Raw genomic sequence first — 57,671 nt, 5'->3', positions numbered from 1 at the left:
GTACAACCCCGCGATCAGCTGTGCACGCGCAACAGCGACCGCATCGTCCGCATCGCCACCGACAGGTTCGCCAGGTCGAAGTCGTCCGACCCCTGGATCTCGTCCAGAGTCGTCCGCGCCCGCCCGATGATGGCCGTGTTCTTCTCCTCCCACGCCTTGAAGCGCTCCTCGGGAGTCGAGGTGCCGTTGCCCACCGACAGCACGTCCGCGGTCAGCGCCGCGTGCGCCGCGAACAGGTCCTCGCGGATGGAGGCGCGGGCCATCGACTGCCAGCGGTCGGACCGCGGCAGCTCGATGATCCGGTCCATCAGCTGGGTGATGGCCAGGCGGTCGGCGAGGTCGTAGTACACCTCGGCGACCTCCAGCGGATCCATGCCCGTGCGGTCCGCGATCGCGACGATGTCCAGCGCCGGGAAGGCGGAGGAGAAGCCGGCCACCTTGGCGGCCAGTTCCTCCGGGACGCCCTCGCCCGTCAGCTCGTCCAGGATCGACTGGTACCACTCCAGGTCGGCGCCGCGCACCAGCTTCGGCAGCTCGGCCCAGACCTGGCCCACGCGCTCCTGGAAGAAGGCGATGGTCTCGGTGATCTGGAGCGGCTGCGGCCGGTTGTTCAGCAGCCAGCGGGTACCGCGCTCGACCAGGCGCCGCGAGTGCAGCCGCACCCGGGTCTGGACGTCGGCGGCGACCTTGTTGTCGAGCGCCTCCACCGCGTCCCACACGTCGGCCAGGCCGAAGATCTCGCGGGCCGCGAGCTGCGCGCGCACGATCTCCTCCGTGGAGGCCCCGCTCTCCTCGCGCAGACGGTGCAGGAAGGTCGAACCACCCGTGTTGACGGTGTCGTTGACCAGGAGGGTGGTGATGATCTCCCGGCGCAGCGCGTGCGTGTCGATCTGCTCGGTGAGCCTCTCGGCCAGGGCGGCCGGGAAGTACGCGAAGAGCAGACGGCGCAGGTACGGGTCGTCCGGCAGCTCGGTGGCGATGAGCTCATCCGCCACCGTGATCTTGGTGTAGGCGAACAGCACGGCCAGCTCGGGCTGGGTCAGACCCTTGCCGCCGTTCAGCAGCTCGCGGATCTGCCGGTCGGTGGGCAGGAACTCCAGCGCCCGGTCGAGGAGCCCGTCGCGCTCCAGCCGGCGCATGTAGCGCTGCTGGGCGTGGAGCAGGCTCGGGGCCTGCGCCGCGCCGTTGGCGAGGGCGGTGTTCTGCGCGTAGTTGTTGCGCAGCACCAGGTGGCCGACCTCGTCGGTCATCTGGGCGAGCAGCTTGTTGCGCTGCTTGACCGTCATGTCGCCGTCGGTGACGACCGCGTTGAGCAGGATCTTGATGTTCACCTCGTGGTCGGAGGTGTCCACGCCCGCGCTGTTGTCGATGGCGTCGGTGTTGACCTTGCCGCCCTCGCCGCCCGCACCGGTGCGGGCGAACTCGATCCGGCCGAGCTGGGTCAGACCCAGGTTGCCGCCCTCGCCGATGACCTTGGCCCGCACGTCGGAGCCGTTGACGCGGATCGCGTCGTTGGCCTTGTCGCCGACGTCCGCGTGCGTCTCGGCAGTGGCCTTGACGTACGTACCGATGCCGCCGTTCCACAGGAGGTCCACGGGGGACTGCAGGATCGCCTTCATCAGGTCGGCCGGGGTCATCTTGGTGACGCCCGCCTCGATGCCGAGGGCCTCACGGACCTGCGCGGTGATCGGGACGGCCTTCGCGGAACGCGGGTGGATGCCACCGCCCGCCGAGATCAGCGAGGTGTCGTAGTCGGCCCACGAGGAGCGCGGCAGCTCGAACAGGCGCCGGCGCTCGGCGTAGGAGGTGGCCGCGTCCGGGTTCGGGTCGATGAAGATGTGCCGGTGGTCGAAGGCGGCGACCAGGCGGATGTGCTCGGAGAGCAGCATGCCGTTGCCGAACACGTCGCCGGACATGTCACCGACGCCGACGACGGTGAAGTCCTCGGTCTGGGTGTCGTGGCCCAGCTCGCGGAAGTGCCGCTTGACGGACTCCCACGCGCCGCGGGCGGTGATGCCCATGCCCTTGTGGTCGTAGCCGGCCGAGCCGCCCGACGCGAAGGCGTCGCCGAGCCAGAAGCCGTAGGACTCCGCCACGCCGTTGGCGATGTCGGAGAAGGTCGCGGTGCCCTTGTCGGCGGCGACGACGAGGTAGGTGTCGTCCTCGTCGTGGCGGACCACGCCCTTGGGGGGCAGGACCTCGCCGGCGACCATGTTGTCGGTGATGTCGAGCAGCGCCGAGATGAAGATCTTGTAAGAGGCGATGCCCTCGGCGAGCCAGGCGTCGCGGTCCACCGACGGATCGGGGAGGTTCTTGGCGACGAAGCCGCCCTTGGCGCCGACCGGCACGATCACGGTGTTCTTGACCATCTGCGCCTTGACCAGGCCGAGGATCTCCGTACGGAAGTCCTCTCGGCGGTCGGACCAGCGCAGGCCGCCTCGGGCGACCTTGCCGAACCGCAGGTGGACGCCCTCGACGCGCGGGGAGTACACCCAGATCTCGAAGGCCGGACGCGGGGCCGGCAGGTCCGGGATGGCCTGCGGGTCGAACTTCATCGACACGTACGAGTGCTGCTCGCCCACGCCGTTGAGCTGGAAGAAGTTCGTGCGCAGGGTGGCCTTGATGAGGGTGAGGAAGGCCCGCAGGATGCGGTCCTCGTCGAGCGAGGCGACCTGGTCCAGGGCCCCGTCGAGCTCCTCCAGCATGGCGTCCACGAGCTCGCTGCCGGCGGTCTGGCGCACGGGCGCCATCCGGGCCTCGAAGAGCGAGACCAGCAGTCGGGTGGTGTGGACGTTGTTGCGGAGGGTGTCCTCCATGTAGTCCTGGCTGAAGGTGGAGCCGGCCTGGCGCAGGTACTTGGCGTACGCGCGCAGGACGACGGCCTGGCGCCAGGTGAGCCCGGCGCTCAGCACCAGGGCGTTGAAGTTGTCGTTCTCCGCGTCGCCCTGCCAGACCGCGGCGAAGGCGTCCTGGAAGCGCTCGCGGGCGTCGTCGCCGAGGTAGTTGTCCCCGTTGCCGGAGACGGGCATCCGCAGACCGAAGTCGTAGATCCAGGCGCTGACCCGGTCGGAGCGGCGCAGCTCGTACGGGCGCTCGTCGGTGACCTCGACGCCCAGGCGCTGGAGCACCGGCAGGACCGCGGAGAGCGAGACCTGGTCGCCGGTACGGAAGATCTTGAAGCGGCGCTCGCCGGGGCCCGCGCCGACGGGCTCGTAGAGCGAGAGCGCGAACTGGCGGTCGCTGGCGGCGAGCCGCTCCAGGTGGATCAGGTCGGCGACGGCCGCGCGCGGCGAGTGGTCGGCCTTGTAGCCCTCGGCGAAGGAGGTGCCGTAGCGGCGCAGCAGCTCGGCGGCGCGCTCCTCGCCGCACTCGGCGATCAGCGCTTCCTGGAAGCCGTCGGCCCAGGAGCGGGCGGCCTCGACGAGACGGCCCTCGATGCGCTCGACGTCGGAGTCGGTCAGCGCGGGCAGCTCGGTGCCCTGCGGGACGCGGACGACGAAGTGGATGCGGGAGAGGATCGACTCGGTGTTCCAGGCGGTGAAGTCGACGCTGATGCCGCCGAGCTCCTCGCGCAGGATGTCCATCAGGCGCAGCCGCACACCGGTGGTGAACCGGTCGCGGGGCAGGTAGACGAGCGCCGAGTAGTAGCGGCCGTACTCGTCCTGGCGCAGGTACAGCCGCAGCCGGCGGCGTTCCTGGAGGTACAGGACGGAGGTGACGATGGCCTGGAGCTGGTCGACCGGGGTCTGGAACAGCTCGTCGCGCGGGTACGTCTCCAGGATCTGCGTCAGGTCGCGGCCGTCGTGGCTGCTCGGCGCGAAGCCGGCGCCGGCGAGGACCTCGGCGACCTTGCGGCGGATGACCGGGACGCGGCGTACGGACTCGGTGTACGCGGCGGAGGAGAACAGGCCGAGGAAGCGGCGCTCGCCGACGACGTTGCCGTCGGCGTCGAACTTCTTGACGCCCACGTAGTCGAGGTACGAGGGGCGGTGCACGGTGGAACGGCTGTTGGCCTTGGTCAGCACCAGCAGGCGGTGCTCGCGGGCCTTGGCGCGCGCGTCGGCGGGCAGCCGGTTGAAGGACGGCGAGACCGGGTGGCCGTCCTCCTTGCCGCTGTGGTGCGGGTCGGAGCGCAGGATGCCGAGGCCGGTACCGGGCACGGCGGACAGGGAGTCGCCGTCGACGAGGTTGTACTCGCGGTAGCCGAGGAAGGTGAAGTGGTCGTCGGCGAGCCAGCGCAGCAGCTCACGGGCCTCTTCGAGCTCGTACTCGCGCAGGTCGGGGGCGGTGGGCTCGTCCGGGAGGCCCTCCGCGATCCGCAGCGCGGCCTCGCGCATCTTCTCCCAGTCCTCGACGGACTCGCGTACGTCGGACAGGACGCGCTGGAGATCGGCGGTGATCTGCTTGAGATCGGCCTTGTCGGTCTCGCGGTCCATCTCGACGTGGATCCAGGACTCGACGAGGGAGTCGTGGGGACGCGCGGTGGCGGGGCCGTGGGCGTCGCAGTCGGGGCCGAGGATCTCGATCAGCTTGCCGGTGATGTCGCGGCGGACGACGACCTGCGGGTGGATCACGACGTGGATGCCGCGGCCCTGGCGGGACAGCTCGTTCGTCACGGAGTCCACGAGGAAGGGCATGTCGTCGGTGACGACCTCGACGACGGAGTGGCTGGAGGTCCAGCCGTTCTCCTCCACCGTAGGCGTGTGCACGCGCACGTTCGCGGTGCCCTGCGGCCGGTTCTCGGCGAGCCGGTAGTGCGAGAGCGCGGCTCCGAACACATCGACCGGGTCCCGGTCCGCGAGGTCCTCGGGCGCCGTGTGCAGGTAGTAGCGCTGGAGGTAGGAGAGAACGGTGTCCTGGTCTGGACGCTCTCCCCGCTCGGACCCAGTCGGAAGTAGCCCCCCGGCCGGGCTGTGCTCAGCTACCCGGGCCGCCCGTGCGAGCAGCTCGGCCTTTGCTTCGTCCAGCTTGGTCTGCATGTCCTCTGGCTCCTGTCGCGCGCCATTGCGTGACGTAGGTGAAGGAAGGAATGACATAGCGCCGCGAGGCGGGGTGTCCGTTCGGGATCGACGCTATGCCGTCGAGAGAGCCGACCGGGAGGGAATGAGCCATGATCGGCCGACGGTCCCGGGGGCGGGGATCAGCGAAGGCCCGGGCACGGTCGTGCGCCGGGCGCAGGCCGGAGGCTCCAGTGCCCCCGATGACTATCGCGCTGATCACGGGTACAAGGCTATCCCGACCTACCCCCAGGACGTCATTCGCTGCATCTGTACAAATCTTGGGGTAGAACTTTGACACTCTGGCCAGCGACGTGACCGGCCGTCCGTGCAGCGGCCCGTCCCGTCCTTATCCGGCCAGCTCGCGAGCTGTCCGGACGGCCTCGGCCAGGCTGTCCACGACCGGCACTCCGGCTGATTCCAGACTGCTGCGGCTGTGCGAGCCGCCCGTGTAGAGAACCGCCAGGGCACCCACGTGGGCGGCGGCGAGGGCGTCGTCCACGGCGTCTCCGATGAGGACCGTACGGTCCGCCGTCACACCCGTCCCGTCCAGGGCGGCCAGGTGGCGTACGAGATGTCCCGCCTTGGAGGTGTGGGAGGGGCCGATCCGGCCGTCGACGCGCAGGAAGTGCTGGTCGATGCCGTGGGCCCGGACCAGGGGGACGAGCTTGTCGTGGGGCGCGAGGGACAGCAGGGACTGGGTGAGTCCGTCCAGCTGCCAGTCCCGGAGCAGCTCCCGGGCCCCCTCGGCCAACCCGGCATCCTCGGCGGCGGCCCAGTAGTGGCGGTGGAAGGTGTCGTCCATGACGAGCCACTCCGCCTCGGTGGGCATCCGTCCCATGAGGCGCTCGTAGAACTTCGGCACCGGCACGACGTACATGTCGCGGTAGGTCTCCAGGCTGATCGGCGCGAAGCCGAGCTCGGCGAAGGAGGCGTTGGTCGCGGCTATGACCGCGTCGATGTCGTGCAGGAGCGTCCCGTTCCAGTCCCAGACGATGTGGTTCGGGCGGGTGGTGACGGTAGCGGCGGCGGTCGTGTCGATCACTTCAGCAGCCCCGGAATCTCCTGCACGCCGAACCACAGCAGGTCGTGGTCCTCGGCGGCGTCGACGGTGCGCTGCGCGTCCGCGTCCCCGCCGTCGGCGGCCTCCAGGGCCCCTGCGGCGGCGGCCACGTCCTCGTCGGCGTCATCGGCGTCCACGTGCACGGCGGCGGCCACGGCGAGCCGTACGGCGGCGGCCAGGGTCACCCGGCCGAGAGCGGCCTCGTCGGCCCCGGGGGCGGCGGTGGCGGCCTTGTCGTCGACGTCGAGGGCGACCACGACGCGCCGGCGCGGGGCGTCCGCGTCCGCGGCAACCAGCCGCAGGGAGGCGAGCGCGGCCCGGTTCAAGGCCGCGTACTCCAGCTCCTCGATGTCGTCCGACACGTACCACTCGCGGAGTTCGGGGGTGACGGCGTACGCCAGCAGCGGGGCGGAGCCCAGCTCACCCGCCCGGTGCACCTCGGCGAGACCGGGGAGGGTCAGGGGGACGTACACGCGCATGGCCGGCTGCTTTCGGTAGTCGGAAACGCCCTCAGGATACGACTCGGACACGGCCGGGCGGGTGAGGGACCCCGTCCCCCTTCGGGGCGCCCGACCGGGAGCCGCGCCCGTCCACCCGGGTACGCGCACGGGCGCCGCCCGGGGCGAGGGGCCGGCCGCCGCCCACCCGGATAGGTGAAGCGGGCCGGCGGCCGGGCCGGCCGCGGGCGTGGTTGCGGAGCGTGTTCGGCCGCCGTAGAAGATCCCCATCAAGTTACCGCCCGGTACCTCTCCGGGCCCGGCTGTTCGGGGGAAGCTCGCGATGGACACCACGATGCGCGCCACGATGACCGGCAACGACGGCAGCCGCCGGGACCAGCGGCGCCCGGCCGGCCCTCCGCGCACCCTGCGGCTCGGCCCGCACCACTGGTTCGCCGAACACCTCCTCGCGGTGGTCAGCGGCCTGCGCCCGGTCCACTCGCTCCTCGGCCACACCATCGGCCCCGCCTACCAGCAGCTGATCGCCCTGGCCCCCGCGGACCCCCTCCGCGACCGCCTGCGCCCGGTCGTCCGCCAGTGCGGCCGCTTCACCCCGGGCCCGGGGGTCATCGAGGCCTTCGCCCGCATCGCCACGGGCGACCGCCTCACCGCCATGGCCTTCCGCCTCGAACAGGGCCCGGACCTCCGCTGGCGCTGCGCCGCAGTAGAAATCCAGGGCCCCCGCCCGTGACGCCCCCAGCCCCGCCGCACCCCACTTCAGCCCCGCCGGCGTTTGAGGCGCTCTTTCAGCCCCGCCGGCGTTTGAGGCGCGGGGTCTGGGGCGGAGCCCCGGCAACGGCGCCGCACCCACACACGACGCGGCCGGGGCCGGACACCCCAGGTGTCCGGCCCCGGCCGACAGCTCCAGCTCAACCCGCCGACGGCGGGTTACTTCTTCCGGCGACGCCCGCCCGCGGCCTTCTGCGCCTTGCGCCGCTCCGCCCGCGTCATCCCGTCACCCTCGGCACCGAGGGAGTCGCTCTCGAAGTCGCCCTCGATGACACCGCCCTCCCCGTCCACCGTCGGGGCGGAGAAGTGCAGCCGGTCCGGCCGCTGCGGAGCGTCCAGCCCCTTCGCCCGGATCTCCGGACGCACGCCCGCCGGCTCCTTCGTCAGCGACGGCGCCGCGTCCTGCACCGGAACCTCCTCGACCTGCTGCTCGACCTGGACCTCCAGGTTGAACAGGTAGCCGACGGACTCCTCCTTGATGCCCTCCTGCATGGCGTTGAACATGTCGAAGCCCTCGCGCTGGTACTCGACCAGCGGGTCCTTCTGGGCCATGGCCCGCAGGCCGATGCCCTCCTGCAGGTAGTCCATCTCGTACAGGTGCTCGCGCCACTTGCGGTCGAGCACCGACAGGACCACACGCCGCTCCAGCTCACGCATGATCTCGGAGCCGAGCGTCTTCTCGCGGGTCTCGTACTGCTCGTGGATGTCGTCCTTGACGGACTCCGCGATGAACTCGGCGGTGATGCCCGCGCGGTCGCCCGCGGCCTCCTCGAGCTCGTCGATGGTGACCTTCACCGGGTAGAGCTGCCGGAAGGCGCCCCACAGGCGCTCCAGGTCCCACTCCTCGGCGAAGCCCTCGACCGTCTCGGCCGCGATGTACGCGTCGATGGTGTCGTCCATCATGTGGCGCACCTGCTCCTGGAGGTCCTCGCCCTCCAGGACGCGGCGGCGCTCGCCGTAGATGACCTCGCGCTGGTTGTTGAGGACCTCGTCGTACTTCAGGACGTTCTTGCGCGTCTCGAAGTTCTGGGTCTCCACCTGCGACTGGGCCGACGCGATCGCGCGCGTCACCATCTTGTTCTCGATCGGCACGTCGTCCGGCACGTTCGCCATCGCCATGACGCGCTCGACCATCTGCGCCTTGAACAGGCGCATCAGGTCGTCGCCCAGCGACAGGTAGAAGCGGGACTCGCCCGGGTCGCCCTGTCGGCCGGAACGGCCGCGCAGCTGGTTGTCGATGCGGCGCGACTCGTGACGCTCGGTGCCCAGCACGTACAGCCCGCCGAGCTCCTTGACCTCCTCGAACTCCGCCTTCACCGCGGCCTCGGCCCGGGTGAGCGCTGCGGGAAGGGCGTGCGCCCACTCCTCGATGTGCTCCTCCGGGTCCAGGCCCTGCTGGCGCAGCTCGGCCTCGGCGAGGTCGTCCGGGTTGCCGCCGAGCTTGATGTCGGTACCGCGGCCGGCCATGTTCGTGGCGACCGTGACCGCGCCCCGGCGGCCGGCCTGGGCGACGATCGTCGCCTCGCGGTCGTGCTGCTTGGCGTTGAGCACCTCGTGCGGGATGCCGCGCTTGGAGAGCTGCTGGGAGAGGTACTCGGACTTCTCGACCGACGTCGTACCGACGAGGATCGGCTGGCCCTTCTCGTGCTTCTCCGCGATGTCGTCGACGACGGCGGCGAACTTCGCGACCTCGGTCCGGTAGATCAGGTCCGGCTGGTCCTTGCGGACCATGCCGCGGTTGGTCGGGATGGGGACGACACCGAGCTTGTAGATCTGGTGGAACTCGGCGGCCTCGGTCATGGCCGTACCGGTCATGCCGGACAGCTTCGAGTAGAGGCGGAAGAAGTTCTGCAGGGTGATCGTGGCGAGGGTCTGGTTCTCGTCCTTGATGTCCACCCCTTCCTTCGCCTCGATGGCCTGGTGCATGCCCTCGTTGTAGCGGCGACCGGCGAGGATGCGGCCGGTGTGCTCGTCGACGATCATGACTTCGCCGTCGATGACGACGTAGTCCTTGTCGTTCTTGAAGAGTTCCTTGGCCTTGATCGCGTTGTTGAGGTAACCGACGAGCGGGGTGTTCACCGACTCGTAGAGGTTCTCGATGCCGAGCCAGTCCTCGACCTTGGCGACACCGGACTCGTGGATGGCGACGGTGCGCTTCTTCTCGTCGACCTCGTAGTCGCCGGTCTCCTCGATGCCCTTCAGCGGCTGGCCGGCCTCGCCCTTGGTCAGGCGGGTCACCAGCTTCGCGAAGTCGCCGTACCACTTCGTGGCCTGGTCGGCGGGGCCGGAGATGATCAGCGGGGTACGGGCCTCGTCGACGAGGATCGAGTCGACCTCGTCGACCACGGCGAAGTTGTGGCCGCGCTGGACGAGCTCGTCCTGGGACCACGCCATGTTGTCGCGCAGGTAGTCGAAGCCGAACTCGTTGTTCGTGCCGTAGGTGATGTCGTAGCCGTACTGCTCGCGGCGCTGCGCCGGCGACATGTTCGCCAGGATGCAGCCGACCTCCAGGCCGAGGAACTTGTGCACCCGGCCCATCAGCTCGGAGTCACGCTCGGCGAGGTAGTCGTTCACCGTGATCAGGTGGACGCCCTTGCCGGACAGCGCGTTCAGGTACGCGGGCAGCGTGCCGACGAGGGTCTTGCCCTCACCGGTCTTCATCTCGGCCACGTAGCCGAGGTGCAGCGCCGCACCACCCATGATCTGGACGTCGTAGTGCCGCTGGCCGAGGACGCGCTTGGCCGCCTCGCGTACGGTCGCGAAGGCCTCGGGCAGCAGGTCGTCCAGGCTCTCGCCGTCCTGGAAGCGCTGCTTGTACTCGTCCGTGAGCGCTCGCAACTCGGCGTCGGAGAGGTTGACGAAGTCCTCTTCGATGGAGTTGACCTGGTCCGCGATGCGGTGCAGTTTGCGCAGGATCTTGCCTTCGCCTGCACGCATGAGCTTGTTGAAGACGGACACCGAGGTTTGTCTCCTTGCCGGTCGGGCCTGGGCACTGTACGTACACGGGCACGGCAGGTGGGCCCCACCGCAACGGCCATCGTAAGCGAGGACGTGGCCGCGTCGGGAGGTCCGCCGTTCCCGTGAGGGCACGGGTGCCCGGATTGAGAACGTACGGGGGACACCGAAGGTGCCGCATCGCCCGGAGGGATCACCGGAAAATGTTCGCCGCGGATATCGGCACGGCGGCAGAATTCGTTCATGGAGCCCAAGACACTCAGCACGGACCGATTGGTATTGCGGGCCTTCGTCCCGTCGGACGAGGACGAGCTGTACGCCGCAGCACGGGACCCGGACGTCCAGCGCTGGACGCTGGTGCCCTCCCCTTATGAGCGCGCGCACGCGCACACCTATGTGAACGAGACCGTGCCGAACGGCTGGCGCGACGGCACCGCCTTCGCGTTCGCCGTGCGCCTCGGGGCCGAAGGCCCCCTGGTCGCGGCCGTCGGCGTGCACGTCCACACGGCGGAGAGCACCGAGATCGGCTACTGGGCGGTCAAGGAACACCGCGGCCGGGGCTACATGACCGAGGCGGTCCGGGCCGTCGCCCGCTGGGCCTTCACCGAGCTGGGCATCGGCCGACTGGAATGGCGAGCCGAGGTGGGCAATGCGGGCTCCCGCGCCGTGGCCGAGAAGGCCGGCTTCCAGATCGAGGGCCTGCTGCGGGCCGGCATCATCCAGCGCGACACGTACCGCGACTGCTGGGTCGGCGCCCTGCTCCCCTCCGACCTGGGCCTGCCCTCGCGACTGCCCTACCTCCCGGCCCCCGTCGACTAGCCGGTCCAGCCTGCGCACCGGGCCTTCACCGGGACGGGCGTCGCACGGCCGGTCCGGCGGGCCGGGCTGGGCGACGACGGCTCCCGTACGCGCCCGCTGTCAGTGGTGCCGCCTAGGCTTCGGCGCATGAGCAACCCGCCGCCGCACGTGTCCCTTTCCGCCGACGAGGCCCGGCGCATCGCGCTGCGCGCGCAGGGCTTCATCGGCGCACCCGACCGGCGCGGCGGGGTCCGCGGGGTCCTGCGCCACCTGGGCGCCGTACAGCTGGACACCATCTCGGTCCTGGCCCGCTCGCACGAGCTGATCCCGTACGCGCGCCTGGGCGCGGTCGGCCGGGACGCCGTGGAGCAGGCGTACTGGTCGGACCGGCACGCCTTCGAGTACTGGTCGCACGCCGCCTGCATCCTGCCCATCGAGGAATGGCCGCATTTCGCCTTCCGGCGCCGGGCGAACCGGGCCCGCGGCCACCGCTGGCACATCCTCGAGGACAAGCAGCACTCGACGCGGGCCGTCCTGGACCGGCTGCGGTCCGACGGCCCGCTGACCTCCACCGAGCTGGGCGGCGCCAAGAACGGCGGCGAGTGGTTCGAGTGGTCCGAGACCAAGATCGCGGTGGAGTGGCTGCTGGACACCGGCGAGGTGGTGTGCAGCGAGCGCCGCGGATGGAAGCGGGTCTACGACCTCCCCGAGCGGGCCGTTCCCGACGCGCTGCTCCACGACGACCTGGAGGACCGCGAGTGCCTGCGCCGCCTGGTCGCCCTGGCGGGCCGGTCCCTGGGCGTCGGCACCCGCGCCGACATCGCGGACTACCACCGGCTCAAGGGCGAGCAGTTCGACGCGGTGGTCGCGGACTCCGGGCTGGTACCGGTCGAGGTGCAGGGCTGGTCCAAGCCGGCCTGGGCGGACCCGGCGGCTCTCGCACAGACCCCCGGGGGCCGTCACCGCACGACGCTGCTCTCGCCCTTCGACTCCCTGGTCTGGGACCGTCCCCGCACGGAGCGGATCTTCGGTTTCACGCACCGCCTGGAGGCGTACGTGCCCAAGCCGAAGCGGATACACGGGTACTTCGCGATGCCGCTGCTGGCGGGCGGCCGGCTCCAGGGCCGCGTCGACCCGGCCCGCGAGGGCCGCACGCTGGTCGCCCGGCAGCTCTCGCTGACCTCCCCGAAGGCCGCGGGCCCGATGGCGCGGGCCCTGCGGGAGGCGGCGGAGTGGGTCGGCTGCGAGGACGTACGCGTCGAGCGCGCCAGCTCGCCCGCGGAAGCGGCGGCCGTCACCGCGGAGCTGGCTGCGCTCTAGGGAGCGTCTTGTCGATCAGACCGGATCGGGGCTTCCCGCCCCTTTCCGATCTCGCCTCAGCGGATTTCGAGGATCTTTTCCCGCATCGCGTAGACCACGGCTTCCATCCTGGAGTGCAGCTGCAGCTTCTCCAGGATGTTGCGGACGTGGTTCTTCACGGTGTTCTCGGAAATGAACAACTCCTTGGCGATATCACGGTTGTTCATACCGGTGGCCACCAGTTTCAGGACCTCCAGCTCCCGGTCCGTCAGCCGCGGCGCGGGCACCAGCCGGCGCTCGTCGGTCCGCTGGATCATCGACTTGAACTCGGTGAGCAGCTTCGACGCCATCGACGGGCTGATCTGCGACTGGCCGTCCGCCACCGCCCGGATCGCCGTCGCCACCTCGTCCGTCGAGATCTCCTTCAGGAGGTACCCGGTCGCGCCCGCCTTGATCGCGTCGTAGAGGTCCGCCTCCTCGTCGCTGATCGTCAGCATGATGATCTTCGCAGAGGGGGCCACCTCCTTGATCGAGGTGCACGCCTCGATCCCGCCGCGCCGGGGCATCCGCACGTCCATCAGCACGATGTCCGGAAGCAGGTCGGCCGCCTTGTCCACGGCCTCCGCCCCGTCCCCGGCCTCACCGACGACCTGGATGTCCTCCTCCTGCGCGAGGACGATCTCCAGTCCCCGCCGGAAGAGCGCGTGGTCGTCGACCACGAGCACTCTGATGGGCTCCCGGGCGGGCTCCTGCGACGGGTCCGTCCCGTGGCAGCCCGCGACGCCGCTGTCCCCGCGCACCGGCCCGAAGCTGTCCGCCATCGTTCCTCCCCCTGCATGTGCTCAGTTGCTGGGCCAACCGGACACACACCGCTGCCGGTTGACTGCACGCCATGATTCCATGCCCGCACCACGGCCCGGGGGCCAAAAGTGAGCCACCTGGCGCATACCCGTCGCATACCGGTCATGCAGGCGCCCCCGCGAAGGCGCCGGAACGCCTGCGCGGGGGCGATGAACGGATGTGCCCGGCCTCAGCCGCCGAGCGCGCCACCGGCGCCGCCCCGCGGTTCCTCCGAGCTGGAGGCACCGTCGGGGTTCACGTGGATGACGCCGTAGTCATAGGCATGACGGCGGTAAACGACACTGGGCAACTTCGTCTCGGAGTCGACGAACAGATAGAAGTCGTGGCCGACCAGTTCCATCTCGTACAGGGCCTGGTCGAGCGACATGGGTGCGGCCGAGTGGGTCTTCTCGCGAACGATGAGCGGGCCTTCGCCCTGCACCTCGAGGGATCCGATCCGGGTGATCGGTACCCCGTCCGTCTTCTCCTCCGACACCGGCTGTCCGCTGCCGTTCAGCGATGCGACGCCCGGCACCACGTCGGCGACCTCCGCCGCCGAGAGCCGGCCGTTGCCACGGCGGGTGTAACGCTTGTCGTGCTGCTTGCGCAGCCGGGCCTCGAGCTTGTCCTGAGCCAGGTCCAGCGCCGCGTACGCGTCGGCGGCGGCGGCCTCGGCACGGATCACCGGGCCCCGCGAACGCAGGGTGATCTCCACGCGGTCGGAACGGTCGGCCTGGCGCGGGTTGTGCTCCTTGGACACCTCGACGTCCAAGCTGATCACCTTGGCGTCGAGCTTCTGGATCCGCTCCGGATTCAGCTTCTCGGCCACGTGCTTGCGGAACCGCTCGGGCACCTCGGTCTTGCGGCCCTTGACGACGATGTCCACGCAGAACTCCGTTCCCGGATAGCTCCGCCCGACGGGGCGAAGCGTCTCCCTTTCGCACCAGACTCCGGTGAAGGCCGGAGCCTCGGACTTGGCGACTTTCACCTCCTCCTCCCCCATCGGCAAGATCAACACCCCACCGACTTCGGAGTCGAGAGACAGTCTCCTGAGTTCCTTACAACCGAACATATCCCTCTATGGCGGTTGTCGGCACCCGCTACCGGAATGTACTTCCAGTCAGGTGACTGTTCCCTCTTACTACCTGCAACGATGGGCCTTCCCCGCCAGTTCCAAATCTATTCACAAGATTTTTGTTCTGTCCGAGTTGCTCAAACGCGTGGCGTGCGTTCGATCCGCCTGAAGGAGTCCGCCGGCGCGGCCACCACCGCCGCCCGCAGCACCGCCCCGGGGCCCACCTCCGGGCCCGTCACCAGCCCCGCGGCGCGCACCGCCCTGGCCGCCTCCGCCAGCGTCGCCCCCGTCGTGATCAGGTCGTCCACGAGCACGATCCGGGCCGCCCCGGCCGTGAGCCGCCACCCGCCGCGGCGCACCGCCAGCGCCCCCGTGAGGTTCTCCCGGCGCTGCCGGGCCCCCAGCCCCGCCTGGTCCGCCACCGCCCGCCGCAGCCCCAGTACGGGCGCCACGCGCGCGGGAACACCGGCCCGCCGCAGCCGCCCCGCGGCCGCCCGCGCGATCCTGCGCGCCGGATCGTGCCCGCGCGCCCGGACCTGCCGCCGCGCCGACGGGACCGGGACCAGCACCACATCCCCCGCACCACCGGCACCGCCCGCACCGCCGGCGCCACCCGCCAGGACGGCCGCCGCCAGGGCTGCGCCGAGCACCCCGGCCAGCGGCAGCGCCCCGCGCTCCTTGTGCGCCAGCAGGAGGCTCCGTACGGCCCCCTCGTAGACGGCGGCGGCCCGCACCACCGGCAACCCCGCGGGCCGCGGAGACGGCCGCACCGGCCCCTCCCCGGCCCCGCTCAGCGCATCCCGGCACTCGGCGCACACCAGCACTCGGACCGCCCCGCAGCCGGCGCAGTCGACCGGGAGGACCAGACCGGCGAGCTCCTGCCACGCGTCCCGCATGGCTCCACACTGACGGGTCGGGCCACCGGACGCGACCCCTGTGGACGACCCGCACGAGGGCCGATCAGCCCGGGTACACCGGAGCCCGGCCGCCCGCACCCGCCGCCACCGTGCGCCACTGCGCCCCCGGCGGCAGCCACACGATCCCGTCCTCCGAGTACGCGACCACCGGCTTCGGCTTCGCCTCGTCCTCCGTGGCCGCGACCGCCACCTCCGACAGCCCGGTGGCCCCGGGCAGGCTCGCCGCGACCATCGAACCGTCGGCCAGCATGTAGCGGGCCTGCTGCACGCCGCCGTTCTCCCGGCCCACCACGAGCAGCCGCCCGCGCGGCGCCCAGCTCATCGCCGTCACATCGACCATCTGCGGGGCCGCCTGGCGCAGCTCGCGCACCGACACCGCCGAGGAGTCGCCCTTGCCGTCGGGCCGCTCGATCCGCCCGACGTAGAGGACCTTGCTGCCGCCGGGCTGCTCCACCAGCAGCGCGATCCGGGCCCCGTCGGCGGACGCCTTCAACGAAGCGATCTTCCGCCCGTCGAGCCCCGCCACCTGCACCTTCTCCGGCGTTCCGGCACCGCCCGGCACCCGCCACAGCCCCGGGGCCTGCGGATCCCGGTCCGCGACCCACAGATCACCCGAAGCGTCCCAGCTCGGCGCGGTCAACAACGCCGCCTTGCCGCCCTTGCCGACCGGCAACGGCTGCGGCATCGCCCCGCTCCCGACCAGCGGCACGACGTACAGCGCGTGCTCGTCCTCGGAGACCACGGCCGCGCGCCGCTCGTCGTGCGAGACGGCCGCCGATCTGACCTTGAACCCGGGAGGGGTGGCCAGCGGCCCCGGCACCGGCTCGGCCCGGGCCTGCTGGTCCTCGCTGCTCGTGTCCAGCTTCATCCGGACCAGCCGCTTCTCGTTGTCGACGAAGTACTGGAACTCGGGGATCTTGGGCCGGCCCGCGATCGCGGCCGCACTCACCTCGCTCACCGAACACAGCGAGGTCGACTTGCCGCCCGCCCGCACCAGTTCGACCTGGTCGAGCCGGGAACCCGTCAGGTCCTTGACCGTGTAGAGGAGTTGGGTGGCCATCTTCTTGCACTGCGGCTGCGCGACGTTCTCGGCCTTCTCGTTGAGCGGCACGCGCAGCGTGTTCTGCCCGTCGTACGAAAGGGACTTGGTGCCCGGGCTCAGTTCCGTACCGGTGGGGAAGCTGGACTCCACGACCGGGGCGAGCCACCGCGAGGGCCCCGCCAGCAACGACTGCACGGTCTGGGTGGTCGGGTCCATCCGCGAGTCCGGGTCGGTGCGCTGACGCACGTAGACGGGGTCGGCGACGAGGGTGCCGCCCGCGAAGTAGTACTTGTTGACCGGCATGTAGATGCGCTGGAAGTCCGACTCGCTGAGCACGAGCCCGCTCGGCGGGGTCGAGATCCGCCACTGCTTGTCCTCGTTCTGGACGAGCTGGAGGAACTCCTCGTACTCCCTGGCCCCGGTCTGCGGCTGGTACGCGCTGTGCTCGTCGACGGTCGCGAGCTTCTTGCCGGTCACCTTCCAGCGGGGCCCCTCGGGGTCCTTCTCGCCGCGGTTCGGAACCCGGTTGAGTCCGGAGGAGAGCACGGTAACGGCCGAGCCGGGCTTCCAGCTCTTCGCGGCCGCCTCGGTGAGGTACTTGCGGGCCGTCTCCAGCTGCGGGTCGTCGCTGGTCATCGCCTCCAGGAAGCCGTCGACGATCTCCGCCGGGCTGGCCTTGTCCGCGGGCGGTACGCCGAACACCCGGACCTGCGAGTCCACGCCCTGCGAGGCCTGCACCGGGCGGATGTCGCCCCGGTCCGGCATGGAGGCACACCCCGCGAGCAGCAGCCCGGCCGCGCCGAAGGCGTACGCCCGTACGGTGCGCAGCCGCCGGCGCCGCACCCGCGCACGCCCCGCCCGCGCGTCCAAGGGCTCAGCGTCCATCGGCTCGGTCCTCCTGTTGTGCCTGCTCGGCCGGGCGGGCCACGACCCGGGCCCCATTCCCCGGCAGGGCCGTCGGGTCGGCGGGCACCGGCATCGCTCCGGCGACGGGCGAGCGCGGCGGTATCGGCGAGCGGTCGCCCGCGTCGGCGGGCGTACGCTCCGCCGCACCGCCCGCGGCCTTTGCCGCGGCCCTGGCCCGGTTGGCGCGGTTGGCCCGGGAGTCCTCGGGCTCCAGCGGGATGGGCGAGCCCCGCAGCGGCTCGTCGGCCGTGCGCGGCAGGGTCAGCCGGAACTGCGAGCCGCCGCCCGGCTCGCCCCAGGCCTGCAGCCAGCCCCCGTGCAGCCGGGCGTCCTCGACGGCGATGGACAGGCCGAGGCCGGTCCCGCCGGTCGTGCGCGCCCGCGCCGGGTCGGCCCGCCAGAAGCGGTTGAAGACGCGGGTGGCCTCGCCGGGCTTGAGCCCGACCCCGTAGTCCCGTACGGCGACGGCGACGGCCCCGCCCGCGGACGCCAGCCGGACCACCACGTCGCGGCCCTCGCCGTGCTCCACGGCGTTGACGACCAGATTGCGCAGCACCCGCTCCACCCGCCGGGCATCGGCCTCGGCGATGACCGGCTGGGTGTCGCCCAGGACCCGGATCCGGGTCCCCTTGTGCTCGGCGAGCGGCTCGGCACCGTCGATGACCCGGCGCACGACGTCGCGCAGGTCGATGGGCTCGGCCTCCAGGGCCGCGGCCCCCGCGTCGAAGCGGCTGATCTCCAGCAGGTCGGCGAGGAGCGACTCGAACCGGTCGAGCTGCCCGGCGAGCAGCTCGGCGGAGCGCGCGGTGATCGGGTCGAAGTCGACCCGGGCGTCGTGGATGACGTCGGCGGCCATCCGTACCGTCGTCAGCGGGGTGCGCAGCTCGTGCGAGACGTCCGAGACGAAGCGGCGCTGCATCCGGGACAGCTCCTCCAGCTGCTGGATCTTGTTCTGGAGGTTCTGCGCCATCTTGTTGAAGGCCTCGCCGAGGCGCGCGATGTCGTCCTCACCGGTGACCTTCATCCGCTCCTGGAGCCGCCCGGCCGAGAGCCGCTCGGCGATCCCGGCGGCCATCCGGACCGGGGTGACCACCTGGCGCACGACGAGCCAGGCGATGCCGCAGAGCAGGACGACGACGAACATGCCCGCGGTCACGATGGTGACCTTGATCAGGTTGAGGGACTCCTCCTCCTGGGTGAGCGGGAAGAGGTAGTACAGGTCGTACGGGTCGCCGTTGATGTCCGAGAGCCGCTTGCCGATGACCAGCGCCGGCTCGGGCTCCTTCGCCCCGTCCCCGCTGGTGTAACGGATCTCGGAGAAGGTCTTGAAGGCGCCGGTGGCGTGGTTGACGGCCCGGCGCAGCGGAAGCGGGACGCTGGCGGTCGGGTCCACGTTGCCGGAGGCCCGGGCACCCTTGACGCCCTGCGTTCCGGGCAGCGCCTCGTCACCCGTGCCCGCACCCAGCGCGACGACCTCGAAAGCGGTCTGCCCACCACTGGCCAACTGCTTGACCAGGGAGTTCATCCAGGTACTGGCGTCCCGGCCGACCTTGTTGTCGGTGGCGTCGGGCCCGTCGACCGTGGCCGGGGCGTTGGCCTTCTCCTGCGCCACCGCGAACCCGCCCGCGGCCTGGCTCTGCGCCGCCTCCTCCTTGGCCTCGAGGAGACCCCTGCTGACCTGCGCGATGACGACGAACCCCAGGGCGAGGACCACGGCGAGCGAGATCAACAGGGTGGCGGCGACCACCCGGAGCTGGATGTTGCGCCGCCACAACCGGACAGCCGGAAGCAGCGGTCGGCGCGCCAGGCGCAGGAACAACCGCAGGACACGGCTGCTCGATGCCCGGTCCCGGAACAGCCGGCCGAAGCGCAGCCTCCACGGGTGGAGGCCGCCCGGGACCCTACCGGACACGCCGGACGTACCGGACTGCACGTCAGCTGGGTCCGGCCTTGTAGCCGACACCACGCACCGTCACGACGATCTCGGGGCGCTCCGGGTCCTTCTCGACCTTGGAGCGCAGGCGCTGCACGTGCACGTTGACCAGGCGGGTGTCCGCCGCGTGCCGGTAGCCCCAGACCTGCTCCAGCAGCACCTCACGGGTGAAGACCTGCCAGGGCTTGCGCGCGAGGGCGACCAGCAGGTCGAACTCGAGCGGGGTCAGCGCGATCGAGGCACCGTCCCGCTTGACCGAGTGCCCGGCCACGTCGATGACCAGGTCACCGATGGCCAGCTGCTCGGGCGCGGGCTCCTCCGACCGGCGCAGACGGGCCCGGATACGGGCCACCAGCTCCTTCGGCTTGAACGGCTTGACGATGTAGTCGTCGGCCCCGGATTCCAGGCCCACGACGACGTCGACCGTGTCGCTCTTGGCGGTGAGCATGACGATCGGCACGCCGGACTCCGCCCGGATCAGGCGGCAGACCTCTATGCCGTCCCTCCCGGGCAGCATGAGGTCCAGCAGCACCAGGTCCGGCTTCGCCTCCCGGAAGGCAGCAAGTGCCTTGTCACCGTCTGCTACGAACGACGGCTCAAAACCTTCTCCACGCAGCACAATGCCGAGCATCTCGGCCAGCGCGGTGTCGTCGTCGACGACAAGGACGCGTCCCTTCATGGTTGACATCATCCCATTAGCTAATCGTGACCCGGCGGTGAGCTGTCCCACAGCCAAAAGGGCTGGAAATCGACCCTCGGACCTGTGTGGAGATCAGCTCCACCAGTCTGCCCCCGATCGGGTCGACTATTGAAGGTACGGGCTGCGAAGAACCCCTCGGTACCGCCAGGAACCGTCCGACCGGTCGGAATCCTCCGTACCGACCCTCCTCGCCCCGCCACCGCACGCGATCCGCTGCCCACCCCCTACTCCGTTCGGGCCCCCCACGTGGCACGATGGCAGCGACCAGCGCCCCGCCGCGGCGGGCGCACATGAAGGAGCGACGATGAACGACTCTCCGGGCTGGGCTACGCCCGGATCCTCTCCGTCTGACAGCGAGCGGCCGAGCACCGACGGCAGCGCGCAGCAGCCCGCACCGCCGGCCCAGCCCGCCCAGCCCGCCGGCGACCCGAAGTGGTCCGCCGAGCAGCCGCCGCCCGGTCAGTGGTCGAACCCGGGCACGACGCCCGCGGCCCCACAGCCCCAGCCGCAGCCCACCGCGGGCTGGGGTCAGCAGCCGGGCACCCCTCAGGCGGGCCAGTACGGCCCCCAGTACGGCTACCCGGGCGCCCCCGGCCAGTGGGGCCAGCCCCCCGCCGCCAAGCCCGGTGTGATCCCCCTGCGGCCCCTGGGCCTCGGCGAGATCCTCGACGGCGCGGTCGCCACCATGCGCACCCACTGGCGCGCGGTACTGCCGATCACCCTCGTCGTGGCCACCGTCGTCCAGGTGATCAGCGTGATCGCGCAGAAGTTCATGCTGGACGACCTCGCCATCTCCGCCTCCCCGGACGCCGGCCCCGATGAATTCATCGACGCGATCGGCAGCACCATCGGCGCGACCGCGGTGGTCCAGTTCATCCAGGTCCTCGGAACCATCGTGGTCACCGCGATGCTCACGATGGTCTTCAGCCGCGCCGTGCTCGGCCAGCAGTCCTCGGTCTCCGACGCGTGGCGCGAGTCCCGCCCCCAGCTGCTGCGCCTGATGGGGCTCACGCTGCTGATGGCCCTCGGCGCCGTCCTGCTCGGCGCCGTCCTGATCCTGCCGGGCATCCTCGCCGACGCCATCGGCCTCGCGGTCCTCGGCTTCCTCATCTGGCTGCCGCTCCTGGCCTGGCTCGCCGTCAAGTTCACGCTGGCCTCGCCCGCCCTGATGCTGGAGAAGAGCACCGTATTCAAGGCCTTCGGGCGCTCCTCGAAGCTCGTCAAGGGCACCTGGTGGCGCATCTTCGGCATCACGCTGCTCACCACCGTCATCGCCGGCTTCATCTCGGCGATGATCGTCATGCCGTTCCAGTTCCTCAGCATCTTCGCCTTCAGCGGCGGCCTCGACGCCTTCGCTGAAGGCGACCCCGCCGACATGAACAACTGGGGCGCACTGATCGCCCCCGCGATCGGCCTGATCATCGCGCAGACCATCGTCATGCCGTTCCAGTCCGGCGTCACCGTGCTCCTCTACGTCGACCAGCGCATCCGCCGCGAGGGACTCGACCTGGAGCTCGCCCGGGCCGCCGGTCTCGAGAACTACGGCACGACCGGAGGCTGACGCACAGATGATGAGTACGGGGGGCCTCATCACCCGCGCCGCGGCGCACCTGCCGAGCGCCGAAACACCACCGGTGACGACACCGCGCGAACCCGCCAGGGAAGCGGCCGAGCGCGAACTGTCCAAGCCGATGTACCACGAGAACGACCCGAGCCTGCTCGACCGCGCCCTGCGCAAGTTCTTCGACTGGCTCGACGACATGCTCGGCGCCGCCTCCGGGGCGACCCCCGGAGGCGGCTTCGGCCTCGTCGTCATCCTCGTCCTCGTGGTCCTCGCCGTCGGCGCCCTCTGGTGGCGCCTCGGCACCCCCGGCCGGACCACCACCGGCGCGGGCGTCCTCTTCGCCGACGGCCCCCGCAGCGCCGCCGACCACCGCACCGCCGCCGACGCCCACGCCGCGGCCGGCCGCTGGACCGAAGCCGTCCAGGAACGCATGCGCGCCGTCGTCCGCTCCCTGGAGGAACGCACCCTGCTCGATCCGCGCCCCGGACGCACCGCCGACGAGGCCGCCACCGAAGCCGCGGTCTCCCTCCCCGAACACGCCGCCGAACTCCGCGCCGCCGCCCGCACCTTCGACGACGTCACCTACGGCGGCCGCACCGCCGACGCCGACACGTACACGCGCCTGCGCGCCCTCGACCTCACCCTGGACCGCGCAAAGCCGCTGCTGACGGGACCCACCGCATGACCGGCCCGACCGACCCGGCCACGCCGACCGCCACTTCGGCCCCGTCGGCGCCCGAGGCACAGGAGCCCGGGGCCGGCACCCCCGACCACGCACCCGCACCCGCACCCGCCGACGGTGCCCCGCGCACCCGCCGCCTTCGCCAGATCCGCCGCGCCCTGACCGCCGTGGCCGTCCTCGCCGCCGGCGCCGTCGCCGTGGCCGCCCTCAACTCCGGCACCCGCCACGGCTACCTCGACCCCCGCAGCGCCGACCCCTTCGGCAGCCGCGCCGTCGCCGAGCTCCTGAAGGAACGCGGCGTCAGCACCCGCGTCGTCACCACCGCCCGCGAGGCCGCCGCCGCCAGCGGCCCCCGCACCACCCTCCTGGTCACCGACCCCGACCGGCTCGGCGCCACCCAGCGCGACGTCATCCGCTCGGCCATCGACCTCTCCGGCGGCCGCACCGTCCTCCTCGCCCCCAGCAGCCACAGCCTCAGCGACCTCTCCCCCGGCGTGCGCACCGCCGGCGACGCCGCCACCAACCGCCCCGACCCCGGCTGCACCCTGCCCGCCGCCACCTCGGCCGGCCGCGCCGACACCGGCGGCGGCCTCACGTACACCACCGCCCTCCCCCGGGCCACCGCCTGCTACCCCAGCGGCGGCCACCCCACCCTCCTCGTCCTCCCCACCGGCCCCACCGGCGGCGACACCGTCCTCCTCGGCTCCGAGACGATCCTCCTCAACGAGTCCCTCGCCGACGAAGGCAACGCCTCCCTGGCCCTCCAACTCCTCGGCTCCCGCCCGGACCTCGTCTGGTACCTGCCGTCCCTCGCGGACTCCGACCCCGACACCGCGCCCTCCGCCGAGGACAAGGGCCTCCTCGACCTCATCCCGGCCGGCTGGTCCTGGGCCCTGCTCCAGCTCTTCGTCGCCGCCGTCCTCGCCGCCCTCTGGCGCGCCCGGCGCCTGGGCCCCCTCGTCACCGAGAAGCTCCCCGTCGCCATCCGCGCCTCCGAGGCCACCGAGGGACGCGCCCGCCTCTACCGCAAGGCCGACGCCCGCGACCGCGCCGCCACCGTGCTGCGCACCGCCACCCGCGAACGCCTCGCCGCGCTGCTCGGCGTACCGCACACCCAGGCCCACGACCCCGCGGCCCTGGCCCCGGCCGTCTCCGCCCGCCTGACCGGCGAGCCCCGGGACGTGACCGCCCTCCTCTTCGGCACCACCCCCTCCGACGACGCGGCACTCGTCGCGCTCGCCGACCACCTCGACGCCCTCGAAAGAGAGGTCCGTACGTCATGACGTACCCGGCCACCGAGTCCACGGCAGTGACCGCGGACAGCGCCCGCGCTTCCCTCGAAGCGCTCCGCACCGAGATCGGCAAGGCCGTGGTCGGTCAGGACTCCGCCGTCACCGGACTCGTCGTCGCGCTCCTGTGCCGCGGCCACGTCCTCCTCGAAGGCGTCCCCGGCGTCGCCAAGACCTTGCTCGTACGGGCCCTCGCCGCCTCCCTCGAACTCGACACCAAGCGCGTCCAGTTCACCCCCGACCTGATGCCGAGCGACGTCACCGGCTCGCTCGTCTACGACGCCCGCACCGCCGAGTTCTCCTTCCAGGACGGCCCGGTCTTCACCAACCTCCTCCTCGCGGACGAGATCAACCGCACCCCGCCCAAGACGCAGTCCTCGCTCCTCGAAGCGATGGAGGAGCGCCAGGTCACCGTCGACGGCACCCCGCGGAAGCTGCCCGACCCCTTCCTCGTCGCCGCCACCATGAACCCGGTCGAGTACGAGGGCACGTACCCCCTCCCGGAAGCCCAGCTCGACCGCTTCCTCCTCAAGCTCACCGTCCCCCTCCCCTCCCGCGAGGACGAGATCGGGGTCCTGACCCGCCACGCCGCCGGCTTCAACCCCCGCGACCTGCACGCCGCCGGCATCCGCCCGGTCGCCGGCCCGGCCCAGCTCGAAGCCGCCCGCCGGGCCGTCGCCCAGGTCTCCGTCTCCCCCGAGATCGCCGGCTACGTCGTCGACGTCTGCCGCGCCACCCGCGAGTCGCCGTCCCTCACCCTCGGCGTCTCCCCCCGCGGCGCGACCGCTCTGCTGGCCACCGCCCGCGCCTGGGCCTGGCTCACCGGCCGCGACTACGTCACCCCCGACGACGTCAAGGCCCTCGCCCTGCCGACCCTGCGCCACCGCGTCCAGCTGCGCCCGGAAGCGGAGATGGAGGGAGTCACGGCCGACGCCGTCATCACGGCGATCCTCTCCCACGTCCCCGTCCCGCGCTGATGGCCCTCACCGGACGCGCCGCCCTGCTGGCGGCCCTCGGCAGCATCCCGGTCGGCCTCCTCGAACCGAGCTGGACCGGCATGCTCGCGGTCAACGGCCCGATCGCCCTGGCCTGCGCGCTCGACTGCGCCCTGGCGGCGCCACTACGCGGCCTCGTGCTGGCCCGCTCCGGAGACACCTCGGTCCGCCTGGGCGAGCCGGCGGAGGTCCACCTCACCGTCACCAACCCCAGCAGCCGCAAGCTCCGGGCCCGCGTCCGCGACGCCTGGCCCCCGAGCAGCTGGCTCCCGGGCACGGAGGCCGCGGCGTCCCGCCACGAGGTGGTCGTCCCCGCGGGCGAACGCCGCCGGCTGACCACCCGGCTGCTGCCCACCCGCCGCGGCGACCGCCGGGCCGACCGCGTCACGATCCGCTCCTACGGGCCCCTGGGTCTGTGGGCCCGCCAGGGCTCCCAGACGTCCCCCTGGACCGTCCGGGTCCTGCCGCCCTTCACCAGCCGCAAGCACCTCCCGTCCCGGCTGGCCCGCCTGCGCGAACTGGACGGCCGTACGAGCGTCCTGACCCGCGGCGAGGGCACCGAGTTCGACAGCCTCCGCGACTACGTCCCCGGCGACGACACCCGCTCCATCGACTGGCGCGCCACGGCCCGCCAGAACAAGGTGGCCGTCCGCACCTGGCGCCCCGAACGCGACCGGCACATCCTCATCTGCCTGGACACCGGCCGCACCTCGGCTGGCCGCGTCGGCGACGCCCCCCGCCTGGACTCCGCGATGGACGCGGCCCTGCTCCTCGCGGCCCTGGCCACCCGCGCCGGCGACCGCGTGGACCTCCTGGCCCACGACCGCCGCCCCCGCGCCCAGGTCCAGGGCCGCTCGGCGGCCGATACCCTCCCGTCCTTCGTCAACGCGATGGCCACCCTGGAGCCGGAACTGGTCGAGACGGACGCCCGGACCCTGGTCTCCACCATCCTCCGCAACGCCCCGCGCCGGTCCCTGGTGGTCCTCCTGACGAGCCTGGACGCGGCCCCGATCGAAGAGGGCCTGCTCCCGGTGCTCCCCCGCCTCACGCAGCGCCACACGGTCCTGCTGGCATCGGTCGCCGACCCTCATGTCGCGGCCATGACAAGCTCACGAGGCTCGGTGGACGCCGTCTACGAGGCCGCCGCCGGCACCCAGACCCAGACCCAGCGCCGCCGCACGGCCGACCAGCTCACCCGCCACGGCGTCCACGTCGTCGACGCCACCCCGGACACCCTGGCCCCGTCCCTGGCGGACGCCTACCTGGCCCTGAAGGCCGCCGGCCGCCTCTAGAAGGCGCCCGATCTGGATACCCTGGCAGGGCACCCACCAGGAGGAGACATGGCCGACTTCACCCCCGAGCAGGTGCGCCGCATGCACGACTTCGCGGAGCAGCTCGCGGAGCTGGCCGAACACCAGGAAGACCGGTGGAAGGTTCAGACCACCGACGGTCAGATCTTCCTCACAATGATGAGCCCAACAGCTCCGCACGGGCTCAACGTGATGCGCCTGCGTCGCCAGATCGAGGCCCAGACACTCGACGCCGCGACTCTCAGCGACACGAACATGGGCGATCCGGTGACCGGCCTGACCAAGATCCCCGATCTCTTGGTCATGGCAGAGGAAGACACCGATGACACGGCGAAGGCCGTCAACTCCCGTGACGTGCAGATGGTGGTGGAAGTCGTCTCCCGTACGAATTCCCTCACCGACATCCGCGACAAGCTGCACGACTACCCGAAGATGGGAGTCCCGCTGTACGTCGTAGTGGACCCCCGCAAGGACAAGAAGACCGTCACCGTGCACAGCGACCCGTCAGAGGGACCCGACGGCATCCGCTACCGCAAGAAAGTTCCGTACTCCTTCGGGGACACAGTCACTGCCGGCCGCTGGACGCTCGACACGAGCAGCCTCAAGAGCTACCCGGCCGACTGGTGAAGCGCAGGGTCGCGCCAAGGTGCACGGCCCGTAAACGCAGAAAAGCCCCGCACCGAACCCGTAAAGGGTTGGTGCGGGGCTTTCCCACAATGATTGTTCGGCGGCGTCCTACTCTCCCACAGGGTCCCCCCTGCAGTACCATCGGCGCTGAAAGGCTTAGCTTCCGGGTTCGGAATGTAACCGGGCGTTTCCCTAACGCTATGACCACCGAAACACTATGAAATTTGAACATGCTGGTGTTGACACAGCTGTTCGTTATTTCAGAACTAACACAGTGGACGCGAGCAACTGAGGACAAGCCCTCGGCCTATTAGTACCAGTCAGCTTCACCCGTTACCGGGCTTCCACATCTGGCCTATCAACCCAGTCGTCTACTGGGAGCCTTACCCTCTCAAGGAGGTGGGAATACTCATCTTGAAGCAGGCTTCCCGCTTAGATGCTTTCAGCGGTTATCCCTCCCGAACGTAGCCAACCAGCCATGCCCTTGGCAGGACAACTGGCACACCAGAGGTTCGTCCGTCCCGGTCCTCTCGTACTAGGGACAGCCCTTCTCAATATTCCTACGCGCACAGCGGATAGGGACCGAACTGTCTCACGACGTTCTAAACCCAGCTCGCGTACCGCTTTAATGGGCGAACAGCCCAACCCTTGGGACCGACTCCAGCCCCAGGATGCGACGAGCCGACATCGAGGTGCCAAACCATCCCGTCGATATGGACTCTTGGGGAAGATCAGCCTGTTATCCCCGGGGTACCTTTTATCCGTTGAGCGACGGCGCTTCCACAAGCCACCGCCGGATCACTAGTCCCGACTTTCGTCCCTGCTCGACCCGTCGGTCTCACAGTCAAGCTCCCTTGTGCACTTACACTCAACACCTGATTGCCAACCAGGCTGAGGGAACCTTTGGGCGCCTCCGTTACCCTTTGGGAGGCAACCGCCCCAGTTAAACTACCCATCAGACACTGTCCCTGATCCGGATCACGGACCGAGGTTAGACATCCAGCACGACCAGAGTGGTATTTCAACGGCGACTCCACAACCACTGGCGTGGCTGCTTCAAAGTCTCCCACCTATCCTACACAAGCCGAACCGAACACCAATATCAAACTGTAGTAAAGGTCCCGGGGTCTTTCCGTCCTGCTGCGCGAAACGAGCATCTTTACTCGTAGTGCAATTTCACCGGGCCTATGGTTGAGACAGTCGAGAAGTCGTTACGCCATTCGTGCAGGTCGGAACTTACCCGACAAGGAATTTCGCTACCTTAGGATGGTTATAGTTACCACCGCCGTTTACTGGCGCTTAAGTTCTCAGCTTCGCAACCCCGAAAGGTCACTAACCGGTCCCCTTAACGTTCCAGCACCGGGCAGGCGTCAGTCCGTATACATCGCCTTACGGCTTCGCACGGACCTGTGTTTTTAGTAAACAGTCGCTTCTCGCTGGTCTCTGCGGCCACCCCCAGCTCAAGCAGCAAGTGCTATCACCAGTGATGGCCCCCCTTCTCCCGAAGTTACGGGGGCATTTTGCCGAGTTCCTTAACCATAGTTCACCCGAACGCCTCGGTATTCTCTACCTGACCACCTGAGTCGGTTTAGGGTACGGGCCGCCATGAAACTCGCTAGAGGCTTTTCTCGACAGCATAGGATCATCCACTTCACCACAATCGGCTCGGCATCAGGTCTCAGCCTTAATGAGGGACGGATTTGCCTACCCCTCGGCCTACACCCTTACCCCGGGACTACCACCGCCCGGGCTGGACTACCTTCCTGCGTCACCCCATCGCTTACCTACTACAAGTCTGGTTCGTCGGCTCCACCACTTTCCTTTCCCCGAAGGGTCCGGAACGGCTTCACGGACTTAGCATCGCCTGATTCGATATTGGGCGTTTCAAAGCGGGTACCGGAATATCAACCGGTTGTCCATCGACTACGCCTGTCGGCCTCGCCTTAGGTCCCGACTTACCCTGGGCAGATCAGCTTGACCCAGGAACCCTTAGTCAATCGGCGCACACGTTTCTCACGTGTGTATCGCTACTCATGCCTGCATTCTCACTCGTGAACCGTCCACAACTAGCTTCCGCTGCTGCTTCACCCGGCACACGACGCTCCCCTACCCATCACAGCGGGCGTTGGCCCTATTGCTGCAATGACACGACTTCGGCGGTACGCTTGAGCCCCGCTACATTGTCGGCGCGGAATCACTTGACCAGTGAGCTATTACGCACTCTTTCAAGGGTGGCTGCTTCTAAGCCAACCTCCTGGTTGTCTCTGCGACTCCACATCCTTTCCCACTTAGCGTACGCTTAGGGGCCTTAGTCGATGCTCTGGGCTGTTTCCCTCTCGACCATGGAGCTTATCCCCCACAGTCTCACTGCCGTGCTCTCACTTACCGGCATTCGGAGTTTGGCTAAGGTCAGTAACCCGGTAGGGCCCATCGCCTATCCAGTGCTCTACCTCCGGCAAGAAACACACGACGCTGCACCTAAATGCATTTCGGGGAGAACCAGCTATCACGGAGTTTGATTGGCCTTTCACCCCTAACCACAGGTCATCCCCCAGGTTTTCAACCCTGGTGGGTTCGGTCCTCCACGAAGTCTTACCTCCGCTTCAACCTGCCCATGGCTAGATCACTCCGCTTCGGGTCTAGAGCGTGCAACTCAATCGCCCTATTCGGACTCGCTTTCGCTACGGCTTCCCCACACGGGTTAACCTCGCTACACACCGCTAACTCGCAGGCTCATTCTTCAAAAGGCACGCAGTCACGACCCATTGGGTAAACCCAATGAGCGACGCTCCCACGGCTTGTAGGCACACGGTTTCAGGTACTATTTCACTCCGCTCCCGCGGTACTTTTCACCATTCCCTCACGGTACTATCCGCTATCGGTCACCAGGGAATATTTAGGCTTAGCGGGTGGTCCCGCCAGATTCACACGGGATTTCTCGGGCCCCGTGCTACTTGGGAGATGAGCAAGCAAGCCGCTGATGTTTCGTCTACGGGGGTCTTACCCTCTACGCCGGACCTTTCGCATGTCCTTCGACTACATCAACGGTTTCTGACTCGCCGACCGGCCGGCAGACCGATCAAGCTCATTCCCACAACCCCGCATGCGCAACCCCTGCCGGGTATCACACGCATACGGTTTGGCCTCATCCGGTTTCGCTCGCCACTACTCCCGGAATCACGGTTGTTTTCTCTTCCTGAGGGTACTGAGATGTTTCACTTCCCCTCGTTCCCTCCACACTGCCTATGTGTTCAGCAGTGGGTGACAGCCCATGACGACTGCCGGGTTTCCCCATTCGGACACCCCCGGATCAAAGCTCAGTTGGCAGCTCCCCGGGGCCTATCGCGGCCTCTCACGTCCTTCATCGGTTCCTGGTGCCAAGGCATCCACCGTGCGCCCTTAAAAACTTGGCCACAGATGCTCGCGTCCACTGTGTAGTTCTCAAACAACGACCAGCCACCCATCACCCCACCAGACAAGCTGGCGAGTTCACTGGGGCCGGCACTGAAGATCTCAACCTTACGGCCGTACCTTCAGGACCCAACAACGTGCCAAGCACGATCCCCTCCACTTCACTGTGTTCCACGCCGAAGCAGTACTTACAGAGAGTTTTGGAAACCGTGCCAACTAATCAACGTTCCACCCATGAGCTGACCGTGCAGAACGTTTGTCTGCAATCGGTACTGTGCTCCTTAGAAAGGAGGTGATCCAGCCGCACCTTCCGGTACGGCTACCTTGTTACGACTTCGTCCCAATCGCCAGTCCCACCTTCGACAGCTCCCTCCCTTACGGGTTGGGCCACCGGCTTCGGGTGTTACCGACTTTCGTGACGTGACGGGCGGTGTGTACAAGGCCCGGGAACGTATTCACCGCAGCAATGCTGATCTGCGATTACTAGCGACTCCGACTTCATGGGGTCGAGTTGCAGACCCCAATCCGAACTGAGACCGGCTTTTTGAGATTCGCTCCACCTCACGGTATCGCAGCTCATTGTACCGGCCATTGTAGCACGTGTGCAGCCCAAGACATAAGGGGCATGATGACTTGACGTCGTCCCCACCTTCCTCCGAGTTGACCCCGGCGGTCTCCTGTGAGTCCCCATCACCCCGAAGGGCATGCTGGCAACACAGGACAAGGGTTGCGCTCGTTGCGGGACTTAACCCAACATCTCACGACACGAGCTGACGACAGCCATGCACCACCTGTATACCGACCACAAGGGGGGCACTATCTCTAATGCTTTCCGGTATATGTCAAGCCTTGGTAAGGTTCTTCGCGTTGCGTCGAATTAAGCCACATGCTCCGCCGCTTGTGCGGGCCCCCGTCAATTCCTTTGAGTTTTAGCCTTGCGGCCGTACTCCCCAGGCGGGGAACTTAATGCGTTAGCTGCGGCACCGACGACGTGGAATGTCGCCAACACCTAGTTCCCAACGTTTACGGCGTGGACTACCAGGGTATCTAATCCTGTTCGCTCCCCACGCTTTCGCTCCTCAGCGTCAGTAATGGCCCAGAGATCCGCCTTCGCCACCGGTGTTCCTCCTGATATCTGCGCATTTCACCGCTACACCAGGAATTCCGATCTCCCCTACCACACTCTAGCTAGCCCGTATCGAATGCAGACCCGAGGTTAAGCCTCGGGCTTTCACATCCGACGTGACAAGCCGCCTACGAGCTCTTTACGCCCAATAATTCCGGACAACGCTTGCGCCCTACGTATTACCGCGGCTGCTGGCACGTAGTTAGCCGGCGCTTCTTCTGCAGGTACCGTCACTTTCGCTTCTTCCCTGCTGAAAGAGGTTTACAACCCGAAGGCCGTCATCCCTCACGCGGCGTCGCTGCATCAGGCTTTCGCCCATTGTGCAATATTCCCCACTGCTGCCTCCCGTAGGAGTCTGGGCCGTGTCTCAGTCCCAGTGTGGCCGGTCGCCCTCTCAGGCCGGCTACCCGTCGTCGCCTTGGTGGGCCATTACCCCACCAACAAGCTGATAGGCCGCGGGCTCATCCTTCACCGCCGGAGCTTTCAACCCCCGCCCATGCAGGCAGGAGTGGTATCCGGTATTAGACCCCGTTTCCAGGGCTTGTCCCAGAGTGAAGGGCAGATTGCCCACGTGTTACTCACCCGTTCGCCACTAATCCACCCCGAAGGGCTTCATCGTTCGACTTGCATGTGTTAAGCACGCCGCCAGCGTTCGTCCTGAGCCAGGATCAAACTCTCCATGAATGTTTACCCGTAATCGGGTGCACACATCACTTAGAGCGGGCACGTCATGTCGGAATAAGACCGACGCGCCACAACGTCCTCGCTGTGTTGTTGCCTGCCAGCACCCGGAGGCCCGACAGGTCTTTTTCAAAGGAACCTCATCCACCGAAGTGGACGGGGTATCAACTTCTGGCGTTGATTTTTGGCACGCTGTTGAGTTCTCAAGGAACGGACGCTTCCTTTGTACTCACCCTTTCGGGCTTTCCTCCGGGCTTTCGTTCTGTTCTTGCGTTTCCGACTCTATCAGACTCTTTCGTGTCCGACTTCCTCAGTGCTTTCCAGGTTTTCGCTTTCGCGCTTTCCCTTTCCGGCGGTTCCGACTCTATCAGAAGTTCTCCACCGGATTTCCCGGCTTCGGATTCCTGAATGAGGAGTCGGCTGTACCCCACTGGAATTCAATTCCTCTTGGGGGTGAGATCGAGTTTAAACCATCGCTGCCGAACTTGTCCAGTTCGAGGCAACCGTTCGAATCTACCTCCCCGCGCGCTCCGTGTCAACGGTCTTCGCGGGACGACGAGGAGACTAGCAGCTCAACGGGGCTGTACGCACATCAGGCCGCGGTCGGGAGGGTCGCCGTCTGGTCGGCCTCCTCCACGTCGCCCACGTCGCCGGCGCGCGCCGCCCTGCCGCCCAGGACGAAGACGTAGAGCAGGAAGGCGACCTCGGCTACGACGCCGATCGTGATGCGGGCCCAGGTGGGGAGGCCCGACGGGGTCACGAAGCCCTCGATCAGGCCCGAGATGAAGAGGACCACCGCGAGGCCGATGGCCATGCCGAGGGCGGTGCGGCCCTGTTCCGCGAGGGCCGCGCGGCGGGTCCGGGGGCCCGGGTCGATGACCGTCCAACCCAGGCGCAGGCCCATGCCCGCGGCCACGAAGACCGCCGTCAGTTCGAGCAGGCCGTGCGGAAGGATCAGGCCCAGGAAGACGTCGAGGCGGCCGGCGGAGGCCATCAGGCCGAGGCCGACGCCGAGGTTGGCCATGTTCAGGAAGAGGATCCAGAGCACCGGTATCCCCAGGAACGCGCCCAGGACCAGGCAGATCGCGGCCGCCTGGGCGTTGTTCGTCCAGACCTGGGCGGCGAAGGAGCCCGCGGGGTGGCTGGAGTAGTACGTCTCGTACTGGCCGCCCGGCTGCGTGAGCGCCTTCAGCTCCTCGGGCGCCGCGATGGCGCTCTGGACCTCCGGGTGCGTGGCTATCCACCAGCCGATGAGCACGCCGAGCGCCGTGGAGAGCAGGGCCGTCGGTATCCACCAGCGGCGACTGCGGTAGACCGCGGCCGGGAAGCCCGCCGTGAAGAAGAGGGCGGCGTCTCGCCAGCCCGCCCGGCGGGTGCCCGTCACCGTTGCCCGGGCGCGGGCGACCAGCTGGGTCAGCCGGCTCGTGAGCATCGGGTCCGGGGCGCTGGACTGGATCTGGGAGAGGTGCGTGGAGGTGCGTTGGTAGAGCGCGACGAGTTCGTCGGCCTCGTCGCCGGTGAGCTTGCGGCCCCGGCCCAGGAGCTGCTCCAGGCGTTCCCACTCCGCACGGTGTGCGGTCACGAAGACGTCGAGATCCATCCGGTTTGCCGCTCCCCTGTCCCAGGTCCCCTGGCCACTGCCTATTCCTAGTGTGGTCAGCTTGGCAGACTGGAGGCCGTAGGGGCGGGGGCAGGTCACATGAGAGGTGCCGTGGTGAGCGATCTGGTGACGGGGGACGCGGTCGTCCTGGGGCTCAGGCCCGCACGGCTACCGAGCCGCGGGCTGGCGATCCTCCTGGATTTGGCCGTGTACATCACCGGATACGTGCTCATTTCCGTCGGGCTGGCCATGGCCACCGCCTCACTGGACGATGCCGCCCAGGCGGCCGTCGCGGTGGCGTCCTTCCTGCTGTTCCTGGTGGGTGTGCCGATCGCGGTGGAGACGCTGTCCCACGGGCGTTCGCTCGGCAAGCTCGCCTGCGGGCTGCGGGTCGTACGGGACGACGGCGGGCCGATCCGGTTCCGGCACGCTCTGGTGCGCGGGGCCATGGGGGTCGTGGAACTGATCCTGACCTTCGGGTCGATCGCGTGCATCGCCTCGCTGGTGTCGGCGCGGGGGCGGCGGCTCGGGGACGTGTTCGCGGGGACGCTGGTGGTCCGGGAGCGGGTGCCGGGAACCCGGGTGATGCCGGTGCCTCCGCCGCCGCCGTGGCTGGCCGGACGGTTCACCGGGCTGGACCTGTCGGCGGTGCCGGACGGGCTGTGGCTGGCGATACGCCAGTACCTGACGCGGATGAACCAGCTGGATCCGCAGGTGGGCGCCGCGATGGCGGTGCGGCTCGCGGACGATCTGGTGGCGCGTACGGGGGCGCCGCCGCCGGCCGGGGTGCCGGCTGCCGCCTTCCTGATGGCCGTGGTGCACGAGCGGCAGTCGCGGGACGCCGCCCGGGCGTTCCGGCCGTCCGCCGTCGGTCCTGGCCCCGTACCCGTGCCCGTACCCGGGCCCGCGCCGGTAGCGGGGCCGGTACCCGTCGTGGCGCCGGTCCCCTACGCGGCTCCCGCGCCCGCGGCACCGGCGGTGCCCGTGGCACCCGCGGCGCCCGTAGAGGCTCCGCGCGCCGGCGGGTTCGCGCCGCCCGCCTGAGGGATCACTGTTCCTCGAAGGTCGAGGGCGGTGTCTCCAGGTGTTCGAGTTCGATGCCGGGGGCCGAGAGCACCACGTCCCCGGCGATGTGGATCGTGTGGACCTCGCCCGTGTCCAGGGCGCTGACCCGGTACTCGTCCACCAGCAGCGGGCCGCTGTCCGTGGGGTGTTCCCGGCGGGCGACGAGGGCCCAGGCCTGGTCGACCGTACGGGGTGCCAGGACCGGATCGGTGAGGGCCAGGAGCCGGACGCGGGTGGCGGGGGCGCCGGGGGTCGGGCGCAGCAGGCGGGCCGTGGCGACGAGGAAGGCCGGGGAGGTGCCGGTGAAGCCGGGGGCGGCGATGTTGCCCTCGGTGGCCTCGGTGCCGGTGGGGTCGGTACGGACCCAGGTGACGCCGTCGATGGCGGCGCCGCGCACCTGCCAGCTCGCGGCATTGAGCTCCATGCGGATGGGGCGGCCGAGTTCGTCGATCGCCAGGTCGACGGAGCCGCGGTGGTCGCCGTCCGGGCCGGTGAGCTGGGAGACGTAGCGCCAGCCGGAGGGCCCGGGGGCGCAGTGGAAGTGCTCCTCGCCGAGCGGGGTGTGGTCGTGCGGGTCGTGGAGCGAGTAGCGGCCGCGGGGCATGGTGCGCACTCTTCTCGGGGTCGAGGGACAAGGGGCAGGCCCCCGGCACGGGTGCCGGGGGCCTGCGTCAGGTACGTCCGCGGTTGATCAGTCGGTGATCAGTAGCGGTAGTGGTCCGGCTTGTACGGGCCCTCGACCTGGACGCCGATGTACGCGGCCTGCTCCGGGCGCAGGGTGGTGAGGCGGACGCCGAGGGCGTCGAGGTGGAGGCGGGCGACCTTCTCGTCGAGGTGCTTCGGGAGCACGTAGACCTCGGTCGGGTACTCCTCCGGCTTGGTGAAGAGCTCGATCTGGGCCAGGGTCTGGTCCGCGAAGGAGTTCGACATCACGAAGGACGGGTGGCCGGTCGCGTTGCCGAGGTTCAGCAGGCGGCCCTCGGAGAGGACGATCAGGACCTTGCCGTCGGGGAACTTCCAGGTGTGGACCTGGGGCTTGACCTCGTCCTTGACGATGCCGTCGACCTTCGCGAGGCCGGCCATGTCGATCTCGTTGTCGAAGTGGCCGATGTTGCCCACGATGGCCTGGTGCTTCATCTTGGCCATGTCGGAGGCCATGATGATGTCCTTGTTGCCGGTCGTGGTGATGAAGATGTCGGCCGTCTCGACGACGTCGTCGAGGGTGGCGACCTGGTATCCGTCCATCGCCGCCTGCAGCGCGCAGATCGGGTCGATCTCGGTGACGATGACGCGGGCGCCCTGGCCGCGCAGCGACTCGGCGCAGCCCTTGCCGACGTCGCCGTAGCCGAAGACGACCGCGACCTTGCCGCCGATGAGGACGTCGGTGGCGCGGTTGATGCCGTCGATCAGGGAGTGGCGGCAGCCGTACTTGTTGTCGAACTTCGACTTGGTGACGGCGTCGTTCACGTTGATCGCCGGGAACAGCAGGGTGCCCTCGGACATCATCTCGTAGAGGCGGTGGACACCGGTGGTGGTCTCCTCCGTCACGCCGCGGATCTCGGACGCGAGCTGGGTCCACTTCTGGGGGGACTCGCCGAGGGTGCGGTTCAGCAGGGTGAGGATGTGGGCGTACTCCTCGGAGTCCGCCGTCGACGGGTCCGGGGCCGAGCCGGCCTTCTCGAACTCGACGCCCTTGTGGACGAGGAGGGTGGCGTCACCACCGTCGTCGAGGATCATGTTCGGGCCGCCGGTGGGGGTGTTCGGCCAGGTCAGCGCCTGCTCCGTGCACCACCAGTACTCTTCCAGCGTCTCGCCCTTCCAGGCGAAGACGGGGACGCCCTGCGGGTTCTCCGGGGTGCCGTTCGGGCCCACCGCGATGGCGGCGGCCGCGTGGTCCTGGGTGGAGAAGATGTTGCAGGAGGCCCAGCGGACGTCGGCGCCGAGGGCGACGAGGGTCTCGATGAGTACGGCGGTCTGCACGGTCATGTGCAGCGAGCCGGTGATGCGGGCGCCGGCCAGGGGCTGCGCCTGCGCGTACTCGGCGCGGATCGACATCAGACCCGGCATCTCGTGCTCGGCCAGGGTGATCTCCTTGCGGCCGAACGCGGCAAGGGAGAGGTCTGCGACCTTGAAGTCCATGGGTGCTGCTCCTCATGGTTCGAGAGGGTGGGTACGGCTGGGCCGTGCGCCGTCCTGGGGACGGGACACCGAGCACAGTCCGTCGGGGGTCCTCTCTCCCCTCGGCCGGTCGCAGGGACCGCCCAACCCGCCATCAGCAGCGACGCCTGACACTGGGCACGAATCTACACCGATCGGCGGAGTCTGCCCCAGTCAGCCGGAGAACTGGCCATGTCTTTCCTCCGGGCGCCCCGAGGGTGCGCCTCACGTGGTGTGACACCCCGTCGGCGGGCCCGGCGCGACCGGCCCGTACAGTTCGGCCGCACGTCGGATCGAGCGGAGCAGGGGCGGGAGCATGGGAATGCAGGGCCGGGTGGCGGGACGTCGGCTGGGGGTGACAGCGGTGGCACTGCTGGTGCTGGGTGCGCTCCTGGGCTGCGTCGGGGGTCTGGGCGGGTACTTCTTCATGCCGACGAAGTTCGTGCCGGGGGGTCACATGAGGCCGACCCTCGCAACGGAATCGTCGGTGACCTTCAACCTGTTGACCATCAAGGTGAACCGCGGCGACGTGGTGCTCTTCGACGCGGCGGCCTGGGGTGAGCAGCACCAGTCCGTGGAACGGGTGGTCGCGGTCGGCGGCGACCACATCTCCTACACGCCCGGGGACCGGACGCTGACCTTGAACGGGCAGCCGCTGGACGAGCCGTACGTCCTGAACGGCGATCCGGTGGCGGGGTCGCCCGCGTTCGATGTGAGGGTGCCCAGGGGCCGGCTGTTCGTGCTGGGCGACAACCGCGGCAACTCCGCCGACTCCCGCTTCCGGTTCGAGTTTTCGCAGAGCGGAACCGTGCCCCTGTCGGACGTGAACGGCACGATGGTCGACGAGGGCGATCCGCTGCTCGTCGGCCTGCGGTCCGGGGCACTCGTCGGCGTCGCGGTGCTGTGCGCCGGTGCGCTGCTCGGCGCCGTCTCACTGCGGCTCCGCCGCCGGGCGGCGGCGACCGCGGTGCACCCGGCGTACGCGGGGCTGGTGCCGCCGCCGGGGACCTGAGGGCCCCGGCCACGACGAAGGCCCCCGCGGGCTGCTGCTCGCGGGGGCCTTCGGGCGTTCACGGCTGCTCGGCAGCTACTTGGCGGCCTCGGGGCGGTAGATGTCCGGCTCCAGGTAGATCACCCGGGCGATCGGGACCGCCTCGCGGATCCGGGCCTCGGCGGCGTTGATCGCGTCGGCCACCTGGGTCGCGGTGTCGTTGCCCTCGACCGCGATCTTGGCGGCGACCAGCAGCTCCTCCGGGCCCAGGTGCAGGGTGCGCATGTGGATCACGCGGGTGACGACGTCCCCGTCGACCACCGCGGCCTTGATCTTCTCGACTTCCTCGACCCCGGCGGCCTCACCGAGCAGCAGGGACTTGGTCTCCGCGGCCAGCACGATGGCGATGGCGATCAGCAGCACACCGATGCACAGCGTGCCGATGCCGTCCCAGACCCCGTTGCCGGTCGCGAGCGCCAGGCCGACACCGCCGAGGGCCAGCACCAGGCCGACCAGCGCGCCGAGGTCCTCCAGGAGGACGACGGGCAGCTCGGGGGCCTTGGCCCGCCGGATGAACTGGGTCCAGGTCTGCTTGCCGCGGATCTCGTTCGACTCCTTGATCGCGGTGCGGAAGGAGAAGGACTCCGCGATGATCGCGAAGACGAGGACGCCGACCGGCCAGTACCAGGCCTCGATCGGGTGCGGGTGGTTGATCTTCTCGATGCCCTCGTAGATGGCGAACATGCCACCGACGGTGAAGAGCACGATGGAGACGAGGAAGGCGTAGATGTAGCGCTCGCGCCCGTACCCGAAGGGGTGCTGCGGCGTCGCCTCGCGCTGTGCCTTCTTGCCGCCGAGGAGCAGCAGCCCCTGGTTGCCCGAGTCGGCCAGCGAGTGGACGCTTTCCGCGAGCATCGACGAGGAGCCGCTGAAGAGGAACGCCACGAATTTGGCTACAGCGATGGCGAGGTTGGCGGCGAGTGCCGCCACGATCGCCTTGGTACCGCCCGACGCGCTCATGGATGCAGGGTGTCCTTCCTAGCCACTGACTACCGGCCGCACATTGTTGCAGCCGGTGGGAGGGACCCGGTGTCAGACCACCACGGTGGCACGGAAGATCGTCCCGCTTCCTGACAGTTCGACCTTTTCGCCCGCTGGTACGAAGACCGACTCACCGGGGCTCAGGGCCAGTTCGCCGGCCTGCGGGGAGCCGGCCGTGCAGAGCAGGATCTGCGGGGCGTCGTGCGGGAGGACGCGGGAGGCGCCGCCGGGTGCGAGGAGGAAGCGGGAGAGCCGGAACTCGTCGATGGGGGTCTCGTAGACCTCCTCGGCGTCGCCCTCGGGGCGCAGCAGGTTCGGGTCGCCCGGCTCGAACTTCGCGATCTTCAGCAGCTCGGGCACGTCCACGTGCTTGGGGGTGAGCCCGGCACGCAGCACGTTGTCCGAGTTGGCCAGCAACTCGACGCCGAGGCCGTCGATGTAGGCGTGCGGGACTCCGGCGCCGAGGAACATCGCCTCGCCGGGCTGGAGTCGGACGTGGTTGAGCAGCATCGCCGCGATGACTCCCGGGTCGCCCGGGAAGTGGTGGACCAGCGTGGCGTACGGGGTGTAGCGGCCACCGATGCGCGTGACGGTGGCGGCGACCTCGTGCACGGTGTGGGCCATCTCGGCGCGGTCCGCGGTCAGTACGGCCGTCAGCATCTCGCGCAGGGCGGCCTCTTCGGGGTGCGCGCGCAGCAGGTCCGCGTACGGCTTGAGGCTGTCCACGCCCAGGCCCTCGAGGAGTTCCGCGGCCTCCAGCGGTGGACGGAAGCCGCACAGCCCGTCAAAGGCGGTGAGGGCGCAGATCATTTCGGGCTTGTGGTTGGGGTCCTTGTAGTTGCGGTGGTCCGCGTCGATCGGGACCCCGCGGCGCTCCTCGTCCTCGAAGCCCTCCCGGGCCTGGAGCAGGTCGGGGTGGACCTGGAGGGAGAGCGGGGCGCCGGCGGCAAGGATCTTGAACAGGAAGGGCAGCCGGGGGCCGAACTTGGCGACGGTGGCGGCGCCCAGCTCGCCTTCGGGGTCGCCGGCGATGACGTCCGAGAGCGCCCGCTCGCCCGCTCCGCGGTCGATGCGGGAGGGGGCGCCCGGGTGGGCTCCCATCCACATCTCGGCCTGGGGCTCACCGGTGGGTTCGACACCGAGGAGCGCGGGGAGGGCCGTGGTGGATCCCCAGGCGTAGGGGCGGATCGTGTTCGTCAGGCGGTCCATCGTCGTCTTCCTGGATAGAGCTGGGTACTTCAGTGCCTCAGCTGTGTCCCGCGGAAGCCAACGCCAGGTAGGCGGTGGCGAAATCCGTGACGGCGAGGAGTTCGGCGAGCTGCTCCAGTTCGACGCCCTCCTCCGGTTCGAGCTCGCTGATCGCCGTGTCGTGGCTGTGGGCGAGCTCGCGTGCTGCGGGGGCGGCGGTGAGGCCACCGGCCGGCCGGTCGCGCAGCAGGACGACGCGGGCACGAAGGGCCTGGGGCTCTTCGACGCGGTCACGGAAGAAGTCGTCGGGGTCGGCGCCGGCGGCGAAGGATCCGGCGAGCAGGACGCCGTGGGCGGGCAGTGCCTCGGGGAGCACGGCGGCCAGTGCGGGGCGGCCGGCGAGCTCGGCAAGGGTGGCGGCGAACCGGCGGCCCGCGGGAGCGGCGCCGGTGCCCTCGCTCCAGATGAGCGGGAGGGAGTCGGCGAGCTCGGCGGCGAGGGTCTTGGCCGGGTTGGAGTAGGTGGCGATGGCGGGCCCGCAGCGTTCGGCCGTTCGGTCGAGCCGGTCGGCGACGAGCTGCAGGGTGTCGGGGGCGGCGGTGATCAGGCCGACCTTGTCCAGGAGCAGCAGCAGCGGCGTCAGCAGGGCCCACAGGGCGCCGGGGCCGGCCGCGGCGGATTCGTCGTACTCCTGGTACGGGGCCTTGGCCATCGGTACGAGCAGCCCGTGCGCGCCGTCCACCGCCTCGCTCAGCGGTGAGCGCTCGGGGGCGACGGCGACGACGGTGCAGCCGCGCCGGTACGCCTGCTCGGCGAGGACGGCGAGCCCGGGCTCGGTGCCGTCGGTGGTGGCGAGGAGCAGCAGGTCGACGGGTCCGGCCCAGCCGGGCAGGGCCCAGCGCAGGGCGCCGGCCGCGTGGGCGACGCCGGTGGGATCCAGCCGGATGACGGGCGCGGAGGCTCCGGCGAGTGCGCCGAGCAGGTCGGCGACGCCGGTGGCGGCGGTGCCGGGCCCGGCGATCAGGACGGAGCGCGGGCGGCCGTCGGGGCGCAGCTCGGCGAGGCCGGCCTCGGTCGCGTGCCGGGCGGCGGTACGGACTCTGGCTCCGGCCTCGGCCGCACCGCGGAGCAGGCCCCGGCGGTCGACGCGGGCGAGATCGTCCGGTGCGTCGAGGAGCGACTCGTCGAGCATGGCGGCCTCCGGCGGTGTTGACGGATCCAGGGTGGCGGAATCGGTCTCAGCGTCTGCGTGTGCCTGTGCGGCGCTGCAGGGGTCAGACGGGGCGGCGGGCCTCGTCCACGAGGAGCACGGGGATGCCGTCGCGGACCGGGTACGCGAGGCCGCAGTCCTGGCCGGTGCAGATCAACTCGGGGGTCGTCTCGTCGGCCGACTTGTCCTCGAGGGGCGAGTGGCAGGCGGGGCAGGCCAGGATCTGCAGGAGGCCGGCTTCGAGCGGCATGGGGCGTTTCCCTTCGGGCATGTGGGTGGGGCGAGGTCAGCGTACCGCCGAGTTCGTGGCGGTGCGGTGTCGTGAGGCGGGGGTCGGGCGGGTCCCGGGCTCCGCCCGGACCCTCGCCTCACACGCCGGCGGGGCTGGGTTTGGCGGAGCCCGGCCTGAATCGGCGGGTCAGGCGCGAATGAGGGCCAGGACCTCGTCGCGGACCTTGGCCAGCGTGGCCTCGTCACGGGCCTCGACATTCAGGCGCAGCAGGGGCTCGGTGTTGGAGGCACGCACGTTGAACCACCAGTCCTGGGCGGTCACGGTCAGACCGTCCAGCTCGTCCAGCGTGACGCCCTCGGTGTCGCCGTAGGTCGCCTTCACCGCCGCGAGACGGGCCGCCTGGTCGGCGACCGTGGAGTTGATCTCCCCCGAGCCCGCGTACCGGTCGTAGGAGGCCACCAACGCCGACAACGGACCGTCCTGACCACCGAGCGCCGCCAACACGTGCAGCGCAGCCAGCATGCCCGTGTCCGCGTTCCAGAAGTCCTTGAAGTAGTAGTGCGCCGAGTGCTCACCACCGAAGATCGCACCCGTCTTCGCCATCTCCTCCTTGATGAAGGAATGACCGACGCGAGTGCGGACCGGCGTGCCACCGTTCTCCCGGACGACCTCGGGAACCGACCAGGAAGTGATCAGGTTGTGGATCACCGTGCCGCTGCCGCCGTTGCGGGCCAACTCGCGCGCCGCGACCAGCGCGGTGATCGCCGACGGCGACACACCCACACCGCGCTCGTCCACGATGAAGCAACGGTCCGCGTCACCGTCGAACGCGATCCCCAGATCCGCACCCTCCGCCAACACCCGCGCCTGCAAGTCCACGATGTTCTTCGGATCCAGCGGATTCGCCTCGTGGTTCGGGAACGTCCCGTCCAACTCGAAGTACATCGGCACCACGTCCAACGGCAGACCCTCGAACACCGTCGGAACCGTGTGGCCGCCCATGCCGTTGCCCGCGTCCACGACCACCTTCAGCGGGCGGATCGACGACAGGTCCACCAGACCCTTGAGGTGGGCGGCGTAACCGGTGAGCGTGTCCTGCTCCGTGACCGTTCCGGGGACGGTGCCTTCGGGGATCACGGGGGCACCCTCGTCCGACCACTTCTCCACCAGCTCACGGATCTGCGACAGGCCCGTGTCCTGACCCACCGGAGCCGCACCCGCACGGCAGAGCTTGATGCCGTTGTACTGCGCCGGGTTGTGGGAGGCCGTGAACATCGCACCCGGCAGGTCCAGCGAGCCGGAGGCGTAGTACAGCTGGTCCGTCGAACACAGACCGATCAGCGTGACGTCCACACCCCGCGCCGCCGCACCCCGCGCGAACGCCGCCGACAACCCCGGCGAAGACGGACGCATGTCATGACCGATCACGATCGCCCCAGCCCCCACGACCTCGACGAACGCGGCACCGAACAGCTCGGCCAGGGACTCGTCCCACTCGTCCGGCACGACGCCACGCACGTCATACGCCTTGACGATGTTCGAAAGATCTGCGGCCACTGCCTGCCCTCCTGAAGGTCCTGTGCGGTTCAGCAAAACCTACCCTGAACCAGGAGCAGCTCTTCAGACCGCCGGAGCGTCAGGAATCGGGCGATCTCAGGACGCGCAGGTGTCCACGACGGGTCTCGCCGGTGGACGGGCCGCCCTGGCCGGGGCCGCCGGCCTCGGCCGTGCGTCCCGGCGGCCGGGCGGCTTCGCGCACGGCGTTGGCGAGGGCTTCGAGGTCGTCGCCGCTGGGGCGGGACGGCCCGGAGCCGTCGGACAGGCGCACGACGTCCCAGCCCCGCGGGGCGGTCAGGCGCTCCGAGTGCTCGGCGCACAGGTCGTAGCAGTGGGGTTCGGCGTAGGTGGCGAGCGGGCCGAGAACTGCGGTCGAATCGGCGTAGACGTACGTCAGTGTCGCGACGGCAGGGCGGCCGCACGCGGTGCGCGAACAGCGACGTACAAGGCTCACGACGTTGGACGGTACCGCACTCTTGACCGGGCCGCGACGACTCCACCGCCGCTCACTCCCCCGTGTCGTGCTCGGAGCTACCCTGCGGGGGTGACCGACACCCCTCTTCCGCCCTGCCCCGCCGAGCCTCCTGCGGGGGCCAGAACCGAGCCCCGCCCGCGTCGGCGGGACCGGCACGGGCGGGGGATGCGCGGTCCGGTGGCTCCTCCTCAGGTGCCGCTGGCGGCGAGCCGGTCGGAGCTGTTCGGGGACCTCGTACGGGATTCCGTGGAGCGGCTGGAGCGGCGCTGGCCGCAGTTGGCCGAGGTGGAGTTCCTGATCGGTGACGTGCCCGGGCCGCCGGGCGGTCCGGACGGCGGCTGGAACGACGAGGCGGTGCCGCTGGGCGCGGTGTCGGAGTCGCGCGAGGGGCGGCCCGCCCGGATCGTGGTCTTCCGGCGGCCGGTGGAGATCCGCACCAAGACGCGGGACGAGAAGGCGATGCTGGTCCACGAGATCGTGGTGGAGCAGGTGGCGGAGCTGTTGGGGCTCTCGCCGGAGACGGTGGACCCCCGGTACGGCCAGGACTGAGCCGGGCGGTCGCGTACCGGGGGCGCTGCGTCATCCGGTCGTCATCGGGTCAGGACGGAGAGGTCCTGGGTGGCCTTGGGGACCGAGACCGTGGAGTGGTCGTCCGAGAGCCCCTGGACGGTGAACATCGCGATGCCCTCGTGCGGGAGGGACAGGGTGCGGGACGCGTGGACCGGGCCGCCCGAGACGGTCTCGACCGTGAGGGCGTAGGAGCCCTTGCCGCCCGCCGGGGCCAGGGTGAGCGTCTGCGTGGTGCCCGACTTGACGTCGACGTCCTGGGAGGCCGTCTCGCCGCCGCCGGTGCCCGGTGAGGCGGTGACCTTGACCTTCGTGTCGGCTCCCGGGGCGGTCAGGGACAGCAGGGTGGCGTTCTCCTCGGGCCGGTTGTCGGCCACGGTCGCGCGTGCGCCGACCGGCCCGGTGGCGGGGATGAAGCCGATCTCCTGCTTGGCGCCGCTGCCGCGGACCACCCGTAGCGCCGCGACGACCGGGGCGGACTTCTTGGGGTCGGACGGGGTCAGCAGCAGCGAACCGGCCTCCCCGCGGGTCAGGTCCTTGAGGTCCGCGGCCGCCGTCATACCGGCCTTGACGTGCAGCTGCTCGCTGCCCGCCGGGCTGATCGAGCCGCCGGGTGCGGCCAGGCGCACCTTCAGGTCCGCGTCCTCCTCGCCCGGTACGAAGACGACCAGCTTCACGGAGGCGGCGTCCGCCGGGATGCCCGGCAGGACGAGCGAGCCGGCCGGGTCGACGGAGGCCGGCAGCCAATCGGCGCCCACCCCCTCCTCGCCGACCTGCACCGATGCGCCCACCCGGCCGGCGCGCGTGGTCACGTGGGCGGTGGCGTCCGCGAGCTGGGCTCCGGGGACCAGGGTGGACAGCAGGACGGTCTTGGTGGACTTGGGGTCGACCCGGATGCTCTCGCTGGTGCCCGCGTCGGGCTTGGCCGGACCGTCCGGGCCGAAGATCTTGACGTCGACGATGGCCGCGGCGTCGTCGGGGTTGGTGAGGTGGACGTAGTCCTCGCGCCCCTTGGCCGTGCTCACCGCGGGGAACCAGAAGTCGGTGCCGGGTGCGGTGCAGCCGACGCCGAGCACGCCGCGGGTCCGGCCGACCGACACCTTGGTGGTCAGCTGCGCGGTCCAGCCGGGGGCGAGGACCCCGTCGGCGCTGCCGGTGAGGGCGGGCGCGTCGGCGCCGCTGGCGGTGGCCCCGAGGGGCTTGCCGGCCTCCTTGGGTTCCAGCACCGGCTTGGCGTCCTTGGTCGCGCCGAGCAGGCGGGCCGAGCCCTTGCCCGCGCCGCCGGCCGCGCCGGGGGTGAAGGACGTGTACGTGGTCTCGGCGATGTCCGAGGAGCTGGGCCCCGGGCACACCAGCAGGGACCGCTCCACCGGCATCCGGGCGGCGGCCACCTTGCTGTCGGTGGCCTTCCCGTCGGCGGCGGGTGCGGTCAGGGCGGCGACGCCGGTGAGGGCGGCCAGGGCCGCGGTCACCGCCGCCAGCGTCAGGGGTGCGCGCTGCTTCACTGCTGGGGGCTCCCGTCCGGACGCGGGTCGTGCGGTGCGTGGGGGTATGGGGGGTCGTACGGCGGGTACGGCTCGTACGGGTAGGTGTACTGCTGCTGGTCCGGGTCCTGGACCGGCTGGTGCTGGGGCTGCTGCGGGTACGGGTCCTCGTAGGCCTGGCCGGTCTGAACGCCCTGAACGCCCTGCCCGCCCTGCCCGCCCTGCTGGTCGTACTGCGGGTACTGGTCGTACGGGGCCTGCTGCTGCGGCTCGTACGCGTAGCCGCCCTGGTCGCCGTACGCCTGGTACGCGTAGCCGTCGTCGTCGCCGTACGCCGGCTGCGCCGGGATCTGCGCGTACGGGTCGGCGACCGCCGCGGTCTCCACCGGTACGGGGGCCGGTTCCGCTTCGGCGCGCAGCCGGCGGGCGCGGCGGCCCTCGCCGGCATCGCCGCCGGGGCCGGTCCGGTTCGGGAGCGCGGCCTCCTCCTCCGGCAGGTCGTCGTCGAGCTCGGCGCGGCGGCCGGGCAGGGCCATCACCAGCAGGACCAGGGCGAGGAGGCCCTGGGCCCAGTACCAGGCGGTCCGCAGCAGGGAGTCTTCGTGGACGAGGTCGACGCGGCCTGCGTCGGCGGGCAGTTCGAAGCCCTGCGCCCAGCCGTCGACGGTCTTGGACTTGAGGGGCTTGCCGTCGAGGGTGGCCCGCCAGCCTTCGTCGGCCCGGTCGGCGATGCGCAGGACGCGGCCCGCGTCACCGGCGGGGATCTTGCTGTGGACCTCGACGGGTCCGGCGGCGACCGGGATCGGGGCCTCGCCCTGCTTGCCGGAGACGATGACCGCGCGCGGCAGCCAGGGTTCGACGCCCCACAGGGCGGTGCCGTCCTGCTGGTGGCGACGGCTGAGGCCCGGGGTGGCGTCGAGGACGCGGCGGATCTCCTCGGGGCCGCCGGGGCGGAACATCACGAAGCGGATGGCGTAGGCGCTGAGCTGGCTCGACTGGTCGGCGCCGGAACCGGCGACGAGGTTGGAGACGACCTTGTCGAGTCGGGAGTCGGCGCCGGTGCGGGCGGTGACCTCCGCGTCGCCGATGCGGCCGCCGGAGCCGCGGACGAGGCTGTAGGAGACGGTGGCGGGCGGGTCGAGGTCGAGGATCAGGGTGCGGGTCTGATTGTCGTCGCCGCCCGCGTCCGCGACGAAGGCCGGGACCTGTACGGGGTCGCGGCGCTGTAGCGGGCCGTCGGCGCCGGCGAGCATCCAGGTGGCGGCGGCGACCAGGGGTCCCGCGGCGGCGGCCAGGGCGATGAGGGCGGCCAGCGGCTGGCGCCAGCCGAAGCTGCGGGCGGCGACGCGTTCCCTGGCTCCGTCGGCGCCGAGCGCGGCGGCCGTGAGCAGGGCGAGCCCGTAGACGAGGGTGGCGGGTCCGGCCCAGGCGGTGCGGTTGAGGAGGACGGCGAGGAGCAGTCCGGCCAGGGCTGCGGCCCAGGCGGTGCGGACGGCGAAGGCGCGGTCGGTGCGCAGCAGGGCGGCCAGGGCGGCCAGCACGATGCCGACGAGCACCGGTCCGGCGCCGGTGCCGGGGCCGCCGGGGCTGATGGCGAGCAGGCCGAGGGCGTCGGCGGAGCCGGCTCCGTAGGGCAGTCCGGCCTCCTGTAGGAGGCGGCCGGGGTGGGTGAACAGGCCCAGTGACCAGGGGGCGAGCACGACGAGCGGGACGGTGAGGGTGGCGAGCAGCCGCAGGCCGTACGCCTTCCAGTGCGCGCGGCGCAGCACCAGCGCGGCGGTCCCGAGGACGGCGGCCAGCGGCCAGGTGACGGGGGTGAACGCGGTGGTGAGGGTGAGCAGCAGCGTGTACGTCCACACCGCGCGCCGGCCGCCCCGCCGGTCGGTGGCTTCGGCGCCGTCGGCGAGGTCGAAGGCGGCGACGGCGGCGCGGGCGAGGAGGGGGAGCAGGACGGCGAGGACGGCGGTGCCGAGGCGGCCGCCGGCGAGGGCTCCGGTCACGGCCGGGAGGAAGGCGTAGGCGATGGCCGCCCAGGCGCGCAGCAGCCGGGATGCGACGAGCGGCCGGGAGGCGAAGTAGGCGGTGAGGCCGGCGAGCGGGACGGATCCGACGAGCAGCAGGGTCAGGGCGGCCTGGGTGGATCCGAACAGCAGGGTGGCGAGGGTGCCGAGGACGGCCAGGTAGGGCGGTGCGGAGGCGGTGGAGCCGGTGCCGACGGCGTGCCAGCCGTCGGTGTAGGCGCCCCAGAGGTCGGAGCCGCTGCCGGGGGCGGGCAGCAGGGCGCCGCCCATGAGGGAGCCGCCGCCGATCAGGGCGCGGCACGCGGCGAGGGAGACGACGGCCAGGAGGGCGAGGAGGAGGGGCGCGGGGTTGCGGGCGAGCCGCTTGAGGCGGGCGAAGCGCTCGGTCTCCACCAGGTAGTCGCCGTCCTCGCGGGGGGCGTCGAGGACGCTGCCCCCGCCGTGGCGGCCCGCGGGGGCGGCGGCGGTGTCGCGGTCGCTCCCGAAGTAGCCGGCGAGCTGTTCCGCGTTGGCCCGCAGGGAGGCTCCCGGCGGGGGGAAGAGCGGGCGCAGTTCGGCGGCGGGGACGGCGGGGCGGCGGCGGGCCTTGCGGGCGGCGAGGAGCCGGCCGGGGCGGAGCAGGGTGGCGAGGAGGCCGGTGAGTTCGTCGACGGCCTGGCCGGGGGCCTTGCCGATGAGGTAGGCGAGGGTGCGCAGCACGGTGCCGAACAGGACGCGCAGCAGGACGTACGGCAGGGCGCGGCCGGAGCTGTTGGCGAGGATCGTGTAGACGGCTCCGGCCTTGTCGACGCGGTGCGGGCCGGCCGTGGTGCGTCCGGCGCAGTCGACGGTGCGGCGTTCGCGGGCGGCGGCCTCGGCGTGCCGCAGGACGGCGTCGGGGGCGACGAGGACGGTGTGGCCGGCGCTCTGGGCGCGCCAGCACAGGTCGACGTCGTCGCGCATCAGGGGCAGCCGGCGGTCGAAGCCGCCGAGCTCGTCGTAGACGTCGCGGCGGACCAGCATGCCGGCGGTGGAGACGGACAGGACGGGGCGGACCTGGTCGTGCTGGCCCTGGTCCTGTTCCCGGCGGTCGAGGCCGGTCCAGCGGCGGCCGCTGCGGGCGATGGTGACGCCGGCTTCGAGGAGCTGCTTCTTGTCGTACCAGCCGCGCAGTTTGGGGCCGATGATCGCGGCCTCGGGGTTCTCGTCGGCGACGCGGAGCAGTTCGGTGAGGGCGTCGGGTTCGGGGGCGCTGTCGTCGTGCAGGAGCCAGAGCCACTGGACGGGTTCGCCGTGGGGGAGGTCGGGTAGGTCGTACGTGTCGTCGCGCCAGGTGCGGCTGACGGGGTCCCAGCCGCTGGGGCGCTTGAGGTAGGGGAGGTCCTCGGGGGTCAGGGTGCCCGCGGCGCGTGCGGATTCGTCGACCGCGGTGCCGAAGCCGGTGCGGCGGGCGAGGTGCAGGACGCGGTCGTCGCCGAGGGCGTCGGTGAGCAGGCGCGCGGAGTCGTCGGCGCTGCCGGTGTCGGCGGCGATGTGGTTCTGCGCGGGGCGTTCCTGGCCGAGGAGGCCGGCGAGTGTCCGGGGCAGCCAGCGGGCGCCGTCATGGGCGACGAGGACCGCGGTGACGACGTGCCGGGGGAACTCGGGTGTGGCTGGGGCCTGGTAGGAGGCCGTCGACTGGCTGTGCAGGGACATCGCGGTACGGGCCCTCCGGCCGGGGGTCCGGGGGTGGTGTGCCCTCGGAGGCTGCTGGACAGCGCCCCACCCTAACGGCTGCCACGACAGCGGTCCGCCTCCTGCGGGGAAGGTGCAGGAGGCGGACCGTGTGCCGTGCTGTGCGTCGCGCTCGTCGTCCCGTTCGGCGCGCCGTCGGTCGTGCGTCGAACTGCGCTCTGTCGTACGTGTCGTGGTGCGTGCTGTGGTGCGTTCGGTATGGAGCGTGAAGTGCGGTGGGTGCCCGATCGGTGGTGCGTCGGCCGTTTCAGACCGCTGCCTTTTTCAGGCGGCGGCGTTCCCGCTCGGACAGACCGCCCCAGATGCCGAATCGCTCGTCGTTGGCGAGGGCGTACTCGAGGCATTCGGAGCGGACTTCGCAGGCGAGGCAGACCTTCTTGGCCTCGCGGGTGGAGCCGCCCTTCTCGGGAAAGAAGGACTCGGGGTCGGTCTGGGCGCACAGAGCGCGCTCCTGCCACCCGAGCTCTTCGTCCGCCTCCTCGACCAGCAGTTCCTGAAACAGCTCGGTCATGTGCGCCCCTCGCTCTGTCTGTGCGTCCCCGTGACGATGTCGTCACTGATTGCTACGTAACGACACGAGTGAAATTACAAGTGCGTGGCTCCGGGGCAGTCAAGCCGAGATCTGCTATTGGGCCCCTTATTCACTCTGCGGAACCAAGCCTATGCAGAAAGTGTTCATATCGCCAAAAATCGTGACACATGCCGCCGGCGCCACAGGATGCCGCCTTTACCCGTATTCCACGTGCCACCTCCGAACGGGGTTGCGGTCCGACCGGAGAAGCGGCGCAGATCACATTCAGGTCACGGAAGTCGGGATCTGGTTTGAGAGCCGACACAGCGCCACATCCCCTGCCGCACACTGCACAAACCTTTCTCCGGGCACGGTAACCGGATGAGGTGAAACTTTTACACCAAACCGGACATTGGGTTGACAGTCAGGCCCCCGAGCCGTTCTCCTTGTTTGCATGTCAGCGCCCGCAGCCACCACCCGGACCCCCATTCGTGGGTTCCTGTGCGCTGCCCAGGTTCGCTGTTGCTGTTGCAGCTGTTGATGCCCGCGGAGCCACGGCTCCTCAGAGCTCCGGCCCGCCCCCGCAGCAACCGCCAGCACGACTGACATCCGTCGAGGTACCCCCCACGATGAACAGCACGAACAGCGCCACCCCCACCGCTCCCGCCGCTCCCGTCGCTCCCGTCGCTCCCGTCGCTCCGGCCACGGTCGAGAGCGACCTCCAGATCGCCGGCGACATCCTCGCCGTCCAGCACCTCCTCCAGCCCGCCCGCGAACACCCGGCCACCGTTGCCGAGTTCGCCGGGCTCGCCCGCTCCATCGCCGAGGACCGCGCCTCCTGGGAGCACCTCGTCGAGTACGACGCCACCACCCGCTGGTACCACCGGCTGCGCACCGGCCCCGGATACGAGGTCTGGCTGCTCAGCTGGGTCCCCGGCCAGGGCAGCGGCCTCCACGACCACGGCGCCTCCTCCGGCGTCATGACCGTCCTGGAGGGCGAGCTCACCGAGCACACCCCCCGCGGCCGCAACACCCACCGCCCGGGCACCCAGCGCGTCTTCGCCCCCGGCTACGCCCACGAGGTCGTCAACGACACCCTCGACGGCGCGGTCAGCCTGCACGTCTACTTCCCCGGACTGACCGAGATGCCGATGCACAGCTGCTCCCCGGCCGATTCCGCGTCCGTACCGGCCTGACCTCAATCGGCCCGACAGTCCCGCCCCTCCACGACAGCCTTCGGCTGACAGACTGTCTGCATGCGCATTGTTGTTCTGGCCGGCGGTATAGGCGGCGCCCGGTTCCTGTCCGGACTCAAGTCGGCCGTGCCCGACGCGGACATCACGGTCATCGGCAACACCGGTGACGACATTCACCTCTTCGGGCTCAAGGTCTGCCCCGACCTGGACACGGTGATGTACACCCTCGGCGGTGGCATCAACGAGGACCAGGGCTGGGGCCGCACCGACGAGTCCTTCACCGTCAAGGAGGAACTCGCGGCGTACGGGGTCGGACCCACCTGGTTCGGCCTCGGCGACCGCGACTTCGCCACGCACATCGTGCGTACGCAGATGCTCGGCGCGGGCTACCCGCTGAGCGCCGTCACCGAAGCCCTCTGCGACCGCTGGCAGCCCGGCGTACGGCTGCTGCCCATGTCCGACGACCGCGTCGAGACCCACGTCGCGATCACCGAGGCCGGCACCGGCGAGCGCCGCGTCATCCACTTCCAGGAGTACTGGGTCCGGCTGCGCGCCTCGGTGGACGCGGAGGCCGTCGTACCCGTGGGCGCCGAGCAGGCCAAGCCCGCCCCGGGCGTGCTGGAGGCCATCGCCGCCGCCGACGTGATCATCTTCCCGCCGTCGAACCCCGTGGTCTCGATCGGCACGATCCTCGCCGTCCCCGGCATCCGGGACGCCGTGGCCTCCGCCGCAGCGCCCGTCGTGGGCCTCTCCCCCATCGTCGGGGGCGCGCCCGTGCGCGGGATGGCCGACAAGGTCCTCGCCGCGGTGGGCGTCGAGTCCACCGCCGCCGCGGTCGCCCTGCACTACGGGACCGGGCTGCTGGACGGCTGGCTCGTGGACACCTCGGACGCGGACGCCGTCGCGGAGGTCGAGGCCGCCGGGATCAACTGCCGCGCGGTGCCGCTGATGATGACCGACGTGGAGGCCACCGCGGAGATGGCCCGCGCCGCGCTGGAGCTGGCGGAGGCCTCTCGGTGACGGGGGCGCCCGCGTACGAGGTGCGGGCCGTCGACGGGATCCCGGAGGTCAGGCCGGGCGACGACCTGGCGAAGCTGATCACGACGGCCGCCCCCGACCTGCGCGACGGGGACGTCCTGCTGGTCACCTCGAAGATCGTCTCCAAGGCCGAGGGCCGGATCGTGGAGGCCGACTCGCGCGAGGCCGCGATCGACGCCGAGACCGTACGGGTCGTCGCGCGCCGGGGTCCGCTGCGGATCGTCGAGAACCGGCAGGGCCTGGTGATGGCCGCGGCCGGCGTGGACGCCTCCAACACCGCCCCCGGCACGGTGCTGCTGCTGCCCGAGGACCCCGACGGCTCGGCCGCCACGATCCGCGCCGGCGTGCGCGACGCCCTGTCCGTGGACGTGGGCGTGGTCGTGACGGACACCTTCGGGCGGCCGTGGCGCAACGGACTGACGGACGTGGCGATCGGCTCGGCCGGCGTGCGGGTCCTGGACGACCTGCGCGGCGCCACCGACGCCCACGGCAATCCGCTGAGCGCGACGGTGGTGGCGACCGCGGACGAGCTGGCCGCCGCAGGTGACCTGGTCAAGGGCAAGGCCGCCGGGCTGCCGGTGGCCGTCGTGCGCGGCCTGGCCCACGTCCTCGGAGAGGGCTCCTCGGCCCGGGACCTGGTGCGCCCGCCGGCCGACGACATGTTCCGGCTGGGGACCTCGGAAGCGGTACGGGAAGCCGTGACGCAGCGCCGTACGGTACGGGCCTTCACGGCGGAGCCGGTGGACCCGGGCGCGGTGCGGCGGGCGGTGGCGGCGGCCGTGACGGCCCCGGCCCCCCACCACACCACGCCGTGGCGGTTCGTCCTGCTGGAGTCCGAGGCCTCCCGGGTGCGGCTGCTGGACGCGATGCGGGACGCGTGGATCGCTGACCTGCGGGCGGACGGCAAGTCCGAGGAGTCCGTGGCGAAGCGGGTGCGGCGCGGGGACGTGCTGCGGGCCGCCCCGTACCTGGTGGTGCCGTGTCTGGTGACGGACGGCGCGCACCACTACGGGCACGCCCGGCGGGACACGGCGGAGCGGGAGATGTTCGTGGTCGCGATGGGCGCGGGCGTACAGAACCTGCTGGTCGCGCTGGCCGGGGAGCGGCTGGGGTCGGCGTGGGTGTCCTCGACGATGTTCTGCCGGGACGTGGTGCGGGAGGTGCTGGAGCTGCCGCAGGACTGGGACCCGATGGGAACGGTGGCGGTGGGGCACCCGGCGGCGGTCCCGGCGGAGCGGCCGGGGCGGTCCGCGGCGGACTTCATCCAGGTGCGGTGACGCCTGCGGCGGGCCCGGCGGATCGGCGGGGCGGGGGCGCCTGACGGCAGGGCTCAGAAGCGGCCGATGTCGCCGCGCGGCATGCGGGGCGCGCGGCGGGGCGGGGTGCGGCCCGCGAGGAGGACGAGGCGGGCCGCGCGGTGGCGCTGGCCCGCGTACGGGGCGAGGAGCTCCAGCATGGCGGCGTCGTCGGCGTCGCGGTCGCCCGCGAGGGCGTAGCCGACGATGCCGGGCAGGTGGAGGTCGCCGGTAGTGATCGCGTCGGGGTGGCCGTTGCTGCGCTGGAGGGTTTCCGCGGAGGTCCACGGGCCGATGCCGGGGACGGCCTCCAGCCTCCGTACGGCCTCGGGCAGGTCCATCGCGGCCGCTTCCTCCAGGCGGTTCGCCACGCGGGCGGCCCGCACGATCGTGGCGGACCGCTTGGCGTCGACGCCGGCCTTGTGCCAGTCCCAGGACGGGATCACGGCCCAGGTGCGCGGCGCGGGCACGACGTACAGGTCCGGGCCGCCGGCCGGGCCCGGCGCGGGCTCGCCGTACTGCCGGACCAGGCGGCGCCAGGCGCGGTAGGCCTCGTCGGCGGTGACCTTCTGCTCCAGGACCGTGGGGATCAGGGATTCGAGGACCAGGCCGGTACGGGTGAGGCGCAGGCCGGGACGGCGGCGGTGGCTGGCGTGCACGAGGCGGTGGCGGGGCACGAAGGCGGCGGGGTCGTCGCCGGCGCCGAGGAGCGCGGGCAGTTGTTCGAGGAACCAGTCGGCGCCGGGGCCCCAGGCCTCGGCCTGCACCTGCTCGCCCGCGCGGGACACGCGGAGGGTGGCCGGGCCCAGTGGGGTGCGGCCGGTGCGCCAGACCGAGCCGTCGGGGGTGGTGCGGAAGGTGGGGTCGGCGGGGCCGCGTCTGAGGGGGCCGAGGGTGAGGCCGAGGTCCAGGGGACCGTCGGGAGCCCAGTGGCGTTCCTTGGCGCCGGCGCCGGCGGTGCTGCCCCGGCCCGGGGGGACGTCGGTGCGGCCGCCGCGGACCGCGGCGCGGGTGAGGGGATCGAAGCGGCCGGCCATGTGTCGAGCGTAGCCCGGCCCGGCCGCGCCTCCCCCGGGGCTCCGCCCCGAACCCCGCGCCTCAAACGCCGGCGGGGCTCAAAGATCGGGGCTCCGCCCCGAACCCCGCGCCTCAAACGCCGGCGGGGCTGGATTTGGCCGAGCTCTGCTGAAAGGTGCCGCCTGGCGGGGCTGGATTGCCGCGGAGCGGCAATCCAGCCCCGCCGGCGATTGAGGCGCGGGCGCGGAGCGCCGTAGGGGTGCGGGGCGGAGCGCCGTAGGGGGTGTGGGGCGGAGCGCCGGCGACGGCGCCGCGCCCACGGACCCTGCTGACCGCCGGAGGCTACGGCCGGCCCTGGAGCTTTGCCGAGGCCGTGCGGGTGGCGCCCAGCTTGCCGTAGAGCTTCGCGCCCGGGCACTGGGTGGCGAAGCCGTCCCGGTGGCCGGAGATGACGTTCATCGACACGCTCTTGCCCTTGGGGTAGCGGTTGCCTCCGCCCGACGTCAGGGCGGTCTTCGCGCGCGGGTCCCGGCCGAAGAGGCCGAGCTTCCAGGCCGTGAGGCGGGCGACCGAGTCGACCACCACCGCCGGCGGGTTCGTGGAGGTGAAGGTGCCCAGCACCGCGACGCCCATGCTGTTGGTGTTGAAGCCCATGGTGTGCGCGCCCAGGACCGCCTTGGAGACGCCGCCCGCGCGGCCCTCGTAGACCGTGCCGCACTTGTCGACCGCGAAGTTGTAGCCGAAGTCCCGCCAGCCGTTGCTGATGACGTGGTAGCGGTACAGGCTGCGCAGGACCGCCGGGGCGTCCTTGCAGGCGTAGTTGTTGCCGGAGGCGCTGTGGTGGACGAAGGCCGCCTTGACCGTGCTCGTGTAGACGAAGCCCGGCTCGCGCAGGCCCTCGTTCGCACCCCAGCCCTTGCGGGTGACGATCCGGGGGCGCGGACCGATGTACGGGGCCGCCGCCGCGCTCAGTTCGCCGTCGCTCGCGAAGATCGCGTCGGCGGTGGAGTCGGCCTTGTCGAGTGCGGTGATCTCGTTCGCGCCGAGCGAGGCGTGCGGGACGTTCGCGGCGGAGGACTCCGCCGTCTCCATCGTCATGGCGGGCACCGCCACCTCGCCCTTGCCGTCGCCGGGGCCGGTGTTCTTGCCGTCGGCGCCCGTGGCGGGGGGTTCCGCGCCCGGGTCGACGAGCTCGATCCGCAGGCCCGTGGGCAGCCGGGAGGGGGCGCGGGTGGTCGGGGCGCCGGATTCGGCCTGGACGCGGACCTCCACGGCGTCGGACTCGCCCACCCACAGCGGGGCGGTGGCGCCGCGGATCGGGCGCGAGCCGTGTTCCGCCGCGTCGAGGTCGGCGGCGTGCTCGCCGTTGTGGGTCTCGACGTCCTGCCAGTCCGACCAGGTGGCGGTCCGGGTGGAGCGGGTCCGCACCTGGACCCGGCCGTTCAGTTCGGTGGCCGCGTCGTCCCAGACCACGCCGACCAGCGAGAACGTCTTCACCTCGCGTGCGGTCAGGCCCTGCGTCTCGGTGCGGCCCGGGGAGGCGCTCGTTCCGGGGACTCCGGGCGCCCGCGTCGCCGAGGGTCCCAGCGGGACGAGCGGCAGCGATTGGGTGGACCCGGCGGGGGTTACGGGGTCGGTCTCGGCCAGGGCGGGGGTGGGGAGCGCGAGGGGCAGGGCCAGTACGGCGGCCGTCGCGACGCCGATCGAGGAAGCAAGGAATCCACGCATGAAAAGGATGGTGAGCACGCGGATCACCGGGCGCCATCCGAGAACTGACGCTCCGTCCGACCCGCCGCGGATACCCCTCCTCCGTACGGAGGAGCCGACGGACCCCGTACGGGGGACGGGCCCGCGTACGCTGTGCCGGGTGAACGCCACTGACCGCACCCCTGCCGACCTGCTGCGATCCGCGCTCGCCGCCGATCCGGGCCGCCCGCTCGTCACCTTCTACGACGATGCCACCGGCGAACGCGTCGAATTGTCCGTCGCGACCTTCGCCAATTGGGTGGCCAAGACCGCCAATCTGCTCCAGGGCGACCTGGGGGCCGAGCCGGGGGACCGGCTCGCGCTGATGCTCCCGGCGCACTGGCAGAGCGCGGTGTGGCTGCTCGCCTGCGCCTCGGTCGGGGTCGTCGCCGAGGTCGGCGGGGATCCGGCCGGTGCGGACCTCGTCGTCAGCGGGCCGGACACCCTGGAAGGGGCCCTGGCGTGCGGTGGTGAGCGGGTGGCGCTCGCCCTGCGGCCGCTGGGCGGACGGTTCCCGCAGCCGCCGGCCGGGTTCGCCGACTATGCGGTGGAGGTACCGGGGCAGGGCGACCGCTTCGCCCCCTTCGTACCGGTGGATCCCGAGGGCCCGGCGCTGGTCGTCGGCGGCGAGGAGCTCACGCACGCGGCGCTGGTGGCCCGCGCCCGCGAGGACGCGGCGAAGCTGGGCCTCGGCGAGGGCTCGCGGGTGCTGACCGGGCTCGGCTACGACACCTGGGAGGGGCTCTCGGCCGGGCTCTACGCCGCGCTGGCCGCGGGCGGGTCCGTGGTGCTGTGCCGGAACCTGGACCGGCTCCCGGCGGACGGGCTGGCGCAGCGCAGCGAGAGCGAGCGCGTCACCCACACCGTCTGATCGCCGCCCGGAGGCCCGTCGCCCACACTGGTGGAGGGCAGGTGCGGGCGATTTGTCACCCGAATGGCCCTTGACGAGCCCCTGTCCCCGGGCTGCTCCGGCGTCCCGGGGGCAGCATCGGCAGTGGCCGTGCTCACCCGTACGGCCGACGGCCCGCAGTCGTAGCGGCGAGGGGACGGACGCCAGTGACGGACAGCGCAGGCATACCGGGCGGCACCGACGCGGCCGGAGGTGCGGGGCGGCCCCCGCGCAGCCGCGGGCGTCGGCGCCGGCTGCTGCGCTGGATCGGCCTCGGGGTGGCCTTCCTGGTCCTGGCGGGCACGGCCACCGGCTGGTGGCTCTACAACAAGCTCGACGGGAACATCACCGAGGACACCTCGGCCACGGCCGAGCTGCGGCGCTACGAGCGCGAGCGCCCGGCGCACCTGGCCACGGGGTCCCAGAACATCCTGCTGATCGGCTCGGACTCGCGCTCCGGCAGGAACAACGCCGGGTACGGGCGGGACAAGGGCACCCAGCGCTCGGACACCACGATCCTGCTGCACCTGCCGCAGGACCGCAGGAGCGCGACCGCCGTGTCGATACCGCGGGACCTGATGACGGAGATCCCCTCCTGCCGGCAGGTGGACGGGAGCCGCACCGTCGAACGGTTCGCGCAGTTCAACTGGGCGTTCCAGTGGGGCGGGGCCGCCTGCACGATCCGTACGGTGGAGAAGTTGACCGGGATCCGTGTCGACCATCACATGGTGGTCGACTTCGGCGGGTTCAAGAAGATGGTCGACGCCATCGGCGGGGTGGAGGTCTGCCTCAAGGAGCCGGTGAACGATGCCGAGGCCAAGCTGCGGCTGGCCGCCGGGCGCCAGACCCTGCGGGGCGAGCAGGCGCTGGGGTACGTCCGGGCCCGCCACAGCCTGGGCAACGGCAGTGACACCGAACGGATGGACCGGCAGCAGCAGTTCCTCGGTTCGCTCGTCAAGAAGGTGCAGAGCAACGGGGTGCTGCTGAATCCGGCGCGGCTGTACCCGCTGCTGGACGCGGCGACCTCCTCGGTGACCACGGACCCGGGGCTGGCCTCGCTGCGCGGCCTGTACGAACTCGTGCGGGGCATGCGGGACATACCGACCGATCAGGTCAAGTTCCTGACGGTGCCCCGCAAGCCCTACGCGCCCGACCCGAACCGGGACGAGCTGGTCGAGCCCGACGCGGCGCGGCTGTTCCAACAGCTGCGGACCGACAAGCCGGTCACGGTCGCCCCGCCGA

The 57,671-nt window shown here is 70.7% G+C and carries 41 protein-coding genes and 3 rRNA genes (1 of these 44 running past the window's edge); 17 read left to right on the top strand and 27 right to left on the bottom strand.

What is annotated here, in order from left to right:
• Positions 1-14 precede the first annotated feature (14 nt).
• The 3 genes from OG594_RS06005 to OG594_RS05995 all read right to left on the bottom strand — a co-directional run bounded on the left by OG594_RS06005 (position 15) and on the right by OG594_RS05995 (position 6,539).
• The gene (locus tag OG594_RS06005; protein WP_266595896.1) at positions 15-4,979 is read right to left on the bottom strand and encodes an NAD-glutamate dehydrogenase; all 4,965 of its coding nucleotides are present in this window, start codon (positions 4,977-4,979) and stop codon (positions 15-17) included.
• A 367-nt stretch (positions 4,980-5,346) separates the two neighbouring features.
• Positions 5,347-6,042: an HAD family hydrolase gene (locus tag OG594_RS06000; RefSeq protein ID WP_266595894.1), complete on the bottom strand. Its 696-nt coding sequence runs from the start codon at positions 6,040-6,042 to the stop codon at positions 5,347-5,349.
• Positions 6,039-6,539 (bottom strand): hypothetical protein, encoded by a 501-nt coding sequence (locus tag OG594_RS05995; RefSeq protein WP_266595892.1) that lies wholly within the window; start codon positions 6,537-6,539, stop codon positions 6,039-6,041. The genes OG594_RS06000 and OG594_RS05995 overlap by 4 nt, the downstream gene beginning before the upstream one ends.
• A gap of 301 nt (positions 6,540-6,840) precedes the next feature.
• Between OG594_RS05995 and OG594_RS05990 the strand changes: the two genes are divergently transcribed.
• On the top strand, positions 6,841-7,248 hold the full coding sequence (locus OG594_RS05990) for an Rv3235 family protein (RefSeq protein WP_266595890.1): 408 nt from the start codon (positions 6,841-6,843) through the stop codon (positions 7,246-7,248).
• Positions 7,249-7,445: 197 nt separating this feature from the next.
• Here the strand turns inward: OG594_RS05990 and secA are convergent, their stop codons facing one another.
• Complete coding sequence (gene secA, locus OG594_RS05985; protein ID WP_266595888.1) at positions 7,446-10,244, bottom strand: preprotein translocase subunit SecA; 2,799 nt, start codon at positions 10,242-10,244, stop codon at positions 7,446-7,448.
• A 240-nt stretch (positions 10,245-10,484) separates the two neighbouring features.
• Here secA and OG594_RS05980 point away from each other — a divergent pair, with 240 nt between their 5' ends.
• Complete coding sequence (locus tag OG594_RS05980; protein WP_266595886.1) at positions 10,485-11,060, top strand: GNAT family N-acetyltransferase; 576 nt, start codon at positions 10,485-10,487, stop codon at positions 11,058-11,060.
• Positions 11,061-11,186: 126 nt separating this feature from the next.
• Positions 11,187-12,359 (top strand): winged helix-turn-helix domain-containing protein, encoded by a 1,173-nt coding sequence (locus OG594_RS05975; RefSeq protein WP_266595884.1) that lies wholly within the window; start codon positions 11,187-11,189, stop codon positions 12,357-12,359.
• Between the two features lie 56 nt (positions 12,360-12,415).
• Here OG594_RS05975 and OG594_RS05970 read toward each other — a convergent pair whose 3' ends face one another.
• From OG594_RS05970 to mtrA, 6 genes are all read right to left on the bottom strand, one after another.
• Positions 12,416-13,159, bottom strand: a complete 744-nt coding sequence (locus tag OG594_RS05970) for a response regulator transcription factor (protein ID WP_266595882.1) — start codon at positions 13,157-13,159, stop codon at positions 12,416-12,418.
• A gap of 209 nt (positions 13,160-13,368) precedes the next feature.
• The gene (gene raiA / locus OG594_RS05965; protein WP_030010104.1) at positions 13,369-14,064 is read right to left on the bottom strand and encodes a ribosome-associated translation inhibitor RaiA; all 696 of its coding nucleotides are present in this window, start codon (positions 14,062-14,064) and stop codon (positions 13,369-13,371) included.
• A gap of 326 nt (positions 14,065-14,390) precedes the next feature.
• Positions 14,391-15,149, bottom strand: a complete 759-nt coding sequence (locus OG594_RS05960) for a ComF family protein (protein WP_266595880.1) — start codon at positions 15,147-15,149, stop codon at positions 14,391-14,393.
• A gap of 64 nt (positions 15,150-15,213) precedes the next feature.
• A complete protein-coding gene (locus OG594_RS05955) occupies positions 15,214-17,097 on the bottom strand; it encodes an LpqB family beta-propeller domain-containing protein (protein ID WP_266595878.1) in 1,884 nt (627 codons plus the stop codon).
• The gene (gene mtrB / locus OG594_RS05950) at positions 17,087-18,991 is read right to left on the bottom strand and encodes an MtrAB system histidine kinase MtrB (RefSeq protein ID WP_266602656.1); all 1,905 of its coding nucleotides are present in this window, start codon (positions 18,989-18,991) and stop codon (positions 17,087-17,089) included. The genes OG594_RS05955 and mtrB overlap by 11 nt, the downstream gene beginning before the upstream one ends.
• Positions 18,992-19,052: 61 nt before the next feature.
• Positions 19,053-19,742, bottom strand: coding sequence for a two-component system response regulator MtrA (gene mtrA / locus OG594_RS05945; RefSeq protein ID WP_189747360.1), 690 nt, complete (start codon positions 19,740-19,742; stop codon positions 19,053-19,055).
• 313 nt (positions 19,743-20,055) lie between these two features.
• Between mtrA and OG594_RS05940 the strand changes: the two genes are divergently transcribed.
• From OG594_RS05940 to OG594_RS05915, 6 genes are read left to right on the top strand one after another with little or no spacing between them, the layout of a single operon-like run.
• The gene (locus tag OG594_RS05940) at positions 20,056-21,312 is read left to right on the top strand and encodes a hypothetical protein (protein WP_266595875.1); all 1,257 of its coding nucleotides are present in this window, start codon (positions 20,056-20,058) and stop codon (positions 21,310-21,312) included.
• 10 nt (positions 21,313-21,322) lie between these two features.
• Positions 21,323-22,000 carry a DUF4129 domain-containing protein gene (locus OG594_RS05935; protein ID WP_266602654.1) on the top strand — a complete coding sequence of 226 codons (678 nt, stop codon included), beginning with the start codon at positions 21,323-21,325 and terminating at the stop codon, positions 21,998-22,000.
• Positions 21,997-23,280 (top strand): DUF4350 domain-containing protein, encoded by a 1,284-nt coding sequence (locus OG594_RS05930; RefSeq protein WP_266595873.1) that lies wholly within the window; start codon positions 21,997-21,999, stop codon positions 23,278-23,280. Before OG594_RS05935 ends, OG594_RS05930 begins: the two co-directional genes overlap by 4 nt.
• The gene (locus OG594_RS05925) at positions 23,277-24,263 is read left to right on the top strand and encodes a MoxR family ATPase (RefSeq protein ID WP_266595871.1); all 987 of its coding nucleotides are present in this window, start codon (positions 23,277-23,279) and stop codon (positions 24,261-24,263) included. The genes OG594_RS05930 and OG594_RS05925 overlap by 4 nt, the downstream gene beginning before the upstream one ends.
• Positions 24,263-25,573, top strand: coding sequence for a DUF58 domain-containing protein (locus OG594_RS05920; RefSeq protein WP_266595869.1), 1,311 nt, complete (start codon positions 24,263-24,265; stop codon positions 25,571-25,573). Before OG594_RS05925 ends, OG594_RS05920 begins: the two co-directional genes overlap by 1 nt.
• Before the next feature lie 48 nt (positions 25,574-25,621).
• A complete protein-coding gene (locus OG594_RS05915) occupies positions 25,622-26,218 on the top strand; it encodes a Uma2 family endonuclease (RefSeq protein WP_266595867.1) in 597 nt (198 codons plus the stop codon).
• Positions 26,219-26,313: 95 nt separating this feature from the next.
• Here OG594_RS05915 and rrf read toward each other — a convergent pair.
• The 4 genes from rrf to OG594_RS05895 all read right to left on the bottom strand — a co-directional run bounded on the left by rrf (position 26,314) and on the right by OG594_RS05895 (position 33,036).
• A 5S ribosomal RNA gene (rrf, locus tag OG594_RS05910) occupies positions 26,314-26,430 on the bottom strand.
• A gap of 78 nt (positions 26,431-26,508) precedes the next feature.
• Positions 26,509-29,631: ribosomal RNA gene (locus OG594_RS05905) — 23S ribosomal RNA — on the bottom strand.
• Between the two features lie 283 nt (positions 29,632-29,914).
• Positions 29,915-31,439 (bottom strand): 16S ribosomal RNA (locus OG594_RS05900).
• Together the 16S, 23S and 5S rRNA genes form the textbook arrangement of a ribosomal RNA operon.
• Positions 31,440-32,028: 589 nt before the next feature.
• Entirely contained in the window at positions 32,029-33,036 is a 1,008-nt protein-coding gene (locus tag OG594_RS05895; RefSeq protein ID WP_266595865.1) for a stage II sporulation protein M, read from the bottom strand.
• A gap of 114 nt (positions 33,037-33,150) precedes the next feature.
• Between OG594_RS05895 and OG594_RS05890 the strand changes: the two genes are divergently transcribed.
• Positions 33,151-34,080: an RDD family protein gene (locus tag OG594_RS05890; protein ID WP_266595862.1), complete on the top strand. Its 930-nt coding sequence runs from the start codon at positions 33,151-33,153 to the stop codon at positions 34,078-34,080.
• A gap of 4 nt (positions 34,081-34,084) precedes the next feature.
• Here OG594_RS05890 and OG594_RS05885 read toward each other — a convergent pair whose 3' ends face one another.
• Positions 34,085-34,705 (bottom strand): hypothetical protein, encoded by a 621-nt coding sequence (locus OG594_RS05885; protein ID WP_266595860.1) that lies wholly within the window; start codon positions 34,703-34,705, stop codon positions 34,085-34,087.
• Positions 34,706-34,803: 98 nt separating this feature from the next.
• Complete coding sequence (gene ahcY / locus OG594_RS05880) at positions 34,804-36,240, bottom strand: adenosylhomocysteinase (RefSeq protein ID WP_266595858.1); 1,437 nt, start codon at positions 36,238-36,240, stop codon at positions 34,804-34,806.
• A 334-nt stretch (positions 36,241-36,574) separates the two neighbouring features.
• Between ahcY and lepB the strand changes: the two genes are divergently transcribed.
• Complete coding sequence (lepB, locus tag OG594_RS05875) at positions 36,575-37,270, top strand: signal peptidase I (RefSeq protein ID WP_266595851.1); 696 nt, start codon at positions 36,575-36,577, stop codon at positions 37,268-37,270.
• A 75-nt stretch (positions 37,271-37,345) separates the two neighbouring features.
• On the opposite strand, the gene OG594_RS05870 is transcribed toward lepB, so the two are convergent.
• The 6 genes from OG594_RS05870 to OG594_RS05845 form a co-directional block, all read right to left on the bottom strand.
• A complete protein-coding gene (locus OG594_RS05870) occupies positions 37,346-38,269 on the bottom strand; it encodes a cation diffusion facilitator family transporter (protein ID WP_266595849.1) in 924 nt (307 codons plus the stop codon).
• Between the two features lie 72 nt (positions 38,270-38,341).
• Positions 38,342-39,499: a mannose-6-phosphate isomerase, class I gene (gene manA / locus OG594_RS05865; protein ID WP_266595842.1), complete on the bottom strand. Its 1,158-nt coding sequence runs from the start codon at positions 39,497-39,499 to the stop codon at positions 38,342-38,344.
• Between the two features lie 37 nt (positions 39,500-39,536).
• On the bottom strand, positions 39,537-40,670 hold the full coding sequence (locus tag OG594_RS05860; RefSeq protein ID WP_266595840.1) for an SIS domain-containing protein: 1,134 nt from the start codon (positions 40,668-40,670) through the stop codon (positions 39,537-39,539).
• Positions 40,671-40,752: 82 nt separating this feature from the next.
• Positions 40,753-40,938, bottom strand: coding sequence for a Trm112 family protein (locus OG594_RS05855; protein ID WP_266595838.1), 186 nt, complete (start codon positions 40,936-40,938; stop codon positions 40,753-40,755).
• 168 nt (positions 40,939-41,106) lie between these two features.
• Positions 41,107-42,477 (bottom strand): phosphomannomutase/phosphoglucomutase, encoded by a 1,371-nt coding sequence (locus tag OG594_RS05850; RefSeq protein WP_266595836.1) that lies wholly within the window; start codon positions 42,475-42,477, stop codon positions 41,107-41,109.
• Positions 42,478-42,556: 79 nt separating this feature from the next.
• Positions 42,557-42,931, bottom strand: coding sequence for a DUF3499 domain-containing protein (locus tag OG594_RS05845; RefSeq protein ID WP_266595834.1), 375 nt, complete (start codon positions 42,929-42,931; stop codon positions 42,557-42,559).
• 186 nt (positions 42,932-43,117) lie between these two features.
• Between OG594_RS05845 and OG594_RS05840 the strand changes: the two genes are divergently transcribed.
• On the top strand, positions 43,118-43,501 hold the full coding sequence (locus OG594_RS05840; RefSeq protein ID WP_266602652.1) for a metallopeptidase family protein: 384 nt from the start codon (positions 43,118-43,120) through the stop codon (positions 43,499-43,501).
• Positions 43,502-43,542: 41 nt separating this feature from the next.
• On the opposite strand, the gene OG594_RS05835 is transcribed toward OG594_RS05840, so the two are convergent.
• The 3 genes from OG594_RS05835 to OG594_RS05825 all read right to left on the bottom strand — a co-directional run bounded on the left by OG594_RS05835 (position 43,543) and on the right by OG594_RS05825 (position 49,248).
• The gene (locus OG594_RS05835; RefSeq protein ID WP_266595828.1) at positions 43,543-45,024 is read right to left on the bottom strand and encodes a DUF5719 family protein; all 1,482 of its coding nucleotides are present in this window, start codon (positions 45,022-45,024) and stop codon (positions 43,543-43,545) included.
• Complete coding sequence (locus OG594_RS05830) at positions 45,021-48,698, bottom strand: glycosyltransferase family 2 protein (RefSeq protein WP_266595826.1); 3,678 nt, start codon at positions 48,696-48,698, stop codon at positions 45,021-45,023. The genes OG594_RS05835 and OG594_RS05830 overlap by 4 nt, the downstream gene beginning before the upstream one ends.
• Positions 48,699-48,984: 286 nt before the next feature.
• Entirely contained in the window at positions 48,985-49,248 is a 264-nt protein-coding gene (locus tag OG594_RS05825) for a WhiB family transcriptional regulator (RefSeq protein WP_003983763.1), read from the bottom strand.
• A 629-nt stretch (positions 49,249-49,877) separates the two neighbouring features.
• Between OG594_RS05825 and OG594_RS05820 the strand changes: the two genes are divergently transcribed.
• The 3 genes from OG594_RS05820 to OG594_RS05810 are packed head-to-tail and all read left to right on the top strand — an operon-like array spanning position 49,878 to position 52,759.
• A complete protein-coding gene (locus tag OG594_RS05820; RefSeq protein ID WP_266595823.1) occupies positions 49,878-50,444 on the top strand; it encodes a cysteine dioxygenase family protein in 567 nt (188 codons plus the stop codon).
• Between the two features lie 60 nt (positions 50,445-50,504).
• Positions 50,505-51,464 carry a 2-phospho-L-lactate transferase gene (cofD, locus tag OG594_RS05815; protein ID WP_266595821.1) on the top strand — a complete coding sequence of 320 codons (960 nt, stop codon included), beginning with the start codon at positions 50,505-50,507 and terminating at the stop codon, positions 51,462-51,464.
• Positions 51,461-52,759, top strand: a complete 1,299-nt coding sequence (locus OG594_RS05810) for a coenzyme F420-0:L-glutamate ligase (RefSeq protein ID WP_266595819.1) — start codon at positions 51,461-51,463, stop codon at positions 52,757-52,759. The genes cofD and OG594_RS05810 overlap by 4 nt, the downstream gene beginning before the upstream one ends.
• Positions 52,760-52,812: 53 nt before the next feature.
• Here the strand turns inward: OG594_RS05810 and OG594_RS05805 are convergent, their stop codons facing one another.
• Entirely contained in the window at positions 52,813-53,814 is a 1,002-nt protein-coding gene (locus OG594_RS05805) for a DNA-3-methyladenine glycosylase (RefSeq protein WP_266595817.1), read from the bottom strand.
• 322 nt (positions 53,815-54,136) lie between these two features.
• Positions 54,137-55,522, bottom strand: a complete 1,386-nt coding sequence (locus OG594_RS05800; protein WP_266595815.1) for a peptidoglycan recognition protein — start codon at positions 55,520-55,522, stop codon at positions 54,137-54,139.
• A gap of 139 nt (positions 55,523-55,661) precedes the next feature.
• Here OG594_RS05800 and OG594_RS05795 point away from each other — a divergent pair, with 139 nt between their 5' ends.
• Together OG594_RS05795 and OG594_RS05790 are read left to right on the top strand one after the other, a co-directional pair.
• Positions 55,662-56,411, top strand: a complete 750-nt coding sequence (locus OG594_RS05795; protein ID WP_266595813.1) for a TIGR03089 family protein — start codon at positions 55,662-55,664, stop codon at positions 56,409-56,411.
• Between the two features lie 203 nt (positions 56,412-56,614).
• Positions 56,615-57,671, top strand: partial view of an LCP family protein gene (locus OG594_RS05790; protein WP_266602650.1) — the 5' portion only. The gene runs 146 nt beyond the window's last position; only the first 1,057 of its 1,203 coding nucleotides appear in the window; its start codon is at positions 56,615-56,617; its stop codon lies off the right edge, out of view.

The organism is Streptomyces sp. NBC_01214 (genome assembly GCF_026340975.1).
Lineage (GTDB): Bacteria > Actinomycetota > Actinomycetes > Streptomycetales > Streptomycetaceae > Streptomyces.
This window is presented reverse-complemented; position numbering and strand designations above follow the sequence as displayed.

Bases quoted from the DNA above. Each gene is read 5' to 3' on its own strand.
- ahcY (WP_266595858.1), bottom strand. From the start codon at position 36,240: ATGGACTTCAAGGTCGCAGACCTCTCCCTTGCCGCGTTCGGCCGCAAG.
- OG594_RS05920 (WP_266595869.1), top strand. From the start codon at position 24,263: ATGGCCCTCACCGGACGCGCCGCCCTGCTGGCGGCCCTCGGCAGCATC.
- OG594_RS05975 (WP_266595884.1), top strand. From the start codon at position 11,187: ATGAGCAACCCGCCGCCGCACGTGTCCCTTTCCGCCGACGAGGCCCGG.
- OG594_RS05805 (WP_266595817.1), bottom strand. From the start codon at position 53,814: ATGGCCGGCCGCTTCGATCCCCTCACCCGCGCCGCGGTCCGCGGCGGC.
- OG594_RS05915 (WP_266595867.1), top strand. From the start codon at position 25,622: ATGGCCGACTTCACCCCCGAGCAGGTGCGCCGCATGCACGACTTCGCG.
- OG594_RS05930 (WP_266595873.1), top strand. From the start codon at position 21,997: ATGACCGGCCCGACCGACCCGGCCACGCCGACCGCCACTTCGGCCCCG.
- OG594_RS05925 (WP_266595871.1), top strand. From the start codon at position 23,277: ATGACGTACCCGGCCACCGAGTCCACGGCAGTGACCGCGGACAGCGCC.
- OG594_RS05820 (WP_266595823.1), top strand. From the start codon at position 49,878: ATGAACAGCACGAACAGCGCCACCCCCACCGCTCCCGCCGCTCCCGTC.
- cofD (WP_266595821.1), top strand. From the start codon at position 50,505: ATGCGCATTGTTGTTCTGGCCGGCGGTATAGGCGGCGCCCGGTTCCTG.
- lepB (WP_266595851.1), top strand. From the start codon at position 36,575: ATGGGAATGCAGGGCCGGGTGGCGGGACGTCGGCTGGGGGTGACAGCG.
- OG594_RS05855 (WP_266595838.1), bottom strand. From the start codon at position 40,938: ATGCCGCTCGAAGCCGGCCTCCTGCAGATCCTGGCCTGCCCCGCCTGC.
- OG594_RS05995 (WP_266595892.1), bottom strand. From the start codon at position 6,539: ATGCGCGTGTACGTCCCCCTGACCCTCCCCGGTCTCGCCGAGGTGCAC.
- OG594_RS05825 (WP_003983763.1), bottom strand. From the start codon at position 49,248: ATGACCGAGCTGTTTCAGGAACTGCTGGTCGAGGAGGCGGACGAAGAG.
- OG594_RS05955 (WP_266595878.1), bottom strand. From the start codon at position 17,097: ATGGACGCTGAGCCCTTGGACGCGCGGGCGGGGCGTGCGCGGGTGCGG.
- OG594_RS05800 (WP_266595815.1), bottom strand. From the start codon at position 55,522: ATGCGTGGATTCCTTGCTTCCTCGATCGGCGTCGCGACGGCCGCCGTA.
- OG594_RS05885 (WP_266595860.1), bottom strand. From the start codon at position 34,705: ATGCCCCGCGGCCGCTACTCGCTCCACGACCCGCACGACCACACCCCG.
- OG594_RS05980 (WP_266595886.1), top strand. From the start codon at position 10,485: ATGGAGCCCAAGACACTCAGCACGGACCGATTGGTATTGCGGGCCTTC.
- manA (WP_266595842.1), bottom strand. From the start codon at position 39,499: ATGGACCGCCTGACGAACACGATCCGCCCCTACGCCTGGGGATCCACC.
- OG594_RS05870 (WP_266595849.1), bottom strand. From the start codon at position 38,269: ATGAGCGCGTCGGGCGGTACCAAGGCGATCGTGGCGGCACTCGCCGCC.
- OG594_RS05935 (WP_266602654.1), top strand. From the start codon at position 21,323: ATGAGTACGGGGGGCCTCATCACCCGCGCCGCGGCGCACCTGCCGAGC.
- OG594_RS05830 (WP_266595826.1), bottom strand. From the start codon at position 48,698: ATGTCCCTGCACAGCCAGTCGACGGCCTCCTACCAGGCCCCAGCCACA.
- OG594_RS05970 (WP_266595882.1), bottom strand. From the start codon at position 13,159: ATGGCGGACAGCTTCGGGCCGGTGCGCGGGGACAGCGGCGTCGCGGGC.
- OG594_RS05940 (WP_266595875.1), top strand. From the start codon at position 20,056: ATGAACGACTCTCCGGGCTGGGCTACGCCCGGATCCTCTCCGTCTGAC.
- OG594_RS06005 (WP_266595896.1), bottom strand. From the start codon at position 4,979: ATGCAGACCAAGCTGGACGAAGCAAAGGCCGAGCTGCTCGCACGGGCG.
- OG594_RS05895 (WP_266595865.1), bottom strand. From the start codon at position 33,036: ATGGATCTCGACGTCTTCGTGACCGCACACCGTGCGGAGTGGGAACGC.
- OG594_RS05860 (WP_266595840.1), bottom strand. From the start codon at position 40,670: ATGCTCGACGAGTCGCTCCTCGACGCACCGGACGATCTCGCCCGCGTC.
- OG594_RS05960 (WP_266595880.1), bottom strand. From the start codon at position 15,149: ATGCGGGACGCGTGGCAGGAGCTCGCCGGTCTGGTCCTCCCGGTCGAC.
- mtrA (WP_189747360.1), bottom strand. From the start codon at position 19,742: ATGATGTCAACCATGAAGGGACGCGTCCTTGTCGTCGACGACGACACC.
- OG594_RS05840 (WP_266602652.1), top strand. From the start codon at position 43,118: ATGCGCGGTCCGGTGGCTCCTCCTCAGGTGCCGCTGGCGGCGAGCCGG.
- OG594_RS05990 (WP_266595890.1), top strand. From the start codon at position 6,841: ATGGACACCACGATGCGCGCCACGATGACCGGCAACGACGGCAGCCGC.